Here is a 55,411-nt window from a genome sequence, read left to right as displayed (position 1 = left end):
GAGATTATTGTTCCGCAAAATGTGGAACACCAAATGGCTGACGCTAAGCACTCTGCTTGGCCTGATTGTCGCGGTGTCGTTTACGGTCAGCATCCCGCTGTATTCGGACGGCGCGCTGAAAAGGGTCGTATCGACGACGTTGAAGGCGGAAAGCGAGGGACTTCCCGCCGGCTCGCTCGTGATGAGCTATCAGGCCGCAGGGGGCGCCAAGACGGACTTGGCCAGCCTGGAAGCGGTAAATCAGTATATTGTCGAATCCGTTCCCGAAGAGATCGGATTTCCGTTCCAAACTTATGTCAATACCCGGTCCATTCGCGGGACCGAGGTTTATCCCGAGGATCCGACCAAGGTTGACGCCAGCCGGACGAGAACGATGGGCATTTCCTCGATGAGCGGGCTTGCGGATCATGTTTCGGTCACGGGTGGACAGAAGTTCTCCGACAAGACCGAAGGAAATATGATAGAAGCGATGATGCTCGAAGAGGCGATGTACCGTCAGGATTTGCATGTCGGCGATGTCATGGAATATCCGGTGTACAGCGGTGTGGACATTACGTTGAAAGTCAAAATCGTCGGCGTTTTCCAACCGCTTGACGCTACCGATCCTTATTGGTACCAGGGACTTGAAGGGATGATGAACAGCTTCTATGTGAGCGACGGGGCTTTTAATGACGGGCTCTTGAAGCAGTTGAACATTCCGCTGCACAACACAAGCTGGTACTATGCGTTCGACCTGAGGGAGATCAAAACGAGTCAGCTGTCGCCGCTGTCGGGCACGCTTGACCGGCTTAATATCGAGCTGTATCAGAAGCTGAAGGATACGAAGGTGGATATCTCCTTCGGCAGCCTGCTGGAGGAATTCCGCAAGCAAAGCCTGCAAATGCAGACGCTGCTGTTTACGCTGGCGGCCCCGATGATCGCCATGGTGTTCTATTTTATCGTCATGAACGCCCGCCAGTCGCTCGACAAGCAGCAAAGCGATATCGCCGTCCTGCGCAGCCGGGGAGCTTCCACCAATCAAATTATTTTCATCTATTTGCTGGAAGGTTTGATATTGGGGGGGATTTCGCTGATCGCCGGACCGCTGCTGGGCTGGTTTATGTCCAAAAGCATCGGCTCCGCGGACGGATTCCTCGCTTTCGTCAACCGGAAATCGATCCCGGTCGGCTTTAATTTCGATGCGCTGGTGCTCGGCGCGGCGGCTGTCGTCATCGCTATCCTTGCGACGCTGCTGCCCGCGATTTCGTACGCCCGTTCCTCGATCGTCAACGCGAAGCAGAAACAGGCGCGCTCCGATCAGCGCCCGGGATGGCAGCGCTGGTTCATTGACATATTGCTGATGGCGCTGGCCGGGTACGGCTACTATCTGTTCTATGAACGCCAGATGCTGACGTTCCAGACCGGAATGACCACGGACCAACTCCAGGTTCAGCCGTTCCTGTTCTTCGTGCCGGCGCTCGCGATATTCTCGATCGGCTTGTTTTTCCTGCGTGTATTCCCGTGGCTGCTCAAGCTGATCGGCTGGATCGGCAAAAAATGGCTGCCCGTGCCGTATTATCTGAGCTTGACGCAGCTGTCGCGGTCGGCATCATCCTACTATCCGCTGATGATTCTGCTCGTGCTGACGCTCGGGCTCGGCGTATATAACGCTTCGGCCGCGCGGACGATCGATTTGAACTCCACGGAACGAACGCTGTATAAGTACGGTACGGATGTGATTATGCAAACCGTCTGGGAAGCGACGCCCGATTTGTCGCAGAACCGGCAGCCAGGCTCTTCCGGCCAAGGCTCGGGCCAAGGCGGGTCCGGCGGTTCGGGGGCAGGCGGCGGTCAAGGCGGAGCCGGCGGCGGCCAAGGAGGCGGACCGGGCGGAGGCCAGGGCCAGCAGCCGACCAAGCTGATCTATTCCGAGCCCCCGTTCGAGGTATTCCGTGAACTTGAAGGGGTGGAGCATGCCGCGCGTGTGCTGCAAACCAAGGGCAATATCATCATCTCTGGCCGCTCGGCGGGCCAAGGCAACTTGATGGGGATCGACAACGTCGATTTTGCCAAAGTCGCCTGGTTCCGGAACGATCTGTTCCCGGCGCATCCTTACCAGTATCTCAACCTGCTCGGCATGAACGAGAGTGCGGCGCTGGTGCCGTCCAATCTTGCCGAGAAATATTCGCTCAAGCCGGGAGATATCTTTACGGTTTCGTTGGGCGAAGCTTCGATCGACTTCGCGGTTTACGGCATCTTGCCTTATTGGCCGAGTCAATACCCTGACGAGAAGCCGTTCATTGTCGCGAATCTGGATTATATTTACGATCAATCTCCGCTGATCCCTTACGAGGTCTGGCTGAAAATGAAGCCGGAAGCCAAGGTGGGGCCGCTGATGACCAAACTGAGCGAACAGGGCGTCGATCTGTACTCGGTGAAGGACGTCCGCAGCGAGCTTGCCGCGCAGAACAAACAGCCGACCCGCGGCGGCGTCTTCGGAATACTTAGCTTGGGCTTTATCGTATCGGTCATCGTATCGCTGATCGGTTACGTGCTCTATTGGTTCTTTAATCTTTCCGGCCGGGTAGTTCAGTTCGGCATCCTCCGCGCGATGGGGCTGTCCCGGAAGCAGTTGACGTTCATGCTGCTTACCGAGCAGATTCTCACCGCCGGGCTGTCGATTGTTCTAGGTATCGTCATCGGCAAGGTGGCCGGCAAGCTGTATTTGCCGTTCCTGCAAACGACGGACAATGTCACGACCCAGGTGCCGCCGTTCCGGATTATTTTCAACTCATCGGATACGATGAAGCTTTATGTGGTAGTGCTGGTGATGCTGATTATGGGAGCGAGTCTGCTGTTCTGGCAAATCAGACGGCTGCGCGTCCATCAGGCCGTGAAGATGGGGGAGGAGCGGTAAGATGATGATCCATTGCGAAGGACTAGTCAAAATTTTTAAATCCGAAGATATCGAGGTCGTCGCGCTCCAAGGGCTCAATTTAACGGTCGAGCAAGGCGAAATGATGGCGATTATCGGCAACAGCGGCAGCGGCAAATCGACGCTGCTGAATATCCTCGGCGGACTCGACCGGCCCTCTGCCGGTCAGGTCCAGGTCGGGGAGTGGGATCTGCTTAAGATCCGCGACGACCAGCTCGTGGAGTATAAGCGCAATACCGTCGGTTTTGTCTGGCAAAATAACGCGCGCAATCTATTGCCGTATTTGACGGCGCTGGAAAACGTCGAAATGCCGATGCTGTTATCGGGGAAGCTGGACCGGGCCTATGCCAAACAGCTGCTTGAATGGGTCGGGCTAAAGGATCGGATGCACAACAAGCTGCACCAGCTCTCCGGCGGGGAACAGCAGCGCGTGGCGATCGCCATCTCCCTGTCGAACCGGCCGAAAATGCTGCTGGCGGACGAACCGACCGGTTCGGTCGACACGGCGACTTCGGACCAGATTATGAATATTTTCCGGGAGGTCAACCGGGAACTCGGCATTACAATCGTGATCGTTACTCACGATCTGGCGCTGGCCGGGAAGGTGGACCGCGTCGTGGCGATCCGCGACGGTTTAACGAGCACGGAGTTTGTCAAACGGAATCCGAATCTCGATCTGGCAGCGGGAGACGGCGGGTTTGGCGGCGGCTTGCAGGAAGTGCACGAAGCGTTTGTGGTCGTGGACCGGGCCGGGCGGCTCCAGGTACCTAAAGAGTATTTGGAAGCCGTTGGCATCGGCGGGCGTGCAAGCATGGAATTTGACGGTGAGAAAATCGTCATTACGGCACCGAAATCATTGGAGGGGGACAAATCATGACGAAGAGCAGGTTTGGACGGTTGCGGAAGGCCGTCACGGTTTCGCTTACCGCCATCTTGGCATTAAGCGTGATGGCGGGCTGCACCGGCGGCAAAGCCGCGGACAAAGGGGAAGAAAAGGTGCTGCGCATCGGGGTGCTGTACGGCAGTACGGACGATTCCTGGTTCCGTCAGCAGTATACGGATATTTTTGAATATGCGAATCCGAATGTCAAAATCGAGATCGTCCCTGCGGTCGATCAAAACCAGTACCGTTATAATGACGGCACAGAACCTTATGTGCAGCCGGACTATCTGGAAAGCATGAAAAAGATTATGACCGGCAGCAACCCGGTAGACGTCGTAGTTGCGGATACCTCCGTGCTGAAGCAGTTGATTCAGGAAAATCTGCTCAAACAGCTAGATCCGCTGATTCAGGAAGATAAATTTGATACGTCCGATTTTGTCCCTTCCGTTCTGGACGGACTCAAGGATTTGGGGGACGGCAATCTGTACGCTTTGACGCCTTCCTTCTCGTCATCGGCCCTCTTTTATAATAAGAAGATTTTTACCGATGCGGGCGTAGAGCCTCCATCCGACAAATCGACTTGGGACGATATCTTCGCCAAAGCCCGTCTCGTTGCGAGCGGGGAGGGCAAAGACAGAATTTACGGCTTCTCGTTCAACCGTTATCAAGGTAACGATCCTTATTGGGATATGCAATATAGCTATATCAACAGTTTGCAGTTGAAAACGTTCGACGATAAGGCGGAAACGATGACCGTGGATTCGCCGCAATGGATTAAAGTATGGGAAGCGATCAGCAAATTGTCGAAAGACAAGATTATTCCCGACAGCAACAGCGGCATGAACGGCAACGAACCGTGGACCGCGGTCAGCGGCGATTTGTTCCTGTCCGGCAAGGTGGCTATGACGATCGGAGAAAGCTACTATATCAATGAAATCGCCGACGCCAACAACAATGCTTCCAAGATCAAAAACTTCACTCCTGTCGATTGGGATGTCGTAACCTCTCCGGTTCATGCCGAAAAACCGGACATCGGAGGCAACGTCTATTTCAACAACACGTTTTCCATCAACAGCAGCGCTCCGAATGCCGATACGGCATGGGAATATGTCAGGTTCATCAACGGCGAAGAATACGCGAAGCTGAAATCGCGGAGTAATACGTACGAAATGGTGTCGCGTAAATCCTACATTCAGCCGAAGCAAGGATTGTCGTACAATATCCAGGCGTTCTATCTGCTTAAGCCGCTCCCGCCGAGCGATCCGAAGGCCGACAAAATGATGTCCGAGAAGCCGGGGCTTTATAACATTACCAATATCGGGCGGAATTATTTCCAACAGGTGCTGGATAATAAGAAAACACCGGAAGAAGCGCTTAAGGAATGGGCGGAAAAAGGCAACAAAATGCTGCAGGAGATCAAGCTGAATCCGAAAACGCAATTCCAGGAGGACGGCACACCTTTCGTCCCCGAGGATAGCGGAGTCAAATATTAACAGTGAAGCCGCCGATTGAATCGGCGGCTTTTTTTGCGGATTATTGGGTAATCTATAGGTAAGGAAGAACAATTATCAACCATATACTTAGAAAGGAGCCATAAACATGCGTTGGGTCTATTTTAATAAATTATACAGAACCAAATTTCAAGCGGGCTGCCTGGCAAGACGATTGGAGCATGACGGGTGGATCTACGGATTCGACGAGATGAGGGCGATTGAAATCTTCCGATCCCGCCGCGGAAAATACGGCGTCAGATTTATCCCTTGAGCCTCTTGACGTGACATGCCATATTCGTGTATATTAATAAATGTCGCTATTTAATGACGCGGGGTGGAGCAGCCCGGTAGCTCGTCGGGCTCATAACCCGAAGGCCGCAGGTTCAAATCCTGCCCCCGCAATTTTATTTTCCGGTATCCGGGCCCTTAGCTCAGTTGGTTAGAGCGGTCGGCTCATAACCGATTGGTCACAGGTTCGAGTCCTGTAGGGCCCATAACGCTGAGAACCCCTTGCGCTGCAAGGGGGTTTTTGCTTTTTAAATGGTTGATAGAATTGATAAATTATTCCGTTATCTGAACGGTTGAAACGGCCAGAAGCACCGCATTAGTCGTTCCGCCGCCGATATTATCGAAAGAGTAGAGCGATGTCGGAACGCCGCGCATCGTTACGAAATCACCGTCTAGAATATCCCCGGTCGATCCATTATAAATGCCGACGATAGAGTTATCGTTCTCATCCATAATATGAATTTCGGCTATTGTGCCTACATCGGTTTCTTCTTCCTGGATTTGAACAACATATCCGCTGACTTTCACCATTTTATCAAGATAAGGGGCAACATTTTTGAACAGGTGGCGCGAAGTTATACTTACATCCACTTCGGATTCCGCTTTGTTTTTTAACTCGGCGGAACCTGCAGGGAACAGCTCCGAATGTTCGACTATGTAATCATAGGTTTTCTGATCCAGCTCACCGCCGGTATAAGACAATGTAAGGGTATCCATTATGTCGGCAGCGAGGGTTTCTTCCGAGAAGGCTTGTTCATTCGCAGAGGCCTGTTCAACGTCTTCCGCTGAATTAGCTTCTTCATAAATCTCAAAAGTTTCAACCACTTGAGTAATTAAATCTTCTCCGATAGCATTATAAGATTCCTTTGATAAGGAGATGGAAACTGTGAAAACCTTAGAGCTTGTTGGTGCGATATATTGAATCAGAACGACTTTGGTTCCCATGCTGTGGTCGTATTCACCAGTAAAAATCCCTGCATCAATTCCGGGGAAATCTACTTCCTCAAACCCAAGCTTTTGGAAATTACTCATTCCTGTAGCTTCTTCATTTTGACTAAAGTAATTTGAGGTGATTTCTGCAATTTTTTCGGCAGACGTTTCCTGGGTTGAGTTTGGTTCAACCCCTACACTGAGATTGTCCGCAAATGGATTTGTAGAATGATTGTCTCTCACGGCCACTTTGATCAAAGGATTATTTAATTCTCCCAAATCCTCCAAATTAACTTGTTCCCAGCTATCCGGGTAATTTACCGAAAATTCGTCCGTGGAAAACGTTGTGTAACTCATCTGAGGAACAGTTTCTGATTTGACTTCGGATTCGGATGTTGTCGCAGGTTCATTATTTCCGGATTCGCTTGTACCGGAATCGTTGCTGCATCCGACAAGGGCAAGGGCAAAAATTAAAATACATACAAATTTTTTCACAGGAATTCTTCCTTCATCTTTCCCCATCGGTTGGGGGATTTGCTCCAATATCTGCTCCACTCTTCCTAAGTAACTCCGGGAACGCTTCACCACCTGTTTGAATTTTTGCTCATTGGAAATATAAAGAAATGGGTTTACAGGATGTATTACGAACCCACCGCGAAAAAGTAGCAAATGTTTTTCATTTTCGACAGAGCGGGCTTATGAAAATCGAAATAGCACAGAGAGTTTTATCTACTTACGGAATAACCCCCCTTGCGAGGCAAGGGGGGTGCGTCTTAAATAAGTAAATTAGTCCGGCATAATCCAGACGATTTCGGCAATGCGGACGAAAAACTTCTTATGTCTTTCTTCCAGCACGACATGATCCTGTTTCACTTCAACAACACATCCGTCTAGTCTCCCGCGAGTGGTTTCCAGAATGACAACTCTCCCTATCAAGGACACTAAAGCTTCGACCACGCAGCGGTCAACCGGATTGACAACGACGGCTTGAGGCATGCTGGGCATATAAGGCGTGTTGGACATGGGATGCATCATCGGATAATTATTCAAAAAAACTCCTCCTAATTAATCTATACAACATTTTATGCAGATGTCTATAAAACAATTGGGCGTCAGGCCAAAACCAAAACGGCGAATCAAATAATTTGTGTCTTTGGGTAACAGTCCATACGCGAATGGCTGTAGTTACATATTACTGGAGTGAAAGCTGATTTTATCAAGGAGGGAAGCAAATGGGTGAATGTAAAGGTTATGGTGGAGCATACACTTCTACTGCAGTCATTTTGGTGCTTTACATTTTGTTGGTCATTGTTCTGAGAACGTTCTATTGATTAATTAAGTGTATAACAAAGTAATAACAAGCAATTCATAAAGTACAAGGGGCAAAATAACGTCATTGTAGGAAGGACCACCAAAGAATGCGCGGTTTGCTCCTTGATTCGGAACGGCCAAGTACAACAATCCTTTGTCAAAATTCATAATTCTTCCGGTAATGACTTGGCCATCCATCGTTTTCACTTGAATCCAATGGTTCATATGCCGTTTGCAAATCTCGTGCATGTGGTTCCTGACGGATGTTAAGTTTTGAATCAGATTGTTGTCCGCCTGATACAGTACCTGTTGCGGATAACCGTTATACTGAAGACTCATTGTAATTAAATCCTCCTTATTCGTAGCAAGTAGTGATTCATCATATGCCTATTGCGATTTATGCGTTCGGACTTAAGGAAACTTTCAACTGTTATTCATGCTGTTTTAAGATAAGCGCATTATGATAAAGATACCCCTTAGTTAATGTTGGCCGAAGAGATCCCGCTGAAAATAGCGGGGTCTCTTTATTTTCGGCGGGTGTGATCGTAATAATTGTTTTTTCACGGACGGAAGGATAAAATTTTAACAGTGAAATTTTATATGATAAGGTGGGTTTGTACTGATGAACATCAAACTGAAAGTGGATGATTTGTCCGCCGGCAGGCTAGAGGCCGCTCTTGGCCAACGCCCGGGGGAGTTTAAATTATTCTTTGATACCGAGGGATGCGGTTGCAATGGCGTAATCGCGGTACTGATCATCAACGGGCCGGAGCCGACGGACCTAAAAGTTCAGGCCGAACCTTACTCTTTTTATGTCGACCGGCAGCAGGCGTCTTTATTTGACGAGGATATGCGGCTTGAAGCGTTTCCGGACTATCCCGCGTTTAAGCTTGTCAGCAATTCCGGGGTATTGGGCAGCAATATCCGCTTCAAGGATATCCGTTAATCCGATTGAAAGCATGGCAAAGAGCCCTTGCGAAGCAAGGGTTTTAGCAGATTATAGAAAAAACTGCCGATTCTTTACTTCCTGATCGTTACGGGAGTCCCGATCGGCACCAGGTCGGCCAATTGGACAACGTCCTCGTTATGCATTCGGATGCATCCATGGGACACTTCCTTACCGATGGATGACGGATCATTCGTTCCGTGAATCCCGTAATGCGGTTTGGATAATCCCATCCAATACGCCCCGAAAGGTCCCCCAGGGTTGGGGGCTTTGTTTACGATCGTAAAAGTTCCTACAGGAGTTTGAGTCAGCATTTTTCCGATCCCGACGGGAAAGCCTCTTACTACGGTGTACCCGTCAAGCAAATACAGCATCCGGTCCGATAAGTCAACGATAATCCGGTAGTTAGGCATCTTGCCGATTGCCTCCTCGCTTGTCATTGTCATTTAGTCTATGCGCATTCGACCAAATATGCCTGGGCCCTCTACAGAAGCTGTATTTTTATCGGAATACGGAGATACCCCACACTATAAAGGAGCCGCGCAAGCGGCTCCCTTTTCATCATTTTCCGAGCTTGTCCTTCTGGAATTCATTTAGCAGCCGATCAAGCTTTTGACTTAAAATTACCAATTCCCGGTCGGCCAGTCGTTTGTACATTGCGAGCCTATTCAATTCCTTCCGTAGCTCTTCAATTTTGCGGATAATCTCCAAAGCGAACAACTCCTGAGATTTAATATCTATGTAATACGTCCGCTGTGCACTGGCGACCGTTTTGCGGAAACCCGCTTTGGCACTGTCCGCACCAGACCAAAGTGGTATTATACAAATTCGATTCATTCGGACACTTATCCTGCATTCCAGAAAAAAATGTAAAAAACCGTCGAATATTGTGATTATTTTTCCTTGACTTCCGTAGATTTACGGTTAATAAGCGAACGGGTACAGCTTTTCGTATTCGGAACGCCAGCATCAAAAAAATGCATAAATATATAATGAGACAAATTAATATTAGGGGACTGAGTTTGCATAAAGGATATTACTTCCGGGAAGCTTACCAGATGAGGTTACATTTAATCGAGGAGGTGCTTCCTGTTTGAAAAAGAGTTTGGCGACTTTGCTTGTTACCGCTATGGTATCCGTTTTGTTGGCGCTCCCGGTTTCCGCCTACGGAAACGATACGACCGGCAACGGAAATACGTATAACACGACGGGTAATTATTCAACCAACACAACGGGTTATTCAACGAATAACGTCCGCGCCCGCGCCACAACAACCGGTACCAGTTCGAATTGGGGTTGGCTTGGCTTGATCGGTCTTCTCGGTCTTGCCGGTATGCGCCGTAGAGAATCGGACCGTTCTTAAGTGAACGCAAAACAGCCTCCTATTACAAGGAGGCTGTTTTGATGCTACCCGCAACTTTATCGTTCTTCGTCTCGCCCGGTTTGTTCATAAGCGATAAGCGTAATTTCTTCGCCCGTTATTCGCTGTAATGTTTTCTCGGCTTCTTTGATCACGGCTACCGCCTCGGCCGCCTGCTTCAAAGGAGCCACCTGATATTGTTCCGTGGAAATCTTCATGTAAAACCTCCTGAATTGGTATAGGGTATAGGATTCCCCGAAAAAATTCATTCCATGACCAATAAAATATATTGAATCTGAAAGCAATTCCGGGTATAATCAATTTTACGGGATTTTCCTCAACCTGCCGGGGTGGCGGAATAGGCAGACGCAACAGACTTAAAATCTGTCGGGAGTTTCTCCCGTACCGGTTCGAGTCCGGTTCTCGGCATCACAATGAAACACCGTTCGGTTTTCGCGGGAGCGAAAGCCGGGCGGTGTTTTTTTATTGGCCGCTCTTAAATTAGAACTAGGAAAAAGGTCATATTTTATCAAAAAAGGTTACTAAATTTATCCTAAAAGCCGATATAAAACGGTATAGGCCTGGAAAGGAGTAATATTCCGGCAAAGATGGAACCAAAGGAGAGAAATGAATGAGTGTTAGAAGGAAAATGACGGGTTGGCTCCTGATGCTAACGTTGCTGCTTGCCGTAGTATTTCCAAATGGCGCTTACGCAGCTACCGGAGATGTCGTCGCAATCGATATCGACGGCTCCGGAACGACGGTTGAACTGACCGTGGGCAAAACAACGAAGCAGTTGAAAGTATGGGGAACGGTGGAAGGCTCCTCCGTGAAACGCGATCTGACGAATGCGGTGACCTGGACCTCCAGCGACAGCGAAGTCGTCAAGGTCTCAAGCGGGTTCCTTACCCCGCTGAAGGCCGGTACGGTTACGATTCGTGCGGATTACGAGTCCGCGACTTCGACCATCGAAGTCAAGGCGGTTAATTCCTATGACGGATTGACCCTCGAATATTCGAAGAACGGTAAATACAAGCTCGGCACGGGCGCCAAAAATCTGAAGGTCAAAGCGCTGGCCGCCATCGGCGCCACCGACGGGGAGACCGTCGACGTGACCGAGGATGCGACCTGGTCCAGCTCGAACGAAGGCGTTCTTACAATCGAAAAAGGACAAATTACACTCGTTGCGGAAGGAACGGCCACCGTTACCGCGAAGTACTCGGGGCTTACGGCAACGTTTACCGCAACGGTCAGCTCGCCTTATTCCGAATTGAAATTGAACTATATCGTGGATGATCAAACGCTGTCCGCCGATGAAGTTGAGCTCGTTGTCGGCGACGATGATGCGGTTCTTAAAGCTTTCTCCACCCTTGCGAGCGACCAAAGCTCGGAGGATGTAACGGAAGACGCCACCTGGTCATCTTCCGATAGCAATGTCGCCACCGTGGAAGACGGCAAAATCAAGGCCTTGGCGGTCGGCAAAACGACGATTACGGCGCAATACCTCGGGGTGAGAGCGCAGTCCGTGGTTTACGTCCGGGCGCCGTACGAGGCGATCCTGCTCAACCCTTCCGGCGACCAAAGCCTGTTTATCGGCGAGGTGCTGGAAGTGGGCGCCAAGATGAGAAGCAGCGCCAACGCCTCGGTCGATGTAGGCTCGACGGCGACTTGGACTTCTTCGAATCCGCTCGCGGTTACGGTGTCCGGCGGTGCGGTTACCGCACGGGCGGTGGGTACATCGACGATTACGGTAAGCAATCTGGGCATCAGCAAAACGATGAAAGTTACGGTTAGCCCGACCATCACAGAGCTTTCGGTCGAGGAAACCGAACTCGAAATGTATAGGGACGATACGCTGAAATTGCCGAAAGTCACCGGCACGAAGCTGGACGAAGAAGAAACCGATATGAGCGATCTGGTCAAGTGGTCTTCGGATAATGAGGAAATCGCCAAAATCGAAGACGGCAAAATCGTCGCCTTGGAGAAAGGCACGGTAACCTTAACGGCGTCGCTTCCGGAGTCGGAAGTTACCGAGGCTACGGCTCATGACATCCGTGAGGAGACGGTATCCGTAAGCCTTACGGTTAAAGAGAACGTACTGGCATTGCTGCCGGACGTTGAGAGAATCAGCGCCGTCGTCGGCGAACAAACCGACCTTCCGCAAGTGACGGTCGTATGGGAAGACGGCGAAGAAGCGGACATTACGGATACAATTGAATGGACGCTTACCGGATCCAATGCGGTCATTAAAACGACCTCCAGCGGCAAAGTCCTTAAAGGACTGACGAAGGGTTCGGCGACCTTGAAAGGAACATACTCGGAGAAGACGATCACGGTTCCGGTTACCGTGGAGCAGAAAATCACCAAGGTTGTCGTGGATCCGACTTCCGTCGAACTCAATTTGAAGAAATCGAAGGCCATCAAGGTTACTGGTTATTATACCGACGGCAAAACCGTGAACCTGTCGAGCAAGATGGGATGGCAGTCCTCCAATACTGAAGTCGCTACAATCACTACGACTTCCGTAAAGGCCGTGGGAATCGGTACGGCGACGCTTACCGGCTCCTACCAGGGGCATGATGTCAGCGTCAAAATCAACGTAGTTCCTAAACTCACGAAGCTGACGGTCGACGAGAAGAGCCTGCAATTGTCACCGGGGTACGTCAAGACGGTTGCTTTGACCGCGACGTATGATACCGGGGCGACTTCGGCCGTAACGGGCAGCGCGACCTGGACAAGCTCGAAGCCTTCCGTGGCCACGGTGACGGGCGGCAAGATTCAGGCGGTTGCCAAGGGCAGCGCCACCATCAAAGCGGTGTACGGCGGCAAGACCGTGTCCATTAGAGTCACCGTAAAATAAAACGCATTTGGTTTTAAGGCAGCTTGCCTTCCACTCCTGGAGGGCGGGCTGCTTTTTTCTCTGTAAGGCGACAGGTTTGTTATGATATATTAGAAAAAAGAATTGGAAGAGGAATTTGCCAACCATGATCAGACACAATCGAAAAAAGACAGGAAAGCATCATTTATTACTTGGAATTTGTTTATTCGTTATCTGCTCTTTATTGTCGGGCTGCGCCTTGGAGCTCGGCGACTTTTCCGCACCGGAGCGCGCCGAGGTAGATTCGGCGGCAGGGTCCGCTTCGTTGGACGGGAACCCGCTGCGGGTGATTTTTCTGGACGTTGGCCAGGGAGCGTCGCAGCTCCTGATCAGCCCTTCGGGGCGCACGATGTTGATCGACGCCGGGAACAATAACATGGAGGAGCAGATGCTGGATTATTTGAGCCAGTATGGAGTCGGCAAGATCGACGTGGTTATCGGCACCCATCCCGACGCCGACCATATCGGCGGGCTGGACGCCGTAATTGACCACCACGAAGTAGGCGCCATCTATATGCCGAAGGTCCAGTCCAACACCAAAACATTCGAGTCGCTGTTGACCTCGATCCGGAATAAAGGACTCAAGGTAAAGAGCGCTCAGGCAGGGTTGGAGCCCGACTGGGACGACCAGGTGAAGGTGAGCATGCTTGCGCCGGTGGAAGCGAACGACGACAGCAATAACATGAGCGCGGTGCTCAAGGTGAGCTACGGCGAAACCTCGTTCCTGCTGACCGGCGACGCCGAGCGGGCGAGCGAAGCGGCGATGCTGGACGCCGGAGAAGATGTACGGGCCGACGTCCTGCTGGTGGGCCATCACGGTTCGAAGTCGTCCACCTCGCCCGATTTTTTGCGGCAGGTCGCTCCGGAGTTTGCCGTGATCCAGGTCGGAGATAACTCTTATGGCCACCCTAAGCAGGAAATCCTCGACCGTCTGAGCAAAAGCGGGGTACGGGTGTTCCGCAATGATCTGCAGGGAACAGTTGAAATCGCTTCGGACGGGCAGAATTACGAGATCATAACGGAGAGGTGATTCGCGCATGGCCGCAATCGTGGAAGGTTTTGAAGGAGAATATTGCATCCTGGAAATCGACGGCGCGGTGAAGGATGTGCCGCGGCGGCAGGTGGATGCAAGCGTACGGGCCGGGGATGTCGTAACCTGGAACGGAGAAAAGTGGGTTTCCGATATGGAGGAGACCAAGAATCGCTCACGACAGATCCGCAAGCTGATGGACGAGGTTTGGGAAGATTGACTACATAACGAAGAGGAGAGGAAAATATGTTGAAGAGACCGGAAATCGGGGAAATAGCCAGTCATTTTCAAGCTTATATTCAAGAGGTTCCCGATGAAGATTTGGAAGCTTTATTGGAAAAGCAGGTTGACGAGGTGATCGGGCTCATGGGCAATCTTACGGAGGAGCAGGCGGCTTACCGCTATGCCGAAGGAAAATGGAGCCTGAAACAAGTGCTTGGCCATATTACGGATACAGAGCGCATATTCAGTTATCGATTGCTGTGCATCGCCCGGGGCGATAAGACGCCGCTGCCCGGCTTCGAAGAAGGGCTGTATGCCGTCAACTCGCCGGCTGACCGCATGACGTTGAACGAGCTGCTCCAGGATTTTGCGGCCGTCCGCATTTCAACGCTGTCGCTGTTCCGTCAGCTTCAGGATGAAGAATGGGAGCGGGTCGGAACATTCAGCGGCAATCCCGGATCCGCGAAGGTCCTTGCATACCTAATCGCCGGACACTCCATTCATCATCTGCGCATCATCCGGGAGCGCTATTTGCAAAACTAATACTTTCGCCGGATGGAACTAAAGCGCCCAGGTTATCACAAAGATAGCCTGAGCGCTTTTTGATGTGCCGGTTTTATTCGTGCGAAATGATCAGCATAAGGTCGCCTTCCAAAGTATAAGGGCCGAAATCGACGGGCAGGATGAAGTGCTCTCCTTTGGCGAGCGGATATTCCACTCCTTGAGCGTGAAGCCGTCCGCTGCCCTCGAGCACGCTGCAAATCGTATATTTGGCGTTTGCGGGTGCTTGGGCTGTTCCGGAAACCGTCCATTTCTCCACGGTAAAGAAGGCATTGGATACAAAGGTCGTGACACTGAGCCCGCTCGAATCCTTGGTGGTATATGTCACCGGTTCGTAGGCCTGCGGGACGGTCGTGACGTCAATCGCTTTCTCCAGGTGCAGATCGCGAAGGTTTCCGTCTTTGTCCCGGCGGTCGTAGTCATATACCCGGTAAGTGGTGTCGGAGCTTTGCTGGGTTTCCAGCACGACGATCCCTTTGCCGAGGGCGTGAATCGTTCCGCTCGGCACGTAGAAGAAATCGCCGCGCTTGACGGGCACCTTGGTCAGAAGTTCATTCCACCGGCCGTCTTGAATCATTTGGATCAATTGTTCTTTTGTCTCGGCTTCGTGCCCGTATATGATCGCGGCGCCCGGCTCGGCATCGACGATGTACCAGCATTCCGTCTTGCCCAGCTCGCCGTTCTCATGCTTGCCGGCATACTCGTCATCCGGATGCACTTGAACCGAGAGGTCGTCGGATGCGTCCAAAATTTTCGTCAGCAGCGGGAAGACGGCCGATTCCGAACAGAACAATTCAGGATGGGCGTTCCACAGCTCGCCGAGCGGAATTCCCTTATAAGGGCCGTTCTTGACGACGCTCTGGCCGTTCGGATGGGCGGACACGGCCCAGCATTCCCCGGTATGATCATTCGGAATCTCATAACCGAACAATTCCTTCAGTTTGGTGCCGCCCCAAATCCGCTCTTGAAAGACGGGCTGCAAAAAAATAGGTTGATTCATCTCTTTAAGTTCCTCCTCTTATCGATAAGTTACATGTACGAGTGCGGCGGCTCCGATCAGCCCGGCATCCTGCCGCAGCGCGGCGGGCACGATCGGCGTGTTTCGTCCCGAAGGGTTTAGGGCGTAGGTTGCGACGTAATCCGTGACCGCTTCAAACAACGCCGCGCCGACTTGGGATACGCCGCCGCCGATCACTACGAGTTCCGGGTCGAGCGTATTGATCAGGGTAACGCAACCGATGCCGATATAGCGGAACACTTGGTTCACGAGCTCCTTCATGCGGTCATCTTGACCGGAGAAGGACAGCTCGAACACTTCCCGGCTGGAAACGGGACGTCCCAGCAGCTCGCCGGCCTGCCGCGCGATCGCCGTGCCGGAGGCGATCCATTCCCAGCAGCCCTGCTGCCCGCAGACGCAGGTTCCGGCAGCGGGGTCGATGACGAAATGCCCGACGTCGCCGGCATTCCCGGTCGCGCCCGTGATCAGTCTGCCGCCGCTGTAGATGCCCGCGCCGATGCCGGTGCTGATCGTGATGTAGACGAAATCTTCGGCATCGCGGGCGGCGCCGAGCCATTTCTCCGCCAAGGCGGCGGCGGTGGCGTCGTTCTCGAAGAAGATCGGCAGGTGGCCGTAATGCCGCTTCAACGATTCGACGACGGGAAAGCCCCACCATTCCGGCAGGTTCGGCGGCTTCACGATCTGCCCGAGCCTGGTGTTGATCGGTCCGGGCGCGCCGATGCCGATACCGCGGGCCGCGGATTCCGCGACGCCGGCGTCTGCGGCGAGCTGCTTGACGGCCGCGGCGATGCGGTCGACCATAGCGGACGGCGGGACGGTGCGGTCCGTAGGCAGCGTCGTCTTCGCCAGCACCTCGCCTCCGTCGTCGACAAACCCGATGGCGGTTTTGGTTCCGCCGATGTCAATGCCAACTGCATAACTCAAGGTCATTACCTCCAGGTTTTCTTTGGGCTGCGCATCACTTGACAAACTTGACAATAATTAAATTTGTAAAGTATTATAAGGCTTAGTTTAGCATGTTTCGGAAGGAATGAAAAGAACATGGCCCGCAAAAAGAAAGTGTCGATGCAGGACATTGCCGACCGGCTGCAGATCTCCAAAAATGCGGTCTCTTTGGCTTTGCTCAACAAGAAAGGCGTCAGCGAGGAGATGCGCAGCCGGATTGTGCAGACGGCCAGAGAAATGGGTTACGGCCCCTTTGCCGACAAGACGCCCGCAAGCGGAAATATTTTGGTGCTGGTGCCGGAGCGGATCATGAGCTACCAGGATAACGACCATTTCCAGTTCTATCATGATATGATCTGGGGGTTGGAGAAAAGCATCCGCGCTAGGGGATTGAACGCGGTGGTCGTCCCGATCGGGAGGGAGATGGAGCTGCGGCTGGAGCTGCCGCGGCACTGCTCGGAGATCGCCTACCTCGGCATCGTCCTGTTCGGCATCGTGGACGAGGCGTACGCCCGCGTCGTCTGGGAGCTGGATGTTCCGCTCGTGATGCTCGATTCCTATCATCGCGGGCTTCCGTGCCCGGTCGTCGCCTCGGCGAATATCGAAGGCGCCGATGAGGCCGTCTCGATGCTGATCCGGCTGGGTCACCGGGATATCGGCTTCATCGGGCCGGCCAATCTGACGACCAGCCACGAGGAGCGCTGGTATGGCTATTGGAGAGCCATGCAGGCCCACGGGATCGGGATCCGTGACGATTATATTTTAACTTCTTCGCGCAGTTTTGATTACACGGAGCAGGAGATCGGCGTGTTTCTGGACGGGATGAAGCGGAAGCCGAGCGCCTTTTTTTGCGGTAACGACCGGATCGCCTATTTGCTTGCGAGGCAGCTCGGCAAGCGGGACATTCGCGTTCCGGACGACATCTCCGTCGTCGGCTTCGACGGACTTCGCTACGAAGACGAGAACGGGCTGCAGATGACGACGATGCGGGTGGAGAAAGCGAAAATGGCCGACGCGGCGACAAGTCTGCTGCTGTCGGTCGCGGGGGAAGGGGGCTTGCGGGAAGCGATCCGCGTGCATGTGGCACCGACGCTCGTAACGGGCAACTCCGTCCGCGAAAGACCGGAATAAACAAAAAAACGGCTGGACCGAAGGGTAGGAGATACCCGGTCCAACCGTTTTTTTAATTAAAGGATGATTATTTATTCAAAGCCGCTTCATAGCGTTTCGAAACTTCCGCCCAGTTGATCACGTTGAAGAAGGCTGCGATGTAGTCGGGGCGTTTGTTTTGATATTTCAGATAGTAGGCATGCTCCCAAACGTCCAGGCCAAGGATCGGCGTTTTGCCTTCCATGATCGGGGAATCTTGGTTCGGCAAGCTGTAAACGGACAATTTGCCGTCAGCGTCTACCGCGAGGAACGCCCAGCCGCTGCCGAAACGGGTTGTAGCCGCTTTGGAGAAATCCTCTTTGAATTTGTCGAAGCCGCCGAGCTCGTTGTTGATGGCATCCGCCAATTTGCCGGAAGGCTGGCCGCCGCCGTTTGGCCCGATAATTTCCCAGAACAGGGAGTGGTTGGCATGGCCACCGCCGTTGTTGCGGACCGCGGTGCGGATGCTTTCCGGAACGCTGTCCAGATCTGCGATCAGTTCTTCTACGGATTTCGCTTGCAGTTCAGGCGCGGATTCGAGCGCCGCATTCAGGTTTGTTACGTAAGTGTTGTGGTGACGGTCATGGTGAATCATCATCGTTTGTTCGTCGATATGCGGTTCCAGTGCATTGTTGGCGTAAGGAAGAGCTGGTAATTGATGTGCCATTTTTTATCATCCTCTCCAAAGTATATGTAATGTTATATTTAACACTCCCTATTATAATTATCCTTAATCACTTAGTCAACATAAATGTATATTAAGTATGTTTAATAGGCGATTCACATTGACAAACCTGATGTTGTTTATCATAATGAGGGATCGAATGCATTTATGTAAGCTAATTAAGATATGGGGTGAGCAAAATTGGGCTTGGGCATCGTCGTTGTTGAAGTGTGCGACAGCAATTTGCTGAGCGCGCTGGATTTGGAGCGGTTGGAAGAGGAATACCCCGAGATTGCCGTGCTCCGCCAGGACTGTCTTAATTTATGCGGCCTGTGCAGAATCAGACCTTACGCATTGGTGAACGGACGAAGAATTTTCGCCAAAACGACCGAGGAATGCGTCGCGCTGATCAAACAAGCGATCGAGGAAGAGCTGAAGGCTTTTCACGAAATATAATAAAAAATACCTCCGGCCAGCCGATTTCGCGGCCCCGGAGGGTATTTTAATGTTCGGCGCCTTGACGGCCCGATTTGATGACATAGGTACATCTCCGGCCCTCCTGGGCCAGACATTCCGTCCGCTCGACGCTTGCGTCCAGAAGCGATTCGAACAGCTTCAGCTCGCATTCGCACGCATGAGTATATCGGTTCGCGATTTGCGAAATCGGGCAATTGTACTCCATGAGCACAAGATCGCCGTCCTCCTGCTGCTTGAATTCCGTCATATATCCGTTCTCGTTCTGGATTTCGGCGAGCCGGCGCACTTTCTCCGGCAATTCCTTGCCCTGCATGTCGGCTTCGTACTGCCGGTTCAATTTGTCTTTGCGCCGGTCGAACAGATGATTGACGGAGTTTTCGCCGTATTCGTTCTCCAATTCGCCCAGCAAATCAAGGGTCAGGGTATGATATTTCTTGGGGAACATACCTTCCGCCGATTCGGTCAGACCGTAGACGGCGGTTGGGCGGCCCAGCGTTTGCCGGATCATCTTCGATTCGATCAGCCCGTCCCGTTCCATCGTCCCAAGGTGGCGGCGGACCGCCATTTCCGTGATTCCGAGCTGCTCGGTAATCTCCCGGGTGCTAAGCGGACCGGATGTCTTCATCATTTGCAAAATCCGGTTCCGGGTAGAGATCTCTTTGGCTTGATTCATAACGGATACTCCCTTCGGGGCGCTTCGCTTCAGCCCAGTTTGACAGCCTGCGCCGCTTCCATGCATGCTTCCGAGCAAAAGCCCTGATGTTCTTCCTCGCAATCCTCGCAGCATACATATTGCAGATTGCACACGGGACAATTAATATATCGGTCGTGGCTTACGCCGCAATGATAGCAATGCGCGATCACGACGTCTTCATCGGTCCGGTTGATCGGCACCGAGATGCGCTCGTCGAACACATAGCATTTGCCGTCGAACATCCGTCCCTGTACCTCGGGATCCTTGCCGTAAGTGACAATTCCGCCTTCCAGCTGGGATACATCCTGAAATCCTTCGTTCAGCAGAAACCCGGTCAGCTTCTCGCAGCGGATGCCGCCGGTGCAATAGGTCAAAACCGTCTTGTCCTTGTACTGGCTCAAATTCTGCCGGATCCATTCCGGGAATTCGCGGAACGATTCCACCTCGGGACGAATGGCGCCGCGGAAATGGCCGATATCGTATTCGTAATCATTGCGGCCGTCGATGACGATCACGTCCTCGTCCTTCAGCTTTTCATAGAACTCTGCCGGAGACAAGCGCTTGCCGCTCAGCGTATTCGGATCGAGCTCACGCTCGTACCGGAAGGTGACCAGCTCTTTTTTGTGGCGGACGAACATCTTTTTGAAGGCATGCTCGTCGGCTTCGTCGATCTTGAACACGATATCCTTGAATTCCGGCATGGCGCGGAGATCGGCCATATAGCGGTCGGTTTGCTCCACGGTGCCGGATACGGTGCCGTTGATGCCTTCCGACGCGATGAGGATGCGCCCTTTCAAGCCCAGATCCTTGCAATATTGCAAATGCTCCGCCGTAAAGGTCTCGGGGGAAGCGATATTAACGTATTTATAAAACAATAAAATGCGATATGCATGTTGACTCATGTGTGATCACCTGTCTATAGTAAGATTCTACTGAATTGTAGAGAATTTTATCGACTTAGTCAATATTAAAGTATAGTAAGTATAGTAAATAATACACAGCCAGACGAGGAGGAAGTACCGATGAAACAAAATAAAACCGTAGCCTTTATCTATGCGCATCCCGATGATGAAACGTTCGGCTGCTCGTATCTGATCCGCAGCATTTCCGAGGCGGGCGGCCGGCCCGTCCTGCTCACGGCAACCCGGGGGGACGCGGGGAAGACGGGGCATTTGGGAGCGATGACCCGGGAGGAGCTGGCGGCGAAGCGGGATCTCGAACTGGAAAAGGCGATTGAGATTCTCGGCATCGCGGCGGCGGAGCAGCTCGGTATGGGGGACGGAAAGCTGAAGGAGGTGGAACCGGCCTTGCTTCAGGAGCGGATCGCCGAATTTTTGACGCGGCACCGGGCCGATGTAGTCGTGACCTTTCCCGAAGACGGCCTTTCGGGGCACCGGGATCATATCGTGATTCATCATGCCGTAAATAAAGTGGTGTATGGCGGCCGGGCTCCATCGGTACAGAAATTGTATTATAACCAAGTCGGCTCCTATGCTTCGGATAAATCCAGCGTACTTCGGGTGGAAGCCGGGGAGCGCTGGGAAGCCAAGCGCCGGGCGCTGGAAGCCCATCAATCTCAGGTGTTCAGCGTGGAACGGGTATTCGGCAAGCTTGGCGCGATGGTCCCGCCGGGTCATCAATTTGAATCGTTTGAGCTGGCATGGGAGCGGGGCGTCCATTATCCGCGGAAAGAGGAAAACTCGGTGTTCGACGGTTTAATTTAGGGGGCAAGCGGGGTAAAATTCTAAGCACAAAAAAAGCCGGGGGATCGTGTTCATCCTCCGGCTTTTTGCAATCATTTATTCGAAACTTTGGCTTATGCCGTATGTTTAACTTCTTTCAATGGTTGATTCGGTGTTTTTTCAACGGCTTTTGCGGTACCTTTTTTGTTGAACAAACCGCGCAGGTAAGGGAGAACAAAACGGTCAAGTCCGATCTTGCCGGCGTTCGCGGCGGCTGCGATGACGATTACTTCAAGCAGCAGCATTTGCGCGTTGGTGCTTACCGTACCCGAGAAGAGGAACGCGGCGTTCATCACAAGCCCCATCAGAGCGGCAAAGGTGGTGAATGTACCGAGAATGAGGCCGAGACCTACGAGAAATTCGCCCAATGGAACAATGATATTGAAGGCTTCCGCGCCGGGAAGTGCTACATGCTGCAGGAATGTGCCCCACCAAGCTTGAACGGTTGCGCCTTCACCGGTACTCTTGGCGACGGCTCCGGTCAGAAAGCCTGTGGCGTCGAATCCGCCGGTGAGTTTATGCCAGCCGCCGGTGAGCCATGTATAACCGAGGTATACCCGAATGACGGTGAGGATCCACATTGCCACTTTGTTTGTTTTAAGGAAATTGCTGAACATATTTACCACTCCTAATCCCATTTGTTTTTTTGTTTTTCGGATGATCATCTTTTATGGTTTTAGTATAAGTGATTTTTTTCACTTGATATGTGATTTAAATCACAATTATCAAAATTTTAATTAATTAATTTTATAATTGCTGATTTTAAAGGGAAACTGCAAAGACAAACAAACCGGAGCAAGTTCTGCCCCGGCTATATCCAATGCATTATTTAGCGATTATTTGTTGTTGTCCGACTCTGCCGGGCGATCTTTTGGTTTCCGTTTATCCGCATCCCGGTTCAGCATTTCATCGACCACATCCTCCAACATATTGGTGGCGGCGGCGGACGGATGGTCCGGCTCCGGAATCGGGTCGACGCCGGGGCCGGACCCCAGACCTTTGTATTCTTCCTTCGGCTTGCTCATTGTGATCCATCCTTTCGCTGAAGCTTCTCATTAGATTGTTCCCTTGTCCATAGGTTCTATGTATCCCTTACCCTTATGAAATAAGATGAATCAGGCAAACAAAAGGAAATACATCAGGAAAAAGAGCAGACCAAACACCAGCAGCATCAAAATGACGATCAAGCTCACGATAATATAGGACGAGCGGAATTCATTCCGGTTGATTTGCTTCCGTTTGATCCGGTATTCGAGCGCGGCCGCGACGATGACGGCCGAGCCGATGACGAGAGCGCCGATGCCGGTAATGATCGAAAAGAATCGGGCCGTCTCGCTGTAGGTGGAATTGAAAACGAGCCCGGCGGCCAGAAATCCGATGCCGATGATGGAGATGCTGGTGCGGATCCAGGCGAGGAAGGTCCGCTCATTCGCCAAATGCTGCTGTACATACCGGTTTTCGGCGGATGGATAGTCCTTCATGTCTATTTCCTCCTTATTCGTAATCAATATTTCTTATGTTAGCAATATTAAAAGGAGAAGGGTATCCCCGGCACCACCGGGTATCCTTCTCCATGGACAATTGGCGATCGGCCGCTTATCGCTTGCCGTTAAGCAATCGAATGCGGTCAATGGCTGGCCTTGATGTGATTTTTCGGAGCCACTTTATGCGAAAGCAATTCCGACACCGTGACGAAAGAGTAACCCCGCTTCTTGAGCTCGGGAAGAATGATTTTCAATGCTTCGTAAGTCTGGGTGCTGTTGTGGACAAAATCATGCATCAGCACGATATCGCCATTCCGGGCGTTATTCAGCACTTTGTCGGAGATTCTCCGCACGCCCGGTGATCTCCAATCTTTCGTGTCCTGGTGCCAGGACCACAAGATCATCTGCAAATGATGCTGTTTGGACACGGAGATGATTCTGTCGTTATAGAAGCCTCCGGGAGGCCGAAACAGTGCGGGCCTTTGTCCGGTCGCTTTGTAAATGGCTTCCTGAGTCGCGGTCAGTTCTTTCTCCATGGCGCTGGAAGGCAGGCCTTGAAAAGAGGGGTGATGAAAGGAGTGGTTGGCGATCTCATGGCCTTCCGCTAATTCTTGGCGGACGACATCCGGATAACGCTCGACCCGGTCGCCGATCAGAAAAAAGGTCGCTTTCGCCTGGTACTGCTTCAGCAGCTCCAAAATTTTGACGGTTTGCTGATTGTCCGGCCCGTCATCAAAAGTCAGCGCGATATATTTCTCTTCCATCGGCACTTCCCAAACGATGTCTCCGCGCTCTTCGTAGTAGCCCCGGTCTTTTAGCTGTGCAGCGGGATAAGCCTGTGCCTGCAGCGGCGGCAAAGTGGAGCACAAAGCGAGGGCAAGAACCAACGCGGTTTTGAATTTATGCATCAGACATATTCCTCCATTGCAGAACATGTTGTCATCCGGCGTGGATGCGGTCGTCACGATTCGCTTATTTTAGCTACAGGGAGGGGATTTTATCCGTGGAGAAATTTGATATTATTGAGGGGACGAGCCCTTTTTATTAGCCGCCCTGTCTCTTTTCATAATTTTTCATATTATGTACTGTAAAACGAAAACTTGAATCAAGGAGGGTTTATCGATGGGTGAAGTAGCTGGATACGGCGGGGTTGGAACTTCAACGGCGGCCATCCTTGTCTTGTTTATTCTATTGGTTATCGTTTCCAGAGCATTTATATATTAAGAACTAACGATCCCAGAACCTTCATAAAGCCCACACCTTGGGCTTATGAACCAACGCCGCGGTTGTTGGACACCTTTGTCCGGCAACCGGGGTGTTTCTTTTATGCAAAATTCGGCATAAGGGACGGGGTTTAGGGTGCTTAAATCCATTAAGTAAACCATTTGATCATGATTCTGGGCAAATAAAACAAAGCCTCACCGATTAGAGTCGCGATATCGGTAAAACGCTCCGCCTTCGTTCTTCCAAATTTCATGAGATCACCTCGTTCCGAAATTTCCATTATTGTCCGGTTCATTCAGAGAAGGGTAAGAAAGCCGCAGAATAACAAAACGGCTCCAATTATTATAGTTAAGCTTCCCGCAAATTTCTTATAATCGATGTAAGATTTACTATTAATGCTCCCGAGAGTATGAGAAAAATGCCCTTGAACATTAGATCAACTCCCCTAAATATACGGAATTTTATGGAATTTAGTTTCAGGCATCTCTCTATTTGCTAACTGGTATTAATTTTACTGCATAATATCTATAAAGTGGAATTTATCCGAGCAGGCCAAAGAAAGGGGATATTTTTCGCGAATCAGAGCAAAAGCTATTGACAATCATACTACTGTGTGTTACTTTGTAGTGGTAGTAAGTACTACTTCATACCAGTATTACAGAATAGCAGGGAGTGATTGTGCTGGAAAATCTAACGGAAATGCTCAAAGGTGTACTTGAGGGCTGCGTCCTTGAAATTATAAGCCGCAAAGAAACCTACGGCTACGAAATCACGCGGCGGCTGAACGCCCTCGGCTTCACAGATGTTGTGGAGGGAACGGTATACACCATCCTGGTCCGGCTTGAAAAAAATAAATTGGTGGAAATCACCAAGAAGCCCTCTGACATGGGACCGCCGCGAAAGTTTTTCGCGATCAACGACGCAGGGCGCGAGGAACTGCGGAAGTTCTGGGAAAAATGGGAGTTCGTATCGTCAAAAATTAACGAGCTAAAGGAGAAAAAGCAATGAATTTTTGGGAAAAAATCACCGGCAGCGACATGACCAGGGAATTGAAAGCTTTTGAATCGCGAGCCAAAAAACTGCCCGCCGATTATCAAGCGGCATGGGAAAAAATTAAAGCCCATCTTTGGCCGCACTCGGATTTCACCGGTCGCAACCTCATGCCAATTCTTGACGGTGTGCTTGGCCTGCTCGAAGAATCGGCGGCGGACGGTCAGCGTGCCGAAGAGGTGTTGGGTGACGATATCGAGGGCTTCTGTTTAGCACTGGCCGGGATCGATGGGGCAAAGTCTTATCGCGACAAGTGGCGCGAGCAACTCAACAATAATATCGCTAAAAAATTGGGCAAACAGGAGGGATAACATGAAAATAAGAGATATTATAGAAGGCAAAAAAGAGTGGCGAGCGCACGTGGCGCGTGTCAAAGCGCTCCCCCGAGATTATCAGATTGTTTATAACGAGATTCAAAAATATCTCTTTAAGGTCGGCCCTGTTGAACTAACCGAAGGGACGGGTTTACTCTCGGGGATTGTCGACCTTTTTGAAGAGGGCGCGGCCTTGGGGAAGGGCGTGCTCGATGTGACGGGCAGTGACGTAGCGGCTTTCTGCGACGATCTAATCAAAGATTCAAAAACTTACGCCGACATCTATCAAGAATCTGCCCACCAAGAAGTTACCAAGGCCATGAAAAAGGTTACGGATAAAACAAAGTAACAGGGTGTGAAATAAGGAAAATTTATCCGAAATACTGAAGGGATACCTACCGACTGAATGGCTGGTTACGAATGTGAATTGCCACCTTCGCTATTCAGTTTTATTTTAACCAGGTAGTAAGTTATACAGGTTACCAGTACCACTTAATAGTTGATTATAGGAGGAGAAAAGGATGAGCAATGCAGCGATTTCCGTAAAAGGGCTAAAAAAAGCCTTTAAAGACAAGGAAGTCTTGAAGGGCGTGGATTTTGAGGTAGAAGAAGGCAGTATTTTTGCCTTGCTCGGCTCCAACGGCGCCGGCAAGACGACGATAGTGAGAATCCTCAGCACGCTGCTCAAACAAAGCGGAGGCACCGCCACCGTAAACGGATTTGACGTCGCGTCAAAGCCCGACAGCGTACGGCAGTCGATCAGCCTGACCGGACAATTTGCCGCTGTGGACGAGATTTTGACGGGGCGAGAGAATCTTATCATGATCGCCAAACTGCGGCACCTTGCCAATCCGCGTCAAGTGGCTGACGATTTGCTGAAGCGCTTCGGCCTAACCGACGCCGCCGACCGTAAAGCGTCAACCTATTCGGGCGGGATGCGCCGCAGGCTCGACATCGCCATGAGCCTGCTCGGAAAACCGCAGATTATCTTCCTCGATGAGCCGACCACCGGGCTTGACCCCGAGGCACGCATCGAGGCTTGGAAGATTGTCAAGGAGCTGTCGGACGGTGGAACGACGGTATTCCTGACCACTCAGTATTTGGATGAGGCTGAACAACTTGCCGATCGGATTGCCATTTTGCATGAGGGTAGGATTATTGCGGTTGGCACGCTTGAGGAACTGAAAAAGCTGTTCCCGCCGGCAAAGGTGGAATATGTGGAAAAACAGCCAACGCTTGAAGAGATATTCCTCGCGATCATTGGTAAAAAGGAGGAGAAATAAATGGAGACGGTAAAAAAACACTTTTTCAGCGATATGGGCGTGATGCTTGGGCGTTCCATGCGCCATATTTTCCGCAGCATGGACACCATCATCACGGTCTGCTTCACTCCGATTGCGTTGATGCTGCTGTTCGTCTATGTGTTTGGCGGCGCCATCCAAGCCGGTACGGATAACTATGTGAACTACCTGTTGCCCGGTATCCTGCTGATTGCGATTGCAAGCGGCATATCTTATACGGCTTACCGCCTGTTTTTGGATAAACAACGGGGCATCATTGAGCGGTTCCACTCCATGCCGATTGCCCGTTCTGCCGTGCTGTGGGGGCATGTGCTGACCTCAGTGGTATCCAACATCATTTCTCTTGTCGTTATCATTCTCGTTGCGCTCCTGATGGGATTTCGCTCGTCGGCAGGGATATTGTCTTGGCTTGCCGTAGCCGGCATACTCGTGCTGTTTACGCTGGCTTTGACTTGGGTCGCGGCCATTGCCGGACTGTCCGCAAAAACGGTGGAAGGTGCAAGTGCCTTTTCCTACCCACTTATCTTCCTGCCGTTCATCAGCTCGGCGTTCGTGCCTACCGATTCTATGCCGACCGTCGTTCGAGCCTTTGCTGAAAACCAACCCGTGACCTCTATCGTAGAAACCATCCGTGCTCTATTGTCAAATCAACCGGTAGGCAATGATATCTGGGTCGCTCTTGCATGGTGCTTAGGAATAATGATCGTCGCATATCTATTTGCGGTGCGTGCATATAAGCGGAAAGCGGCTTAATGTTTTTAGTTTGTGATTGAGGCGGTCACAGCGAAGTAGATAACCAGGGAGCAGGATGCCGCGGGGCCTGTTCCCTTTTTTTATTGAAGCTAATAAATATCGGACCGGATGTGCGGTCACACTTCTGCCTCTATCCCGAATAGCAAGGCTATGTTACGAATTTCCATACATAAATTTTAAGAGTTTGGGAAAACAACTTGTTAAAGAGGAAATTTGAAGTAAGTAAAGGAGAAGTTTTTATGTCTAAACTTATTAGCAAATCATTGGTTTATTCTTCGGAGAGTGCTCTGGATTGGTCATTTGATAAACATACGGACGACTTAATGGACTTTTTTGAAAGACTGAGTGAACAAAGGAAAGAAGCGGATATCGGATTGGAGTCGGTATACGGTCATTAGCGCATATTGATCTTGTAGTTGGAATATGCTCGCACGAATATAAAAATTGTATACAACCTAATGGATTTACACGTATCACAACAAAAGTTAAGAATAATATTCTTAAATATACTGTTGAGGATTAACGAGTAATGGGTACACCGTGTACATAGTTAATAATTCTGAAATCAACCTTATTAACATCGTGCGTCGATTCATTTTTACTAAAGCACTAACAATGTAAATAAAAAGAAAAGAAGCCTTGCATATCAAGGCTTCTCGGCGATGATCTGTAGTGGGCTCGAACCACTGACCCCCACCCTGTCAAGATGGTGCTCTCCCAGCTGAGCTAACAGATCATAATATAGTGAAGACAAAATTTATATTAACAGGCAGGGCGGCCGATGTCAATTCTTTTTTTTGGTATATTGCCAAATATGCGGGCAAGACTGGAACATAGGCAAATGTCGTCTATGAAGGAGGGATGATAAAGTTATGTCCAGTAATAACCCGGAATGTGGTTCCCGCAAGGCAATGGGTCGAAACCTGCCGACAAGAAGAAAACTAGGAATTGTTCTATTAGTAGTAGGCGCAATCGCGCTTGCACTTCTAAGCGGATGCGGGCTCAAGGCCGATCAAGCTACGCTGGAAAGACAGGCGAGAACCTCTTGGTGGGACGGGCCTACCGTGTCGGGTAGGGTCTACTCTCCGTCGGTGCATGAAGATGTATATTCAACCGGAGCCTTGCCGCGCCCTTAAACGGGGATACGGGCAAATGTACGCCACGGAGCGGAAACGCCGCCGTCTATACACGTAAACCTTTTTTATGTACAATAATGCAGTTCGCTTGTTCACATCTAACAGGACTTACATAAGGAGGATGAAGTGTATGGCTGCCGTAATTATACATGTTGAAACTGAGCAGCAACTGCAAAGTTGCCTGGAGATCCGCAAGGAAGTATTCGTTGAGGAACAGAATGTACCGCTCGATTTGGAAATTGACGAGTTCGACCGTCTGGGCCCGGATGCGCATCATGTTCTCGTCGAGATCGATGGTCAATATGCGGCAACGGGGAGATTGACCTATTATAAGGACAACGCGGCCAAAATGCAGCGGATCGCCGTCCGTCGCGCTTACCGTTCCCAAGGGGTTGGCAAAATCCTGCTGATTGCCTTGGAAGAGCTGGCAAGAGAACTCGGCCTGACTTCCTCGGTGCTGGACGCCCAATGCCAAGCGGAAGGCTTCTACGGCAAACTCGGCTATGAGACGATTTCAACCGAGCCTTTTGACGATGCGGGGATTCCTCACGTGCGGATGGTAAAATCGCTAAAATCATAGAATCCCGCCAAATAATTTTCCAATGTACGGGACATGCTACTAACATCCCTTTGGGGCAATAACATGCAGAGGAGATGTGATGACAGGTGGCAATGGATACGCGGGAACACTTTATTGCGGTCCGGAAAAACGGTGACGGCGACTTGACCGCCTTCAAAACCTCGAGCGGCCGGATATTGGATTACGAACAGGCCAAGCAGGAAGTGCAGGCCGGCGCGATCGCCGGGGTAAACCTGTTTAAAGGCCGGGACGGCGAAATGTATATCCGCGGCGACGCCGACGGGGATCCTAGCAACAACCTGGATGCGCTCCCTAGATTCGAGGATTAAACAACACGTCAAAGCTTGAAATAAAACAGCCCTCCGGGATGGTTTAAGGACCCGGAGGGCTGCTGCTTTATTCCTCTTACAGCGTATAAATCTCATGCTGGCGGAGAAACTCCATCTCCTTGGTGCGGCCGATATAATCCTCCATTTCATCGCCGTAATGCATAAGCATTATTTTTTCCCGGAGGGCCGCCGGCAGGGACAGCAATTCATCCAGTGTCGTATGTACCTCGCCGGGACCGGTGAGCTGGACTTCGTGCAGGATTTTTCGGCAGTTCCTTTGCTCCACAAGCCGAGTAAGCAAATCCGGCTGAAACGTTTTGTCCGCGCTGTAGAAGATTTCCCCGTTAAAATAAAGGGAGTAGCTCGCCTTCCCCGGAATATGCGGCGTTTGCATAATTTCCACCTTTAGAGACGGGGAGAGACTATGCACCGTTCCCTCGGTCAAGGTCCGCACCTCGAAGGCATCTTCCAGCGAGGCGATACCTTCCTGGCTGAGCCCGCCTTTGAGCGTATTTTCCCATAGCGGCGCAACCAGCTTGTCGGCGATATAGAGCACCGGCTTACGGCCGTAACCGTATTTCATGCGGAAAGCGAACTCTTCGAGACCCCCGACATGATCGCCGTGAATATGCGTCACCAGCACCGCGTCGATCTTGTCCAGCGAAACGCCCGTTTGATGCAGCGCGAGCGGGGCCGTGATCCCGCAATCGATCAGCAGCGTGAAATCATCCGCATAGAGAAGCCCGTTGTTGTTGAAATATTTTTTGGCGAACGCGCCGCCGGTACCCAACATTTGCAAACGAAGTGCCATAAGTTCCCTCCTCATTATTCTGACGCGAAATAATCCTATCATTCCATTCAATGTACATGATTTTATTTTCCAACAAAAGTCTGCAATTGTAAAAAAACATCAATCTTTCTGTCAACGACCGCAACTTGCTTCCTCCGCCGGAGTATAAATTTACATCAACATGAATCAATTGGAGGGTTATTACAAAATGAAATGGAGAAGAGTTGCTTTATTGGTCATTGCTTTCTCCCTGATGGGAGGTTCATTGTTATTCGCCGATTCCGCTTCTCAAAAAGTAAAGCTTTTGCTGAACGGTCGTGAATTGGATGACGGCGGTTATATGATTGACGGCAAGACGTACATTCCGGTACGCGAGCTCGAAGGTTTGGTCGATTATAATGATTCCACCAAAACCGTGCATTATTACAAACCGAATGTCCATATGTTTCTGTTTACGGACGATGCCGTGTTTGGCGACATTAAGAAGACCGGCAAACTGAAATTCAACGTGTTTGCTCAAATCGATAATTTGCGGACCGACATTTCGGCGGTGAAGGTGTCCATTACCGCGCCGGACGGAACATCCAAAGACATTCAAACCAGCGAAATTAAAGAGCAGAGGGATAATTTCTGGTTCCGTACGGAAGATTACACTTATGATTTCAAATCTTCCGGCAAATACGTCGTGGGCTTCTACATGAAATCGTCCAGCGGAGAGTTTACACTCGTTTCCGAGAAGACTATCAATGTGCTGAAATAACCCGCATCAGCATTGGCCGCATTCCAAATTGACCTGCCTTCCGTAAAATGGTACGATACGGGGGGAAATGACGTACAACCCATAAATTAACCAAAGCGAGGTATTTCAATGAGCGACCATCATCACGATCACGGTGAGGCTTGCGGCTGCGGGCACGACCATGATCATGACCACGAACACGAAGAATTTGTATTGACGCTGACGGATGAGGAAGGCAATGACGTAGACATGGTTCTTGTCGAAACATTCGATGTAGACGACAAAGTATATGCGCTTCTGCTGGAACGGAACAACCCGGAAGCGGACGGCATCATTCTTCGCATGGAAGAAGAAAACGAGGAAATGGTGCTTTACAATATCGAAGACGAGGACGAGTGGAAGAAAGTGGAAGAAGCTTACAACGAACTCGTCGCCCAACAGGAAGAAGTTTAATAACCGTCTCCATATATAATACTCCCGCAGGCGGCGAGCCGCACCACCCAACAACCTGTCACCCTGCGGGGACCGATAAACGCAAATGATCCCGAGCATACCGCTCGGGATCGTTTTTGCGCAATAGCGCAATTTTTATTATTCAGAAAATAGGATCGGCCTCCACAATCACCTTAACCTCTTTGATGTACCGGTCTTCGGGTCCTTTCACCGGCAGGCCGACCTCGACATGATCGACGATATAATCGATGTTGCTCTGGGAGATGACCTCGCCCGGGAGCAGAATCGGAATCCCCGGCGGGTAAACGTAAATAAACTCGGCGATAATGCGGCCCGCCGATTCCTTGAACGGAACAACCTCCGTGTCCGCATAGAACGCATCCCGCGGAATCAGGGACAATTGCGGAATTTCCGGAATTTTGACGATCAGCTCATTCGCGTTATTCTCTTTATAATAAACCTCAGACAGGTGGGTGAGCGCCGCCAGCAGCGTCCCGACCGATTCCTTCGTATCCCCCGGGGTAATGATACAGAGGATGTTGTACATGTCGCTAAGCTCGACTTCGATATTGTAATGCTCGCGCAGCCAGTTCTCCGCCTCGTACCCGGTGATCCCTAGATGGCGGATATGGATCGTCACTTTGGTCGGATCGAGATCGTAAGTGGCCTCGCTGCCGAGAATTTCCCGCCCGAAGCTGTACAATCCCGGAATTTGATTGATCTTGCTCCGCAATTCGTTTGCGAGCTCGATCGCCTGCTGAGCCATGGTCCGGCCGTTCAGGGCCAAATTTCTGCGGGCGGTGTCCAGCGAAGCGAGCAGCAAATAGGACGTCGAAGTCGTCGTCAGCATGCTGATAATCGTCTGCACCCGCTGGGGATTGACGAATCCGTTTTTGACATTCAGATTGAGCACCGAGCTTTGCGTCATAGAGCCGCCGAGCTTGTGCACACTGGTCGCCGCCATATCGGCACCGGCCTGCATCGCCGACATCGGCAGATCCTCATGGAAATGGATATGCACGCCGTGAGCTTCGTCAACGATGACGGGTACATGGAAGCTGTGCGCCAAATCGACGATTTCTTTCAGGTGCGCACAGACGCCGAAGTACGTCGGGTTAATGACGAGTACGGCTTTGGCGTCGGGATGACGCTGCAGGGCGCGGCGGACCGAAGACGTCGTAATGCCGTGATCGATGCCGAGATTTTCGTCCTGCGCCGGGGAAACGAACACCGGTTTAGCCCCGGAAAAAATGATCGCCGACATTACCGATTTATGAATATTTCGCGGCACGATAATTTTATCACCGGGCGAACAAATGGAGAGTACCATAGTCATAATGGCCCCGCTTGTTCCCTGCACGGAAAAGAAAGTATAATCCGCGCCGAACGCATCGGCGGCCAGCTTCTGGGCTTCCTCGATCACGCCCGTAGGCTGATGGAGATCGTCCAGCGGGGCGATATTGATCAAATCGATGGATAAGGCGTTATCGCCAATGAAATCGCGGAATTCTTTATCCGTTCCGAGCCCTTTTTTGTGCCCCGGAATGTGAAATTGAACGGGATTGGCGGCGGCGTGCTGTTTAAGAGCGGTAAACAGCGGCGTCAGCTGGTGATTCATGGGCCGTCCCTGCCTTTCGGGGAAAATTTTCAACAAGGATGAGTATAGCAAAATGGGCCCGGAATGCAAGCGAAGTTTGAGGGCGCGTCTATGCTTACCGCCGTCCTCGTTTAAGCACAGAATTCTCAAGCGGGTTAAGTTGCCGGTAAAACAGGCAACACTGAAAGTAAGGCGGAAATCGAAAGGAAGAGAGAAAGGAGAGAAATATTTATGGAAATGGCCACAAGGCTGGTGAACCGGAAGCTGCTTACGCCGACATTCCTCTGCCTATGGGTGATCATGTTTTTGGTGGAGTTTGTAAAGGGGGCGCTAATCGTCTCCATCTTGCCCGTTTATATGGGCGATGTGCTCAAATTAAGCGCCTTTGCCATCGGGCTGTCTTTCTCTTGCCAATACATAGGGGATAATCTGTTTCGCAGTCCGGCGGGATGGCTGATCGAGCGGATCGGCTTCCGCCTGACAATGACGGTCGGGCTATGCATCACGTTCGGAGCTGTCTTTATCATTACGTTTATGAAAACGATGGGTTTTATCGTGCTCGGCTGCGCTCTGCTCGGCATCGGTACGGCGCCGCTCTGGCCTTGCGTGTTAATGGGGATCACGGCGATGACGGAGGAAAACAAAAACTTCGGCACCGCGATGGGAGTGATTCAAATCTCCAGCCTTGGCGGGACGGGCCTCGGCCCGGTCGCCATCAACTTTCTGGTAGGCGTGTCCTACAACCTCGTCTTTTGGGTGCTGCTGGGCTGTATCGGCCTGGTGATCCTCGTTTCGCTGCTGCTGCCGAGACAGGCGGCTACCGGGCATGGGGGCGAAGCGAATGCCGCTCATGGTGCGCCTATTGCGGAACATGGCGGAAATGAACTCCTAAAAGGAGGAGTACGCCAAATCGGCAGAAATCTCAAAGAAACGCTGCGGCATCTGAGGCAGCATCTTAAGGTCAGCAGACTGCTCTATCCGGCCCTGTTTCTGCAATCGTTCGCGGTCGGTCTGCTGACGCCCGTCATCACCTTGTTCGTGAGATCCGAGCTCGGCCTGTCGCCGGAAGCCTTCAGCCTCATGCTGGTATGCGGCGGCGGAATCACCGTGCTCGGACTGATTCCGGTCGGTAAACTGGTCGACCGTTACGGTACCCGGCTGTTCTTGAATACCGGCTTTGCGCTGGCGGCCGTGTCGGTCGGCCTGTTCGCCTTTACCCGGACGCTTCCGCTCGTCTGGCTGCTCGTCATGCTGATCGGCTGCAGCTATGCGCTCATTCTGCCGACCTGGGATACGATGATCTCCAAACTGCTGCCGGAAGGGGAAAAGGGCACGGTTTGGGGGCTGTTCCTGACGATTCAAGGCACCGGAATGATCATCGGGCCGATCGTTTCGGGCAAAATGTGGGACGCTTGGGGCGCGTCCGCTCCGTTTGTGGCCAGCTCCGTCTCCATGGCGCTGCTGTTCTTCATCCATTTGTATATTTCGCGCAAGCCGTCATCGACTGGTGTAACGATCCTCGACTAAACGACGAAACCTCCGGCAATTAACAATTGCCCGGAGGTTTTCCGATGATCTACTTAGAAAGAAGCTTTGTAAAGCGGAAGCAGCGCGGCGAACGTTTCTTCGATTTTTGCCGTCAGCTCGTCCCCGTTCCGCAGAATCGGCTCGTCGCGGTCGATGCGCAGGCCGCACATGATTTCCGCTTTCTTAATATTTTTCAGCTTTGCGGCCATCTCCTTAAGCTGTTTGGAACCTGTATCGGAGTGGGGCACGCCGGCCGGGTCCATATGATCCATGGCCCAGAAGTATTCGCCGGGCACCGTCTTTTTGACTTTAGCGGCATGCTTGTCCAAATATTCGGCAAACACCGCCTTGTTCGGGCTTTCGTAAATGACGGCGAATATGATGAACAGATGGCTCGGAAACATTCCGACCTCGAAATGGGGGAGCGCCTTGTATCCGCGCTTGCTGCTCGCCCAGGCAATCCAGGTGTCGACCGGCGGATTAACCGTACGGCGGGCGTGTTTGGCGACATGCGGGTACATCTCTTCTCCGCACAGCGCGGAAAGATAGGGGGAGATCAAGCCGCCGAGCGCCTCCAGCTTGGGTCTGATCCGGCCGATAATGGCTTCCATCCGCGGCTCAAGCCCCGGAACGGTCAAACTATCGAAATCCTGCTCGGAAAAACCGCTAAAAGTCATGGTTATACCTCCATCAAATGATCGTTGTTTTGCTTGGTTGTTTATGAAAAAGTATAGCATATTTCGAGGGCGGGGCTAAACAAGGAAGCCCCAAGGGCGAATATCGGAACGAAAAAGCGGGGAATTAACGCCCTTTTGCGTCATGGCCAGCCCGAAACGGGTAAAAATTATCAATAAACCAAGTTTCTTTACATACTATGGAGTATAAGATGTGATAAGCCGCAAGTGGGAGAGCAGCTTAGGCCGCATCCGGAAAGTGGTTTTGGAAAGTCCGGTTCGGGCCTGAACAAATTAGGGAGGGAGTGCCGTGAATAAAAGCTATGAAGTGGAATATTGCAACCTGGAACTCCGATTCGACCGCCGGCACATTCAGCAGCTGATCCGCGATTTGATCCAAGACGGATATTCTTTATATTGGAGCGAGAATGAATCGATTTTTATCATTTCCGTACGCACGGGCCGCAAGCTGACCAAGCTGCGGTTTCAAAGGCTCGCGACGGGCTACAAACTGGTGGGCGATTATGTGATCAAGGACGCCAAGCTGGCCGAATGGCTGGAGAAGCTGATCGGAGACCTGCGGGGTCACGCGGTGGTCAAAAGGTTCAAGGACCGGCAGATATTGATTGAAAACATTCTGTTCGGCGAAGTGATCCGGCTCGTGGAAATCAACGGAATGGAGCATCGGGTCATTTACCAGAAGGGTCCCGTACTCGATACGGAGAAGATGGCGGAGATGTACGCCTCGCAATCGGCGGAGCAGCAGCTGGAATCGCTGCAGCAGGAGCTGGACCGTGAACTGGAGGCACTCTACGAAGCGCTGCAAAAGGGCGACAAGGAGCTGGCCGAGGCGTGCAAGGAAAAATTGCGGAAGCTGAGAATGAAATTAATCCGGCTCGAATGGTAAAGCTCTTAATGACGTAAAATGTGAATAATTTCATTGCGTCCCCCTAAATGTTGGGGGGATTGTTTTGTGGCCGCCTGCCCGCAGGGGTTCACTTCTCTGCACAAAAGTGTTAAAATGATACTATTGAAAAAATATAGTTTGCAAAGGATGGAGACCATGTCAAAACAACAGATTGGCGTTATCGGCCTGGCCGTTATGGGCAAAAACCTGGCCCTCAATATTGAAAGCAGGGGCTTTACCGTTTCGGTATTCAACCGCTCCCCGCAGAAAACGCATGACCTGCTCGAAAACGAAGGCAAGGGCAAAAACCTCGTCGGCACGTTTTCGGTAGAGGAATTCGTTCAATCTTTGGAAACGCCGCGCAAAATTTTGATCATGGTACAAGCCGGCTCCGCAACCGACGCTACCATTGAAAGCCTGCTCCCTTATCTGGACCAAGGCGATATCATTATCGACGGAGGCAACGCTTACTTCCCGGATACGCAGCGCCGCAGCAAAGAGCTTGAGGCCAAAGGCTTCCGCTTTATCGGCACCGGGGTATCCGGCGGCGAAGAAGGCGCGCTCAAAGGGCCTGCCATCATGCCGGGCGGACAAGAAAGCGCCTATAAACTGGTAGAGCCGATTTTGACGGCGATTTCCGCCAAAGTGAACGGCGATCCTTGCTGTACATATATCGGACCGGACGGTGCGGGACACTATGTGAAGATGGTTCACAACGGCATCGAATACGGCGACATGCAGCTCATCGGCGAAGCTTATCATCTGCTGAAAGACGTTCTTGGCGCCGATGCCAAGGAACTGCACGAGATTTTCACCGAGTGGAATAAAGGCGAGCTCGACAGCTACCTGATCGAAATTACCGCCGATATTTTCTCGCAATACGATCAAGAAACCGGTAAACCGATGGTCGACGTAATCCTCGACGCGGCGGGACAAAAAGGCACCGGCAAATGGACAAGCCAAAGCGCGCTCGATCTCGGCGTACCGCTGTCCATGATTACGGAATCGGTATTCTCCCGCTTCCTGTCCGCGATGAAGGAAGAACGCGTGGCCGCAAGCAAAATTTTGAGCGGTCCGGCGAAGAAGCAGTTTAGCGGCGACAAGGCCGAATTCATCGAAAATGTGCGCAAAGCGCTGTTCGCCAGCAAAATCGTGTCGTATGCCCAAGGCTTCGCGCAAATGCGTAGCGCTTCGGACGAATACGGCTGGGATTTGAAATACGGCAATATCGCGATGATTTTCCGCGGCGGCTGCATTATCCGCTCGCAATTCCTGCACAACATTAAGGATGCTTACGACCGTGATCCGGCGCTCAAAAACCTGCTGCTCGATCCTTACTTCAAAAATATCGTGGAAAGCTACCAGGATGCATGGCGCAAAGTGGTGGCGGCCGCCGTCGAGAACGGTATTCCGGTTCCGGGCTTCGCCAGCGCGCTGGCCTACTACGACAGCTATCGCACGGAGCGTCTGCCGGCCAACCTGCTGCAAGCGCAGCGCGACTACTTCGGCGCCCACACGTTCAAACGCGTGGACAAGGAAGGCGTATTCCATCATCAGTGGTTCTAAGCTTAGCGGCGGTTTTTAGCCGACCCCGTATTATCGGTTAGTACGTTAAGGCGTCGTGGCAGCGATTTTTCGCTTGCCGCGGCGCCTTTTTTACAATTTGACTTTCTGTATAAGCGGCTAACTCACGGGAACCTGTTAATGTAACGAACCTGAGTAGCGCTAATTCGTTCAAGACGGGGCCCCTTTCATTCTAACGAATCCAGTCGAGCTTATTCCTGCAAATCGGCTTCAATACCCGCGTTTTATTACCATTAGTGTTCGTGGAGTTTGTTAGAACGGAAAAACATCAGGAATCGGGCGATTAGCGTCATTACGGTTCGTTAGGAAACGGCCGTGAATTTAATGCTCTAGTGCCAAATGTACCCGCCTGTGTTATGATAGGAAAAAGTTATTCGCAGTTCAGTCATCCCTTTTGGAGCAGGAACTAAAGTAGGTGAAATCAATTGCATACGAATCAAGATATTATCGTGCTGATCGGTATGATGGGCACCGGCAAATCGACCGTAGGAGCGCATTTGGCCGAGGCGACGGGCTACCGGCTGCTCGATCTGGACGCCATGATCGTTCAGCGGGCGGGGTACCCGATCCCGCAATTGTTCGCGGAGCAAGGCGAGGCCCATTTCCGCGACCTGGAGACGGCGGTACTGTGCGAAGCGTTGCGGATGCCGGGCTCGATTCTCGCGACCGGAGGCGGGGCGGTGCTGCGCGAGCGGAACTGCCGCGAGATGCTGGAGCATGGCTGGGTCGTCGCGCTTTCGGCGAGCGCAGAGACCATCGTTGCCCGGGTCGGCGAGGATAGCGGCCGCCCGCTGCTGGCAGGCGGAGCGCAGGCGAGAGTGGAGGCACTGCTTGCGGAGCGCAAACACGCTTACGATTTTGCCCATTTGACCGTAGACACGTCAGGCAAAAGTCCGGACAAAGTGTCGGCGGAGATTTTAATGCATTACCGCGGTTAATCAACAATTTATGCAAAGGGGATTTACATATGGATATGATCGTTAGGCCGACAGCGGAGCTAAAGGGAGAATTCGGCGCGCTGTCTTCGAAGAACTATACGACCCGCTATCTCTTGGTTGCCGCTTTGGCGGAAGGAACGAGCACGGTGTACTATCCCGCCCACAGCGAGGACAGCGACGCCATGCGCCGCTGCATCCGGGACCTCGGCGCGGTGCTGGAAGAGGATGACGAGAAGATCGTCATCACCGGCTTCGGGAAGAAGCCGCGCGACGTGAAGGAGCTTAACGTCGGCAACGCCGGAGCGGTGCTGCGCTTTCTGATGGCGATTGCCTCGCTTTGCCCGGACGTCACGTTCGTGAACACGTATCCCGACTCCCTGGGCAAGCGCCCGCATAGCGATTTGATCGAAGCGCTGCAGTCGATGGGCGTGGAGATCGAGCATCATGACGGAAGGCTGCCGATCACGATCCGCGGCGGTGCCCCGAAAGGCGGCAAGATCCGGGTTTCGGGCGAGGTCAGCTCGCAATACTTAAGCGCGCTGCTCTTCCTGACCCCGCTGCTTGACGAGGACAGCGAGATCGAAGTGCTGGGCGATCTGAAATCGAAGGTGGTCATCGGGCAGACGCTGGAGGTGCTCGAGCAGGCGGGGATTCGCATCGATGCGGCCCCTGATTACATGAGCTTCCGCGTTCCGGGCGGGCAAGCCTATCAGGCCAAGAGTTACACGGTACAGGGCGATTATCCCGGTTCCGCGGCGATCCTGGCGGCGGCGGCCGTGACGAAATCGGACGTCAAAATCCATCGTTTGATGGAGCAAAGCAAGCAGGGGGAGCGGGCGATCGTCGATGTGCTGCAGATGATGGACGTCCCGCTTCGGCATAAGGACGGAACGGTGCATGTGCAGGGCAACGGCCGGCTGCGTCCGGTGGTATTCGACGGCGACGCCGCGACCGATGCGGTGCTGGCCATGGTGGCCGCCGCCGTGTTTGCGGACGGAACCTCCCGGTTTTATAACGTGGAGAATTTGCGCTATAAGGAATGCGACCGGATTACCGATTACCTGAACGAATTGAAAAAGGCGGGGGCCGATGTCGAGGAGCGGCAAGCGGAGATCATCGTCCACGGCCGCCCGAACGGCCTGAAAGGCGGGGCGACGATCAACGCGCATTACGATCACCGGGTCATCATGGCGCTCACGGTCGTCGGCCTGCGCTGCCGGGAGCCGCTGCTGATCAAGGACGCGCATCACGTCGCCAAATCGTATCCGCAATTTTTCGACCATTTGGCCGCGCTTGGCGCCTCGGTCGAGTGGGTAAAATAAGTTTATAGAAAGGTGTGATCTAGGATGGCATTTGAAAATCCAAGCCGTGAAGAGATCAAGGAAATCCTGCTTCATGCCGGCAATATCGCGGTCGTAGGATTATCCGACAAAACCGACCGAACCTCCTACATGGTGGCCCAGGCGCTGCAAAACAACGGATACCGCATCATCCCGGTGAACCCGACCGCGAGCGGCGAAATTCTGGGCGAGAAGGTGTACGCCTCGCTGAAGGATATTCCGGAACCGGTCGACATCGTCAATGTGTTCCGCCGCAGCGAGTACACGCCCGAAGTGGCCCGCGAAGCGGTGGACATCGGAGCGCGCGTCCTGTGGCTGCAGCTCGGCATCGCGAGTGACGAAGCCTACGAGATCGCCTCCCAAGGTGGGCTGACCGTCATTATGGACCGCTGCATCAAGGTGGAGGACAGCATTTTGATAGGCAAACGGTAATTTGACAATACCCAGCTTAAGACCCGGCTCGATAAGGAGCCGGGTCTTTTTTTTCCTGCGTCCGCACTTGATGGACAAATGCCTCCATGCGGAATTCCTTTGACAAATTTACAAACCTAGGCTTACCATAAAGAATTAGATAGAGGGTAACCTATAATACAAGCAGGACAATAGGGGGTCAAAGCATGATTCAGGGCATCGGCGCAGCGACAGGCGTAGCCATCGGGAAAGCGTTTGTGCTGCCCGCCTGGGAATGGGATGTGCCGGATCGGCGGATGGAGAAAGTGGATCTCGCCAAGGAATTCGAACGATTGTATGAAGGGATCCGCACATCGAAATCCGAGATCGAATTCATGAAGAATGAAATTAAAGAGACGGTTGGCGTCGAGGAGTCCAGTATTTTTGACGCGCATATCGCCATTTTGGAAGACCCTGTGTTCATGAGCGAAATTCAGGGGATCATCGAGCGTCAATACAAGGCCGCCGAGGTGGCGGTCAAGGAAGCGATCGACCATTTCGTGATGATGTTCGATCTGCTGGATGATGAATATATGAAAGAGCGGGCGCTTGATATTAAAGACGTCGGCAACCGGCTGTTGAAGCATCTGCTCGGAACGCCGGAAATTACGCTGCCCGCGGATACGCAGCCTTATGTTTTGGTCGCCAAGGAGCTGTCCCCGTCGCAGCTTGTCCATTTAAACCCCGACAATGTGGTGGGGATGGTCACGATGGCCGGCGGGAAAACCTCGCATTCCGCGATTATGGCGAGGGCCCTCGGCATTCCACTCGTGTCGGGGCTGGAAGGCCGGATCGAGGAGCCGCTGCAAACCGGCGATTTGCTCATTGTCGACGGGGACGAGGGCAAAGTCTTCCTGGATCCCCCGCAGGAAACGATCGACCGTTATGCCGAAATCGCCGAACGGCAGCGCCGCCGCAAGGAGCAGCTGCAGTTGCTCGCCTCCGTCGAAGCAGTCACGAAGGACGGATATCGGGTGCGACTGGCCGGGAATATCAGCTCGGTCAAAGATCTCGAGCAGGCGGTGAAATACGGTGCGGAAGGGGTAGGCCTGTTCCGTACGGAATTTCTGTATATGGACCGGGACACTTTTCCGACCGAAGAGGAGCAGTATGGAGTGTACCGCCAGGTCGCCGAGAAAGCGGGCGGTCATCCCGTCGTCATCCGGACGCTGGATATCGGCGGAGATAAGCAACTGGAATATTTCGCGCTGCCGGAGGAGGAGAATCCGGTGCTCGGATATCGGGGGATTCGCATCAGCCTGGACAGCAAGGAGCTGTTCAAAACCCAGCTCACCGCCATTTTGCGGGCAAGCAATTACGGTCACATAAGAATACTCCTCCCGATGATTTCTTCCCCGGAAGAGATCAGGGAGGCGAAGCGGGTGATGGAAGAGGCCAAGCAGGATTTGGCGGACCGGGGGTTATCCTACGGCAGCAATGTCGAAATAGGCATCATGATCGAAGTGCCGGCAGCCGCGGCGATCGCCGATCTGCTCGCCCGCGAAGTCGATTTCTTCAGCATCGGCACGAACGACCTGGTTCAGTATGTGCTGGCGGTCGACCGGATGAACGAGAAAATCGCCCATATGTACCATCCGTATCATCCGGCGGTGCTGCGCATGCTGCGCCAAACGGTGGCGGCCGCCAAGGAAGCGGGAATCCCGGTCGGCGTGTGCGGCGAAATGGCCGGCGACGAAAAGGCGCTTCCGATCTGGCTTCACCTTGGCGTGGACAGCCTCAGCATGTCGCCGCAATCGCTGCTCCGGGTGAAGCACCGGATTCTGAACAGTACGCTTCGGGAAGGTCAGGATGCGGGCAAACGCTGCTATCAATTGTCAACCAGCGAGGAGATCGAAACCGCGCTGACGGAATATTTGGGCAAGGACCCGGTGCTCGAACGTTAATACGGCAATAATGAATAACCGTCAGGGCTAAACTGCCCTGACGGTTTTGTACTTTGCGGCGCGAGACTATTTTGCGGACGCCGCGGCCAAAGCATCGACGAACGCCTTGCCGTATTCCGGCAAATCGGGCGGACGCCGCGCCGAGATAATGTGACCGTCCGTGACAACGGGCTCATCCTTCCAGACGGCGCCGGCATTTTCCATGTCGTCGCGGATCCCCGGCGTCGATGTGACGGTCACGCCTTTCAGAATCCCCGCGGAGATAAGCACCCAGCCGGCATGACAGATCTGGCCGATCGGCTTCTTCGCTTCGTTCAACTCGCGAACGAGCTCAAGCACTTCACGGTAGCGGCGCAGCTTATCGGGCGCCCAACCCCCGGGAACCAAGATCCCGTCGTAATCGCCGGCATGAATTTCTGCGAACGAATGAGTCGTTTCGGCCGGTACGCCATACTTGCCGATGTATTTTTTGCCTTTCTCCGGCCCGGCCAAATGCACTTCCGCGCCTTCCTCGCGAACCCGGTAAATCGGATACCATAGTTCCAAATCCTCGAAGTCTTCATCCACCAGCGCGATAACCCTTTTTCCAGTTAGTCTCAAAATAACTTCCTCCCATCTTTTATACCCTTGACGAAAATCGTTTTCAATATTTTAATTGTATCAAAAATAGTAGTTTCCTTCATGCGATAGCGGCAGGTTATTCCTGCTTGGACTGGTAATGATTTAATATTTCCTACAAAAACGTTGTGGATTAAATGAGGTGATTCCGTGCGCAAGCAGTGCCGTTGCGGACATACTATGAGCCTCGGTTTTCGGCTGGTTATTTTTGAGCATAAATTCCAGGTTGACCGGGTTCCGATTTTTGAATGCGATGAATGCGATTATTATGAGATTTTTCCTTCCGTCAAAGAGGACCTTTTGGATGTATTGGGCCAGTTGAAGCGGAAAGGGGAGGGCGGGCGAATTTATTTTACGGAAGTGAATGAATTTGCCGATATATTGTTTGAGTTGCGTGAGCAATATGGGCAGGAAGACCCGAATGCCTTTGAAGCGCTCGTGCAGCAAGCATGCGAGGAACGGATCAATTTGCTGCTGGACCTGTACGGTTGCGCCCAGAAAATAAACGACCCCAGCTGGATGGATGAAATCGCGGCTAGATTGTCAACCTTGTCGAATTTTGCGAAATACCGTGCGTTTCTGGGGGCGAAATAGCAGTATTTCACAGAATTTTGTCGATTCAAGTTGTTTTTGGCTTTCCCTTTTTGGTAATATAAATAAAGAAAATGAAAATTGTTTTCAGAAAAGGGAGGGATACAGGTTGACCCCATTGGTAAAAATAACCTCCAAAGAGGAGCTTCGCCAGGCTTTGGACGATTCGGCGAACCGGCCGCTCCTGCTGTTCAAGCACAGTACGAGATGTCCGATCAGCGCCGGTGCCCGCCGGGAACTTGAGGGTTATTTGAACGGCGACCCCAACGAACAAATTACATACCGGATGATTTATGTAATTGAAAATCGTGAAGTATCCAACGAGGCGGAAAGCGCGCTCGGAGTCAAGCACGAATCCCCGCAGGCCCTTCTGGTCAAAGACGGCCGCGCGGTATGGCACTCCTCCCATTCGAACATTACCGCCGTCGCTTTGCAAGGAATTCTTGTGTAAATGAAGCGTTAACATTGCACAAAGTAATATTTTGTCGTATCATAAATTTAATTGATGTACAAGTTTGCGTGATGAAATGTTTGAAAATCTATTGGCAATGGAGAGAATAATGTGACGGTTACCATTTACGATGTTGCACGTGAAGCGGGCGTCTCTATGGCTACGGTTTCGCGGGTTGTGAACAACAATCCCAATGTCAAACCGCAAACCCGCAAGAAAGTGTATGAAGCGATTGAACGTTTGGGATACCGCCCGAATGCGGTGGCGAGAGGACTTGCCAGCAAGAAGACAACCACTGTCGGCGTAGTGATTCCCGATATTTCCAATTCGATTTTTGCGGAAGTGGCCAGAGGTATCGAAGATATCGCTAACATGTACCACTACAATATTATTTTATGTAATGCGGACAAGAAGAAGGAGAAAGAAATTCGCGTCATCAACACGCTGCTGGAGAAGCAGGTTGACGGGCTTCTGTTCATGGGCGGAACGGTAACGGAAGACCACATCCAGGCTTTTCAGACATCGGCGGTGCCGATCGTGCTTTGCGCGACGAGCGACGAGAAGGGCGTGATCCCTTCGGTCGATATCGATCACGAAGCGGCGGCGTTTGACGCGGTAAGCACACTGATTCGCCACGGCCATCGCCATATTGCGATGATCAGCGGCACGCTGCAGGATCCGGCGAACGGTTATGCCCGTTTCCAAGGTTATAAACGCGCGTTAGAAACGGCAGGCATCCCGTACGACGAAGATCTGGTACGAATCGGGAATTACCGCTACGAATCCGGCGTCGAAGCGATGAAGTATTTCCTCGGCCTAAAGAAACGTCCGACCGCCGTGTTTGCCGCCACCGACGAGATGGCGATCGGGGCAATCCACAGCATCCAGGACGAAGGGCTGAAGGTTCCCGATGATTTCTCCATTATCAGCGTCGATAATATTCGCATGGCTTCCATGGTGCGCCCGCAGCTCACGACGGTAGCGCAGCCGATGTACGACCTCGGCGCCGTGGCGATGCGGCTGTTGACGAAGCTGATGAAGAAGGAAACGGTGGAGAATCCGCGGGTCATTCTGCCGCATGAGACGATTATGCGGTTATCGGTCAGCCATATTTAAGCACCGGTTTCAAAGGATACAGAGATAGATTATATACAAATACAAATATATGAAAAAGGTTATAAAACGGAAAAAGCTCCTTCGCGCAAGGAGCTTTTTTTAGGATTTACGCACATTTACACAAGGCTTGAGATTGAGATAGGGAGTGAAACGTTTATGCCGTCCGTAATCGGAATCATCGGGGCGATGGACGAAGAAATCGCTCTGCTGCTGCAGGGAATGGAGGAGCAAACCCGGGTGAAGCTGTCGGGCCTGTCCTTTGTTAAAGGCCGCTTTCATGGCAAAGAGGTCGTTGTATGCAAGTCGGGAGTAGGCAAAGTAAACGCGGCGGTGACGGCCCAGGTCCTGATCGACCGCCTTGAAGCGGAGACCGTCTGGTTTACGGGCGTAGCCGGAGCGCTCGATCCCGCGCTGAATGTCGGGGATATCGTCATCTCGTCCTCCTGCCAGCAGCATGATATGGATTGTTCGCCGCTTGGATTCCCGCGGGGTGTAACTCCTTACCAGGAGGTTTCGGATTTTCCGGCCGATCCCCGGCTCGTTGGGCTGGCGAAGGAAGCCTGCGTTCGGGTATGCAAGGAGAACGGCTACAGGGTCGGGCGGATCCTGTCGGGCGACCAGTTTATCGCCGATGGGAATACGGTTGCCTTCCTGTACGAGAGTATGGGCGGGGCCTGCGTGGAAATGGAAGGGGCGGCAATCGCCCAGGTATGCTATATGAATTCGGTGCCGTACGTCATGCTTCGGGCGATGTCCGACAAGGCGGACGGCACGGCCGACGTCAACTTCGCCGAGTTTACCGCCATCGCCGCCAAACGTTCCTTCGAAATTGTGGAAGAAATGATCCGGCATTTTAACGGGCTATAGGCTAGTGTGTGCCGTAGGCCATTGGCTATAAGGTACCGCCGGTGCCGGTACGACAAATTTACGCTTTGGCGGGATAATCCTGCAGCGCGACCGCGAGACTCTCGCGGTTTTTTGCCGTGATCTCGGCTCTGCGCGGCATCGCTTCCCAGCGGGTCAAATCGTCCAGCCAGCGGGAAGGGAGCGGCACCGGCGAGTGGTCCTGCCACTTGTCGATCCAGGATTGCGGGAGGGAGATACCGTGGCTGCTTTCCCGCTCGGGGGCCAGTTCCCGCTTTAACGGATGATGGCTCATCTCCAGCCAGAGCAGGCTCCAGGCGCGCGGAACGACCCGCCACATATCGTATCCGCCGCCGCCGACGGCCACCCAGCGCCCTTCGCAATAAGTGTGGGCCAGCTCATGCAGAATCGCCGGCATTTGATTGTAGATGGCCAGGCTGCAATGCATATGGCTCAGCGGATCCAGAGCATGGGCGTCGCAGCCGTGCAGGCTGACGATCAGATCTGGCTTAAAGTAGTCCGTCAGCCGCCGGATCGAGACTTCGAAGCACTCCAGCCAGGAGGCATCCTCGGTGTAGGGCTGGAGCGGAATATTCATGCACGCCCCGTATCCCAGATGCTCGCCTCTTTCGCTCACGGAGCCCGTGCCGGGGAATAAATATTTCCCCGTCTCGTGAATGGAATAGGTGCATACCTCGGGCTCGGAATAAAAGCTCCATTGGACCCCGTCGCCGTGATGCACGTCGGTGTCCACATAGAGCACCCTTGCTCCATAGCGGCGTCTCGCATACGCGATGGCGACTGCGGCGTCGTTGTATACGCAGAAGCCGGCCGCCTTGGCGGATAAGGCGTGGTGCAGGCCTCCGCCCAAATGCAGTGCATGGGCGGCCCGCCCCGACATCACCGCTTCCACGGCCGTGACGGTTCCGCCGGCCACATAGGCGGCCGCTTCGTGCATCCCGGCGAAATAGGGCGTGTCCTCGTCCGCCAAGCCGTATTCTTCGGCCCGCTTGATCCATTCCGCCTCGGGGCGCCGCCGGCTAAGCGCCTTGACGGCTTCCACGTAAGCGGGCTGATGGACCGACAGCAGCTCTTCGTCCGTCGCCGGGCGGGAGGGGATGATCCGGGACGGCTCCAGGGCGGACGCCGCGGACAGAAGATCCAGCGTGAGCTGCAGCCGGAGCGGATGGAACGGATGCTGATCATGAAACCGGTAGTTCATCGCTTGGTCATGATATACGAATGAAGCGCTTCCAGACATGGCGTCACGCGTCCTTTCTATTTGCTCTGTTCAATACATGAAGCGCTGCTGGAAACGGATCCGGTCAAACTGTTCCTCGGATTCGAGCGGCACCTCTTTGCCGATCCGGACCATGAGGCAGTTGGCGGGATGGGAACAGATTTCCGGATCGTCCGTAGCGTACCAGACCATATCGACGGTCTTCATCAGACGCTCCATCATTTTGCGGTAATCCCATACGGACAGGCCGCTGCTTTTCAAATCCCAATGCCAATAGTATTCGGTCGTAAAGACGATATACTTCTCCATCTGACCATCTTCGAAGGCGATACGGATCAGGCGGGAGCCTATTTTAAGCGAACGGTACCCGTTCGCCACCTCGATGGCGCCGAGCTCGATCAAATCGGGCATCCGTCCTTGGGACCAGCGCTCCATTTCATCGGGGTAGTGAAAGGTGACGTACCCGATGATCACGTCGTTTTCCCGGGCCAAAATAATCCGCCCCTCCGGCAGCCCGGCGATGTCGATCAGCGCTTCTTGCTGGTCGGAAGGCCGGCGGAAAGCGTCCAGCTCGGGATGCATCCGCAGCGTACGCAGATGGGACGGCGTGACGGGCCCTTCCAATACGATCTCTTTATCCTCATGGGGCAGGGTATGGCGGATATACGTTTTACGGTGTTCCATCAATGCCGCCTCCTTTGCTCGTTCCACTCACTTATAACAGAAAAATGAAAAAATGAAAAGTATAGCCGCTGGATATGACGTATGTTATAATTGAATCCGACATAAATTTTTCACAATTACCACTTGACATCGTGATTTTTGTTGCATACTTTCCACTTATTTAACTTTCCCGTTATTCCGACGGATGCTGTCCCGCCAATCGACCCGAAAAATCCAAATAACTTACCGTATTCTTGTATCCGTTTTCATGATTTTGATCTCATATATCAAACCAAGGTTACAGATCAAGGAGGATGGAAGCGATGAGTCAATTGCAAGGAGAAATCATTTCCGCGGGAGCCCCCTCGTCCAATCTGGGCAATTATGAGGAAGCGGTCGCGAATTTTAATTGGGAGGACGTAGAAAAGCAGTTTTCCTGGTATGAAACCGGCAGGGTCAATCTGGCCTATGAAGCAGTCGACCGCCATGTCGCAGCGGGAAAAGGCGGCCAGGTTGCTTTACGCTTCAGCGATGCGTCAAGGGATGAGACTTATACCTTTGCGGAATTGCAGGCCTTGTCCAATCAATTTGCCAATGTGCTCCGCAGCCGGGGGATCTCTAAAGGAGACCGGGTATTCGTGTTTATGCCGCGCAGCCCGGAATTATACGTCAGCGTCCTGGGGATTATCAAAGTCGGCGCGGTCGTTGGTCCGCTGTTCGAGGCGTTTATGGAGACCGCGGTGAAGGACCGCCTGGAGGACAGCGGCGCGGTTGCGCTCGTCACCACAGAGGCGTTGCTGCCAAGAGTAAAACGGGACGAATTGCCGCTCCTGAAATATGTTTTTCTTGTAGGCGAAAATATCGAGCCCGCGGACGGAATTATTGATTACTATAAAGAGATGGAACTCGCGCCGGCGGAGGCCGAGATCGAATGGGTCAACCGGGAGGACGGGCTGATATTGCATTATACTTCCGGATCGACCGGCAAACCGAAGGGCGTCTACCATGTTCATAACGCGATGCTGCAGCATTATTACACCGGTAAGGTGGTGCTTGACCTTAAGGAGGGCGATGTCTTCTGGTGTACGGCCGACCCCGGCTGGGTCACCGGCACTTCCTACGGCATATTCGCCCCATGGCTGAACGGTGCGACCAATGTCGTGCGGGGAGGTCGGTTCAGTCCTGGGGACTGGTACGAGACGATTCAACAAAACAAGGTCACCGTATGGTACAGCGCCCCCACCGCCTTTCGCATGCTGATGGGTGCCGGAGAGGATATCGTCAAAGGGTATGACCTTTCCTCGCTGCGGCATGTTCTTTCGGTCGGCGAGCCGCTTAACCCCGAGGTCGTGCGCTGGGGCTGTAAGGTGTACGGACACCGGATTCACGATACCTGGTGGATGACCGAAACCGGGGCCCAATTGATTTGCAACTATCCGTCCATGCCGCTTAAGCCCGGATCGATGGGGAAGCCGCTGCCCGGCATTCAGGCGGCGATCATCGACGACAACGGTAAAGTGCTGCCGCCGGGGCGGATGGGCAATCTGGCGATCCGTACGCCGTGGCCGTCGATGATGCGGCTGATCTGGAACAATGCCCCCAAATTCGAGGAATACTTCCGGATTCCGGGGTGGTATATTTCCGGCGATACGGCTTATATGGACGAAGACGGCTATTTCTGGTTCCAGGGCCGGATCGACGATGTTATCAATTCCTCAGGCGAGCGGATCGGTCCGTTCGAGGTGGAGAGCAAGCTGGTGGAACACCCGGCGGTGGCGGAAGCCGGCGTCATCGGCAAGCCGGACCCGACCCGGGGTGAAATCATCAAAGCGTTCATCTCTTTGCGGGAAGGCTATACGCCTTCGGAGCAGCTTAAAGCGGAGATCGCCCGCTTCGTGAAGGAAGGGCTGTCGGCGCACGCCGCGCCACGGGAAATTGAATTTAAGGAGAAGCTGCCGAAGACCCGTTCCGGCAAAATCATGCGCCGCGTTCTCAAGGCGTGGGAACTGAACCTTCCGGCAGGCGATCTGTCGACCATCGAGGATTAGAACTCATTATTCATTTTTCTCTATAAAAAAGAGCCGATTTTCAGTAGCTCCAAGCTACTGAAGATCGGCTCTTTATAATTTTGCTTTACTTACTGAATTGAACGGCGGAGGACGGCATGGATTCGCCGAGCGAGTTGACCGCGGTTACTTTGACCCAGCCGCTCGCGGCGTCGCTCTTGAATGAAAACTGATTTCCCGATGCCGTTCCCAGCTTGGTGAACTGTCCGTCCTGACTATCGGAGTAATAAATATTGTAGCTCGCGATTTGTTCGGGCAGAGAGCCTGCCGTCCAGCTTACCGTAACATTGCCGTCGCTGGTACGGATGCTTACCCCTTCCGGCGTTGACGGCGGGATGAACAGATCTTCGATCAACCCGTCGTCCGATCCCAAACTTTCGCCCTCGTCTCCGCCCAGATCGGGCAGCCAATCGGCGGTGCTCACGATCTGGCTCGGCTGCGATTCTTTCCCGGCCACATCGACGGCCGTGACGTAATACGAGTAGTAGAATCCCCCGGTTTGCGCATCCGAAATCGCGGTGGCTTCGCCGGTGAGGACCGCCTTGCCGGTATATTGGAACGAACCTCCGTCAACGGAGCGATACAGGCGGTAACCGACCACATCATTTTCCGCGTTTTTGCTGAAGGAAACCTTGGAGGTCCCGCTCTCGGAGCTCAGCTTGACATCGGCGGGCGCCGCTGGAGCCGCACCGTCATCGACGCGCGGATCGGGCTTCGTCGGTGCGTCTTCGCCGGCGTCTTTCGGAATATAGTAGCTGATCGGCTTATGATCGCCTTTCATCCCCGCAAACGCCTTTTCCAGCTCGTCGATCAGTTCCTTGATCGGCTTTTCGCGCTTCATGACGACTTTCTCCAGCAACATATCGGACGGCGTACCTTCCTGAGGGATGTAGTTGACCCCTTCATACGGGATATACTTCATGCGGACGAGCACATCGTCCGGTTCCTTAGGCACGTACTTGACATTGAAAATATCGGTCACCAGCTTGCCGGCCTGTTTGGTAAGCTCGGTCGGCAGCTTGCCGCTAAAGCCCGACACCGTGGCGGACACGATGCCGTCCGGCTTGGCGAATTCCTTCGTCACGAACAAATCCGGCTCGTTCGCGGTCACCTCGTTCATCACCAGCGACCAGATCGAACGGGCCCGGGATTTCCCGGCTTCCGAGAGCTTGTTGACCGGCTCTTTGTAGCCGATCCACACGCCGAGCGTGACATCCGGGGTATATCCCATGAACCAGACATCGGCGTAGTCTTGCGTCGTTCCGGTTTTGCCGACGATCGGGATTTCCCCGTATTTCTTGAAATCCCGCTTGACCGATGTCCCGGTCCCGCTCGTGATGACCGTCCGCAGCATGTCCGTCATCAGGTAGGCCGTCTGCTCGGAGAATACCCGCTGCGGTTCGGCTTCGTGCTTGTAGACGATATTGCCTTTGGAATCCGTAATTTTCGCAATCATGTAGGCGTCATTGAATTCCCCGCCGTTCGCGATCGCGGTATAGGCGTTGGTCAATTCCTCCACGGTCACCCCGTATTTCAGGCCGCCGAGCACGCCGGTTTGCGCGTTGTAATCCTGCTCATCGAGCGTGGTGATGCCTAGCTTCTTGGCGAACTCCCACGCCTTATCTATGCCGACGGTTTGATTGAACAGCTTCAGCGCCGGGATGTTCCGCGATTCGTTGAGCGCGGTGCGCGCGGTAACCAGCCCTTTATAGCCGCCGCTGGAATTGACGGGAATATGATAGCCTTTCTGATAATCCTTCAAAATAATCGGAGAATCGTCTATAATGCTGGCCGGTTGAATAAGTCCCGCTTCCAAAGCCGGCAAATAAGCGGCGACCGGCTTCATCGTCGAACCGGGCTGCCGGATCATCTGGGTCGCGTAATTCATCTGTTCCGTGTAGAAATCGCGGCCTTCGATCATGCCGAGAATCGCCCCGGTCCGGTTGTCGATCATCATGCCGGCTACCTGCTCCAGCCCTTTGCTTTCGCTGTAAGGGGAGAAATTATTCTCGTTCTCCGAAACCTTGTGCATGGAGTTGTATACCTTTTTGTCGATCGTGGTAAAAACCCGATATCCGCCGGTCAGCAATTCCTGACGGGCCTCCTCCAGAATTTGCGAATTGTCCGATACTTCATCCTTGGTCATGTCCGGATTATTCAGCATGGCGATGACAATCGCCGCTTGCCGCTCGGTTTCCAGCATCAGATAAGGAAAAGTGTCATACGCCTTCTTCGTTTGGGGGGCGAGCGATCCCTTGATGTCAAACGCCAGCGCTTCGTTATACTGGGCTTCCGTTATTTTCTTCTCTTCCAGCATCCGCTGAAGCACGAGCCGCTGTCGCTTGAGCGCGCGGTCAAAAGCTTCCTGGTTAAATTCCCCTTTGCCGTTATAGGCGGAATAGGTGGAAGGAAGCTGCGGCAATCCGGCGAGATATGCGGCCTGGGCGATATTCACATCGTTGAGATTGGTAATATTGAATATCCCTTTGGCCGCGGCTTTGATTCCGTAGACCTGATAGCCGTTGGAGCCGTTTCCGAACGGCACCTTATTCAAATAGGCGGTCAGGATTTCGTCTTTGGTCAGGAAGCGTTCCAGCCGCAAGGCGAGCAATATTTCCTTCACTTTGCGGTTGTCGGTCCGGTCCAAGTTTAGAAATACGCGCCGCGCGAGCTGCTGGGTCAGCGTACTTCCGCCGGTCTGGATGTCTTCCTTGAGCAGCTTCTGCTTGACCGCACGCATCGTGCCTTTAAAATCGATGCCGTTATGCTCCTGGAAGTGATTGTCTTCGATCGCGATAACGGCGTCGATAACCGTTTGCGGAATCTCCTCGAAATTGACGGGCCGGCGGTCCTCTTCGGTGCGGAGCTGCCCGATCGGCTGACCGTCGCGAAAGTAGGCGAAACCGGTTATCTCGTTATGATTGATTTTCTGCTCGATATCGGTACGCGACCGTACGGGTTCGTCCACCACGATAGAGGAGACGTATCCGAACACCGCTCCTCCGGCAAACAATGCCCCGGCAAACCCCAGTAAAACGAGCCAGCCGAGCGTTGTCCAAACCCAGCGGCCTTTTCTGCGCTTTTTCGCCTTGACGGGCTTGTCGCCCCGCGAAATTCTTTGGGGTTTGCTTTGCTCCTCCTTGCCGGAGTTGTTATCGTTTTCATGAGCCATGGAATTCCTCCTTTTAACAGCAACATTATAGCATAAAAAAGGTCGGATGGTTGCTTTTTCCGCCTATTTGTGCGGGATCTTTGCCTGCCGGGAAGACGATGCCGGTTTGACTTTCCCGAAGCTTCTATGTTATAAATTAGCTAATTGCATATCGAGAAAGGCTTGGAAAGACTTAGTAGAAGGCGGAATCCCGCCGCTCAGAGAATCGGTGGTCGCTGCGAACCGAATGGGCGGATCCTCTTTGAATTACCGTCTGGAGCCGTCCGGGGGAACGCGGGACAGGCAAGTCCGCAAGTAGTCCGGCACCGGGATGACCGTTATGGAAATGAGGTGAAAACCGTTGCTTGCTTTGGCCGCTTTAAGCGGGCAAGTGAGATGGCGGTTTTAATTAGGGTGGTAACGCGAGTCGGCTCCTTCTCGTCCCTTGGGATGAGAAGGAGCTTTTTGTCGTTTTCGGCAGACATATATATCGATCTGGAGGATGATGGAACATGAAGTGGGATGAATTAACGTTAGCTCAGCGGGAGGAAGTCGAACGCCAACTGCAAGTGATTTCCCGCGGTGCCGCGGAGATCGTTCCGGAGGACGAATTGAAGCAAAAGATCATGAAATCGGTGGTTACCGGAGAGCCGCTGAAGGTGAAGCTGGGGCTGGACCCGTCGGCGCCGGACATTCACGTCGGGCATACGGTAGTGTTGCAGAAGCTGCGCCAATTTCAGGAATTCGGACATCAGGTCCTGCTGATCATCGGCGATTTCACCGGACGGATCGGCGATCCGACGGGCAAATCGGAAACCCGCAAGCAGCTGTCCGAGGAGGACGTGAAGCGGAATGCAGAGACGTACCGCCAGCAGATTTTTAAAATCCTGGACCCGGAAAAAACGAAGGTTCACTTCAATTCCGAATGGCTCGCCCCGATGACCTTTGAAGACGTGATCAAACTGGCGGCGAAGGTGACGGTCGCCCGGATGCTGGAGCGGGACGATTTCACGAAGCGTTATTCGTCCGGCCAGCCGATCAGCATTCATGAATTTTTCTACCCGCTGATGCAAGGGATGGATTCGGTGGCGCTGCATGCGGATATCGAGCTTGGCGGAACGGATCAGAAGTTCAACCTGCTGATGGGCCGGACGCTGCAGAAGGAGTACGGGCTCGAGCCGCAGGTTGCCTTAATGACGCCGATTATCGAGGGTCTCGACGGCGTGCAGAAGATGAGCAAGAGCCTCGGCAATTACATCGGCATTGACGAGGAGCCGAATGAAATTTACGGCAAGGCGATGTCCGTGCCGGACGAGCTGATGCCGAAATATTACGAGCTGGCGACGGATCTGACGAACGAAGAGCTGGCCGTATTGAACGAAGGGCTGAAGACGGGCGCCGTGCATCCGCGCGACGCGAAGATGAAGCTGGCTTACACCTTTGTCCGTATGTATCACGGCGAAGACGCCGCAGAAGCGGCGCAGGAGCATTTCATCACCGTGTTCCAGCAGCGGGCGCTGCCGGACGATATTGAAGAAATCGCGGTGCCGGGCGGCGAGCTTGAGGACGGCAAAATCCGTCTGGTCAAGCTGCTGACCCTGATCGGCTTTGCCGCCTCCAACGGGGAAGCGAAGCGCAGCGTCCAGCAGGGCGCCGTGAAGCTGAACGAAGAGAAGCTTACCGATGCTAACGCCGAGATCGCGATTGCTGACGGCGATATCATTCAAGTGGGCAAACGCAAATTTGCGAAATTGCTGGTGAAATAAAATGAAAGAGGGGCCGGGGAGGCTCCTCTTTTTTTGTATATTGGGGGCTATTGCTGCTCCTTCTCTAAGATTAACTGGAAAACATGCAGCTATTTATCGGAGGGTTACTCTCTATGCAAAAATAACTGGAAAACCTCCATTTATTTTCGCTCAAATCGGCCTACTAGAGCAAAATAAGAAGAATTAGCGGGAGGTTTTCCAGTTAATCTGCCGAGAGCGCGATATTGAACAAAATTAACTGGAGAAAATCCAGTTAATCTTCTCTCACGAGCTTTTGCGATCAGCCACCTCATAGGTCTAATCGCA

60 protein-coding genes and 4 tRNA genes (1 of these 64 cut by a window edge) are annotated in these 55,411 nt (G+C 52.6%); 41 read left to right on the top strand and 23 right to left on the bottom strand.

Annotated features, from left to right (window positions below):
• The 6 genes from V3851_RS02255 to V3851_RS02230 all read left to right on the top strand — a co-directional run.
• A protein-coding gene (locus V3851_RS02255; RefSeq protein WP_331844852.1) for an ABC transporter permease crosses the window boundary here: on the top strand, positions 1–2,896 show its 3' portion. The gene continues 17 nt to the left of window position 1, outside the view; 2,896 of the gene's 2,913 nt are visible here — the last part of the coding sequence; its start codon lies beyond the left edge, outside the window; its stop codon occupies positions 2,894–2,896.
• Positions 2,897–2,900: 4 nt separating this feature from the next.
• The gene (locus tag V3851_RS02250; RefSeq protein ID WP_331845250.1) at positions 2,901–3,791 is read left to right on the top strand and encodes an ABC transporter ATP-binding protein; all 891 of its coding nucleotides are present in this window, start codon (positions 2,901–2,903) and stop codon (positions 3,789–3,791) included.
• Positions 3,788–5,290: an ABC transporter substrate-binding protein gene (locus tag V3851_RS02245; protein WP_331844851.1), complete on the top strand. Its 1,503-nt coding sequence runs from the start codon at positions 3,788–3,790 to the stop codon at positions 5,288–5,290. The genes V3851_RS02250 and V3851_RS02245 overlap by 4 nt, the downstream gene beginning before the upstream one ends.
• Positions 5,291–5,396: 106 nt before the next feature.
• Positions 5,397–5,561: a hypothetical protein gene (locus tag V3851_RS02240; RefSeq protein ID WP_331844850.1), complete on the top strand. Its 165-nt coding sequence runs from the start codon at positions 5,397–5,399 to the stop codon at positions 5,559–5,561.
• Between the two features lie 57 nt (positions 5,562–5,618).
• Positions 5,619–5,692: transfer RNA gene (locus V3851_RS02235), tRNA-Met, on the top strand.
• Between the two features lie 18 nt (positions 5,693–5,710).
• Positions 5,711–5,784: transfer RNA gene (locus V3851_RS02230), tRNA-Ile, on the top strand.
• A gap of 67 nt (positions 5,785–5,851) precedes the next feature.
• On the opposite strand, the gene V3851_RS02225 is transcribed toward V3851_RS02230, so the two are convergent.
• Positions 5,852–7,063, bottom strand: a complete 1,212-nt coding sequence (locus V3851_RS02225; protein ID WP_331844849.1) for a hypothetical protein — start codon at positions 7,061–7,063, stop codon at positions 5,852–5,854.
• A gap of 231 nt (positions 7,064–7,294) precedes the next feature.
• Positions 7,295–7,558: a DUF2642 domain-containing protein gene (locus V3851_RS02220; protein WP_414859244.1), complete on the bottom strand. Its 264-nt coding sequence runs from the start codon at positions 7,556–7,558 to the stop codon at positions 7,295–7,297.
• Positions 7,559–7,740: 182 nt separating this feature from the next.
• On the opposite strand from V3851_RS02220, the gene V3851_RS02215 reads away from it, so the two are divergent.
• Positions 7,741–7,839 (top strand): YjcZ family sporulation protein, encoded by a 99-nt coding sequence (locus V3851_RS02215; RefSeq protein ID WP_331844848.1) that lies wholly within the window; start codon positions 7,741–7,743, stop codon positions 7,837–7,839.
• Positions 7,840–7,843: 4 nt separating this feature from the next.
• On the opposite strand, the gene V3851_RS02210 is transcribed toward V3851_RS02215, so the two are convergent.
• Positions 7,844–8,158: a hypothetical protein gene (locus V3851_RS02210; protein ID WP_331844847.1), complete on the bottom strand. Its 315-nt coding sequence runs from the start codon at positions 8,156–8,158 to the stop codon at positions 7,844–7,846.
• A gap of 283 nt (positions 8,159–8,441) precedes the next feature.
• Here V3851_RS02210 and V3851_RS02205 point away from each other — a divergent pair, with 283 nt between their 5' ends.
• Entirely contained in the window at positions 8,442–8,765 is a 324-nt protein-coding gene (locus V3851_RS02205; protein WP_331844846.1) for an iron-sulfur cluster biosynthesis family protein, read from the top strand.
• Positions 8,766–8,839: 74 nt separating this feature from the next.
• On the opposite strand, the gene V3851_RS02200 is transcribed toward V3851_RS02205, so the two are convergent.
• Positions 8,840–9,178 carry a L,D-transpeptidase gene (locus V3851_RS02200; RefSeq protein WP_331844845.1) on the bottom strand — a complete coding sequence of 113 codons (339 nt, stop codon included), beginning with the start codon at positions 9,176–9,178 and terminating at the stop codon, positions 8,840–8,842.
• A 148-nt stretch (positions 9,179–9,326) separates the two neighbouring features.
• Positions 9,327–9,602: an aspartyl-phosphate phosphatase Spo0E family protein gene (locus V3851_RS02195; protein ID WP_331844844.1), complete on the bottom strand. Its 276-nt coding sequence runs from the start codon at positions 9,600–9,602 to the stop codon at positions 9,327–9,329.
• A gap of 256 nt (positions 9,603–9,858) precedes the next feature.
• Here V3851_RS02195 and V3851_RS02190 point away from each other — a divergent pair, with 256 nt between their 5' ends.
• Positions 9,859–10,128: a WGxxGxxG family protein gene (locus tag V3851_RS02190; protein WP_331844843.1), complete on the top strand. Its 270-nt coding sequence runs from the start codon at positions 9,859–9,861 to the stop codon at positions 10,126–10,128.
• A 56-nt stretch (positions 10,129–10,184) separates the two neighbouring features.
• Here the strand turns inward: V3851_RS02190 and V3851_RS02185 are convergent, their stop codons facing one another.
• A complete protein-coding gene (locus V3851_RS02185) occupies positions 10,185–10,343 on the bottom strand; it encodes a hypothetical protein (RefSeq protein ID WP_331844842.1) in 159 nt (52 codons plus the stop codon).
• Positions 10,344–10,469: 126 nt separating this feature from the next.
• On the opposite strand from V3851_RS02185, the gene V3851_RS02180 reads away from it, so the two are divergent.
• From V3851_RS02180 to V3851_RS02160, 5 genes are all read left to right on the top strand, one after another.
• Positions 10,470–10,554 (top strand) — tRNA-Leu (locus tag V3851_RS02180).
• Positions 10,555–10,756: 202 nt separating this feature from the next.
• Complete coding sequence (locus tag V3851_RS02175; protein WP_331844841.1) at positions 10,757–12,985, top strand: Ig-like domain-containing protein; 2,229 nt, start codon at positions 10,757–10,759, stop codon at positions 12,983–12,985.
• Between the two features lie 124 nt (positions 12,986–13,109).
• Entirely contained in the window at positions 13,110–14,033 is a 924-nt protein-coding gene (locus V3851_RS02170) for a ComEC/Rec2 family competence protein (protein ID WP_331844840.1), read from the top strand.
• Between the two features lie 7 nt (positions 14,034–14,040).
• The gene (locus V3851_RS02165; protein WP_331844839.1) at positions 14,041–14,253 is read left to right on the top strand and encodes a DUF3006 domain-containing protein; all 213 of its coding nucleotides are present in this window, start codon (positions 14,041–14,043) and stop codon (positions 14,251–14,253) included.
• A 26-nt stretch (positions 14,254–14,279) separates the two neighbouring features.
• Positions 14,280–14,798, top strand: a complete 519-nt coding sequence (locus V3851_RS02160; protein WP_331844838.1) for a DinB family protein — start codon at positions 14,280–14,282, stop codon at positions 14,796–14,798.
• A gap of 73 nt (positions 14,799–14,871) precedes the next feature.
• On the opposite strand, the gene manA is transcribed toward V3851_RS02160, so the two are convergent.
• On the bottom strand, positions 14,872–15,816 hold the full coding sequence (gene manA, locus V3851_RS02155; RefSeq protein ID WP_331844837.1) for a mannose-6-phosphate isomerase, class I: 945 nt from the start codon (positions 15,814–15,816) through the stop codon (positions 14,872–14,874).
• A gap of 18 nt (positions 15,817–15,834) precedes the next feature.
• Positions 15,835–16,764 (bottom strand): ROK family protein, encoded by a 930-nt coding sequence (locus tag V3851_RS02150; protein WP_331844836.1) that lies wholly within the window; start codon positions 16,762–16,764, stop codon positions 15,835–15,837.
• Positions 16,765–16,875: 111 nt separating this feature from the next.
• Between V3851_RS02150 and V3851_RS02145 the strand changes: the two genes are divergently transcribed.
• Complete coding sequence (locus tag V3851_RS02145) at positions 16,876–17,910, top strand: LacI family DNA-binding transcriptional regulator (protein ID WP_331844835.1); 1,035 nt, start codon at positions 16,876–16,878, stop codon at positions 17,908–17,910.
• A gap of 67 nt (positions 17,911–17,977) precedes the next feature.
• Here the strand turns inward: V3851_RS02145 and V3851_RS02140 are convergent, their stop codons facing one another.
• Positions 17,978–18,595 (bottom strand): superoxide dismutase, encoded by a 618-nt coding sequence (locus V3851_RS02140; protein ID WP_331844834.1) that lies wholly within the window; start codon positions 18,593–18,595, stop codon positions 17,978–17,980.
• A 198-nt stretch (positions 18,596–18,793) separates the two neighbouring features.
• Between V3851_RS02140 and V3851_RS02135 the strand changes: the two genes are divergently transcribed.
• Positions 18,794–19,048 carry a YuzB family protein gene (locus V3851_RS02135; RefSeq protein WP_414859243.1) on the top strand — a complete coding sequence of 85 codons (255 nt, stop codon included), beginning with the start codon at positions 18,794–18,796 and terminating at the stop codon, positions 19,046–19,048.
• Between the two features lie 46 nt (positions 19,049–19,094).
• Here the strand turns inward: V3851_RS02135 and V3851_RS02130 are convergent, their stop codons facing one another.
• Both V3851_RS02130 and trhO read right to left on the bottom strand, forming a co-directional pair.
• Positions 19,095–19,742 carry a helix-turn-helix transcriptional regulator gene (locus V3851_RS02130; RefSeq protein ID WP_331844833.1) on the bottom strand — a complete coding sequence of 216 codons (648 nt, stop codon included), beginning with the start codon at positions 19,740–19,742 and terminating at the stop codon, positions 19,095–19,097.
• Positions 19,743–19,771: 29 nt separating this feature from the next.
• On the bottom strand, positions 19,772–20,665 hold the full coding sequence (gene trhO, locus V3851_RS02125) for an oxygen-dependent tRNA uridine(34) hydroxylase TrhO (protein ID WP_331844832.1): 894 nt from the start codon (positions 20,663–20,665) through the stop codon (positions 19,772–19,774).
• A gap of 120 nt (positions 20,666–20,785) precedes the next feature.
• On the opposite strand from trhO, the gene V3851_RS02120 reads away from it, so the two are divergent.
• Complete coding sequence (locus tag V3851_RS02120) at positions 20,786–21,487, top strand: PIG-L deacetylase family protein (protein WP_331844831.1); 702 nt, start codon at positions 20,786–20,788, stop codon at positions 21,485–21,487.
• Positions 21,488–21,579: 92 nt separating this feature from the next.
• Here V3851_RS02120 and V3851_RS02115 read toward each other — a convergent pair whose 3' ends face one another.
• From V3851_RS02115 to V3851_RS02100, 4 genes are all read right to left on the bottom strand, one after another.
• Positions 21,580–22,122 carry a DoxX family protein gene (locus V3851_RS02115; protein WP_331844830.1) on the bottom strand — a complete coding sequence of 181 codons (543 nt, stop codon included), beginning with the start codon at positions 22,120–22,122 and terminating at the stop codon, positions 21,580–21,582.
• A 219-nt stretch (positions 22,123–22,341) separates the two neighbouring features.
• The gene (locus V3851_RS02110; RefSeq protein WP_331844829.1) at positions 22,342–22,530 is read right to left on the bottom strand and encodes a hypothetical protein; all 189 of its coding nucleotides are present in this window, start codon (positions 22,528–22,530) and stop codon (positions 22,342–22,344) included.
• 90 nt (positions 22,531–22,620) lie between these two features.
• A complete protein-coding gene (locus V3851_RS02105) occupies positions 22,621–22,986 on the bottom strand; it encodes a YidH family protein (RefSeq protein WP_331844828.1) in 366 nt (121 codons plus the stop codon).
• A 146-nt stretch (positions 22,987–23,132) separates the two neighbouring features.
• Positions 23,133–23,897, bottom strand: coding sequence for a polysaccharide deacetylase family protein (locus tag V3851_RS02100; RefSeq protein ID WP_331844827.1), 765 nt, complete (start codon positions 23,895–23,897; stop codon positions 23,133–23,135).
• Between the two features lie 214 nt (positions 23,898–24,111).
• Between V3851_RS02100 and V3851_RS02095 the strand changes: the two genes are divergently transcribed.
• The 7 genes from V3851_RS02095 to V3851_RS02065 all read left to right on the top strand — a co-directional run bounded on the left by V3851_RS02095 (position 24,112) and on the right by V3851_RS02065 (position 28,029).
• Positions 24,112–24,213 (top strand): sporulation protein YjcZ, encoded by a 102-nt coding sequence (locus V3851_RS02095; RefSeq protein ID WP_331844826.1) that lies wholly within the window; start codon positions 24,112–24,114, stop codon positions 24,211–24,213.
• Between the two features lie 699 nt (positions 24,214–24,912).
• Complete coding sequence (locus V3851_RS02090) at positions 24,913–25,221, top strand: PadR family transcriptional regulator (protein WP_331845247.1); 309 nt, start codon at positions 24,913–24,915, stop codon at positions 25,219–25,221.
• Positions 25,218–25,574 carry a DUF1048 domain-containing protein gene (locus V3851_RS02085; RefSeq protein ID WP_331844825.1) on the top strand — a complete coding sequence of 119 codons (357 nt, stop codon included), beginning with the start codon at positions 25,218–25,220 and terminating at the stop codon, positions 25,572–25,574. Before V3851_RS02090 ends, V3851_RS02085 begins: the two co-directional genes overlap by 4 nt.
• Before the next feature lies 1 nt (position 25,575).
• Positions 25,576–25,926 (top strand): DUF1048 domain-containing protein, encoded by a 351-nt coding sequence (locus V3851_RS02080; RefSeq protein ID WP_331844824.1) that lies wholly within the window; start codon positions 25,576–25,578, stop codon positions 25,924–25,926.
• Between the two features lie 172 nt (positions 25,927–26,098).
• Positions 26,099–26,860, top strand: a complete 762-nt coding sequence (locus tag V3851_RS02075) for an ABC transporter ATP-binding protein (protein ID WP_331844823.1) — start codon at positions 26,099–26,101, stop codon at positions 26,858–26,860.
• Positions 26,861–27,631, top strand: a complete 771-nt coding sequence (locus tag V3851_RS02070) for an ABC transporter permease (RefSeq protein ID WP_331844822.1) — start codon at positions 26,861–26,863, stop codon at positions 27,629–27,631.
• 239 nt (positions 27,632–27,870) lie between these two features.
• A complete protein-coding gene (locus V3851_RS02065; RefSeq protein ID WP_331844821.1) occupies positions 27,871–28,029 on the top strand; it encodes a hypothetical protein in 159 nt (52 codons plus the stop codon).
• Positions 28,030–28,294: 265 nt separating this feature from the next.
• Here the strand turns inward: V3851_RS02065 and V3851_RS02060 are convergent.
• A tRNA-Val gene (locus tag V3851_RS02060) sits at positions 28,295–28,367 on the bottom strand.
• A 530-nt stretch (positions 28,368–28,897) separates the two neighbouring features.
• Here V3851_RS02060 and V3851_RS02055 point away from each other — a divergent pair.
• Positions 28,898–29,347 (top strand): GNAT family N-acetyltransferase, encoded by a 450-nt coding sequence (locus V3851_RS02055; RefSeq protein ID WP_331844820.1) that lies wholly within the window; start codon positions 28,898–28,900, stop codon positions 29,345–29,347.
• 92 nt (positions 29,348–29,439) lie between these two features.
• Positions 29,440–29,676, top strand: coding sequence for a DUF3892 domain-containing protein (locus tag V3851_RS02050; protein ID WP_331845246.1), 237 nt, complete (start codon positions 29,440–29,442; stop codon positions 29,674–29,676).
• 76 nt (positions 29,677–29,752) lie between these two features.
• On the opposite strand, the gene V3851_RS02045 is transcribed toward V3851_RS02050, so the two are convergent.
• Positions 29,753–30,487, bottom strand: coding sequence for an MBL fold metallo-hydrolase (locus V3851_RS02045; RefSeq protein WP_331844819.1), 735 nt, complete (start codon positions 30,485–30,487; stop codon positions 29,753–29,755).
• A 187-nt stretch (positions 30,488–30,674) separates the two neighbouring features.
• Here V3851_RS02045 and V3851_RS02040 point away from each other — a divergent pair, with 187 nt between their 5' ends.
• Complete coding sequence (locus V3851_RS02040) at positions 30,675–31,226, top strand: copper amine oxidase (RefSeq protein WP_331844818.1); 552 nt, start codon at positions 30,675–30,677, stop codon at positions 31,224–31,226.
• Between the two features lie 108 nt (positions 31,227–31,334).
• Entirely contained in the window at positions 31,335–31,658 is a 324-nt protein-coding gene (locus tag V3851_RS02035) for a DUF1292 domain-containing protein (RefSeq protein WP_331844817.1), read from the top strand.
• A 142-nt stretch (positions 31,659–31,800) separates the two neighbouring features.
• Here the strand turns inward: V3851_RS02035 and V3851_RS02030 are convergent, their stop codons facing one another.
• Complete coding sequence (locus V3851_RS02030; protein WP_331844816.1) at positions 31,801–33,276, bottom strand: aminotransferase class I/II-fold pyridoxal phosphate-dependent enzyme; 1,476 nt, start codon at positions 33,274–33,276, stop codon at positions 31,801–31,803.
• Between the two features lie 210 nt (positions 33,277–33,486).
• Here V3851_RS02030 and V3851_RS02025 point away from each other — a divergent pair, with 210 nt between their 5' ends.
• Positions 33,487–34,782 carry an MFS transporter gene (locus V3851_RS02025; protein ID WP_331844815.1) on the top strand — a complete coding sequence of 432 codons (1,296 nt, stop codon included), beginning with the start codon at positions 33,487–33,489 and terminating at the stop codon, positions 34,780–34,782.
• Between the two features lie 53 nt (positions 34,783–34,835).
• On the opposite strand, the gene V3851_RS02020 is transcribed toward V3851_RS02025, so the two are convergent.
• Complete coding sequence (locus V3851_RS02020; protein WP_331844814.1) at positions 34,836–35,459, bottom strand: DUF1054 domain-containing protein; 624 nt, start codon at positions 35,457–35,459, stop codon at positions 34,836–34,838.
• Positions 35,460–35,766: 307 nt separating this feature from the next.
• Between V3851_RS02020 and V3851_RS02015 the strand changes: the two genes are divergently transcribed.
• The 6 genes from V3851_RS02015 (at position 35,767) to ptsP (ending at position 42,579) form a co-directional block, all read left to right on the top strand.
• A complete protein-coding gene (locus V3851_RS02015) occupies positions 35,767–36,363 on the top strand; it encodes a hypothetical protein (RefSeq protein ID WP_331844813.1) in 597 nt (198 codons plus the stop codon).
• Between the two features lie 156 nt (positions 36,364–36,519).
• A complete protein-coding gene (gndA, locus tag V3851_RS02010) occupies positions 36,520–37,929 on the top strand; it encodes an NADP-dependent phosphogluconate dehydrogenase (protein WP_331844812.1) in 1,410 nt (469 codons plus the stop codon).
• 443 nt (positions 37,930–38,372) lie between these two features.
• Positions 38,373–38,885 (top strand): shikimate kinase, encoded by a 513-nt coding sequence (locus V3851_RS02005; RefSeq protein ID WP_331844811.1) that lies wholly within the window; start codon positions 38,373–38,375, stop codon positions 38,883–38,885.
• 29 nt (positions 38,886–38,914) lie between these two features.
• Entirely contained in the window at positions 38,915–40,207 is a 1,293-nt protein-coding gene (gene aroA / locus V3851_RS02000; protein WP_331844810.1) for a 3-phosphoshikimate 1-carboxyvinyltransferase, read from the top strand.
• Positions 40,208–40,231: 24 nt separating this feature from the next.
• Positions 40,232–40,657 carry a CoA-binding protein gene (locus tag V3851_RS01995; protein ID WP_331844809.1) on the top strand — a complete coding sequence of 142 codons (426 nt, stop codon included), beginning with the start codon at positions 40,232–40,234 and terminating at the stop codon, positions 40,655–40,657.
• 185 nt (positions 40,658–40,842) lie between these two features.
• A complete protein-coding gene (ptsP, locus tag V3851_RS01990; RefSeq protein WP_331844808.1) occupies positions 40,843–42,579 on the top strand; it encodes a phosphoenolpyruvate--protein phosphotransferase in 1,737 nt (578 codons plus the stop codon).
• Between the two features lie 66 nt (positions 42,580–42,645).
• Here ptsP and V3851_RS01985 read toward each other — a convergent pair whose 3' ends face one another.
• Positions 42,646–43,182: a type 1 glutamine amidotransferase domain-containing protein gene (locus tag V3851_RS01985; protein ID WP_331845245.1), complete on the bottom strand. Its 537-nt coding sequence runs from the start codon at positions 43,180–43,182 to the stop codon at positions 42,646–42,648.
• Positions 43,183–43,347: 165 nt separating this feature from the next.
• On the opposite strand from V3851_RS01985, the gene V3851_RS01980 reads away from it, so the two are divergent.
• The 4 genes from V3851_RS01980 (at position 43,348) to V3851_RS01965 (ending at position 46,222) form a co-directional block, all read left to right on the top strand.
• Entirely contained in the window at positions 43,348–43,791 is a 444-nt protein-coding gene (locus V3851_RS01980) for a hypothetical protein (protein WP_331844807.1), read from the top strand.
• A 106-nt stretch (positions 43,792–43,897) separates the two neighbouring features.
• Complete coding sequence (gene ytxJ, locus V3851_RS01975; RefSeq protein WP_331844806.1) at positions 43,898–44,239, top strand: bacillithiol system redox-active protein YtxJ; 342 nt, start codon at positions 43,898–43,900, stop codon at positions 44,237–44,239.
• A gap of 111 nt (positions 44,240–44,350) precedes the next feature.
• Positions 44,351–45,355 (top strand): catabolite control protein A, encoded by a 1,005-nt coding sequence (ccpA, locus tag V3851_RS01970; protein ID WP_331844805.1) that lies wholly within the window; start codon positions 44,351–44,353, stop codon positions 45,353–45,355.
• Between the two features lie 156 nt (positions 45,356–45,511).
• Positions 45,512–46,222, top strand: a complete 711-nt coding sequence (locus V3851_RS01965) for a 5'-methylthioadenosine/adenosylhomocysteine nucleosidase (protein ID WP_331844804.1) — start codon at positions 45,512–45,514, stop codon at positions 46,220–46,222.
• 58 nt (positions 46,223–46,280) lie between these two features.
• Here V3851_RS01965 and V3851_RS01960 read toward each other — a convergent pair whose 3' ends face one another.
• Positions 46,281–47,480: an acetoin utilization protein AcuC gene (locus V3851_RS01960; RefSeq protein ID WP_331844803.1), complete on the bottom strand. Its 1,200-nt coding sequence runs from the start codon at positions 47,478–47,480 to the stop codon at positions 46,281–46,283.
• 30 nt (positions 47,481–47,510) lie between these two features.
• Positions 47,511–48,143: a GNAT family N-acetyltransferase gene (locus tag V3851_RS01955; protein WP_331844802.1), complete on the bottom strand. Its 633-nt coding sequence runs from the start codon at positions 48,141–48,143 to the stop codon at positions 47,511–47,513.
• A gap of 302 nt (positions 48,144–48,445) precedes the next feature.
• Between V3851_RS01955 and acsA the strand changes: the two genes are divergently transcribed.
• Positions 48,446–50,170 carry an acetate--CoA ligase gene (acsA, locus tag V3851_RS01950; RefSeq protein ID WP_331844801.1) on the top strand — a complete coding sequence of 575 codons (1,725 nt, stop codon included), beginning with the start codon at positions 48,446–48,448 and terminating at the stop codon, positions 50,168–50,170.
• 85 nt (positions 50,171–50,255) lie between these two features.
• Here the strand turns inward: acsA and V3851_RS01945 are convergent, their stop codons facing one another.
• Positions 50,256–53,360 (bottom strand): transglycosylase domain-containing protein, encoded by a 3,105-nt coding sequence (locus V3851_RS01945; protein WP_331844800.1) that lies wholly within the window; start codon positions 53,358–53,360, stop codon positions 50,256–50,258.
• Between the two features lie 491 nt (positions 53,361–53,851).
• Between V3851_RS01945 and tyrS the strand changes: the two genes are divergently transcribed.
• The gene (gene tyrS / locus V3851_RS01940; RefSeq protein WP_331844799.1) at positions 53,852–55,105 is read left to right on the top strand and encodes a tyrosine--tRNA ligase; all 1,254 of its coding nucleotides are present in this window, start codon (positions 53,852–53,854) and stop codon (positions 55,103–55,105) included.
• Positions 55,106–55,411 lie beyond the last annotated feature (306 nt).

The organism is Paenibacillus haidiansis, from assembly GCF_036553665.1.
GTDB classification, from domain to species: domain Bacteria; phylum Bacillota; class Bacilli; order Paenibacillales; family Paenibacillaceae; genus Fontibacillus; species Fontibacillus haidiansis.
This window is presented reverse-complemented; position numbering and strand designations above follow the sequence as displayed.

Bases quoted from the DNA above. Each gene is read 5' to 3' on its own strand.
- V3851_RS02250 (WP_331845250.1), top strand. From the start codon at position 2,901: ATGATCCATTGCGAAGGACTAGTCAAAATTTTTAAATCCGAAGATATC.
- V3851_RS02245 (WP_331844851.1), top strand. From the start codon at position 3,788: ATGACGAAGAGCAGGTTTGGACGGTTGCGGAAGGCCGTCACGGTTTCG.
- V3851_RS02240 (WP_331844850.1), top strand. From the start codon at position 5,397: ATGCGTTGGGTCTATTTTAATAAATTATACAGAACCAAATTTCAAGCG.
- V3851_RS02215 (WP_331844848.1), top strand. From the start codon at position 7,741: ATGGGTGAATGTAAAGGTTATGGTGGAGCATACACTTCTACTGCAGTC.
- V3851_RS02210 (WP_331844847.1), bottom strand. From the start codon at position 8,158: ATGAGTCTTCAGTATAACGGTTATCCGCAACAGGTACTGTATCAGGCG.
- V3851_RS02205 (WP_331844846.1), top strand. From the start codon at position 8,442: ATGAACATCAAACTGAAAGTGGATGATTTGTCCGCCGGCAGGCTAGAG.
- V3851_RS02200 (WP_331844845.1), bottom strand. From the start codon at position 9,178: ATGCCTAACTACCGGATTATCGTTGACTTATCGGACCGGATGCTGTAT.
- V3851_RS02195 (WP_331844844.1), bottom strand. From the start codon at position 9,602: ATGAATCGAATTTGTATAATACCACTTTGGTCTGGTGCGGACAGTGCC.
- V3851_RS02185 (WP_331844842.1), bottom strand. From the start codon at position 10,343: ATGAAGATTTCCACGGAACAATATCAGGTGGCTCCTTTGAAGCAGGCG.
- V3851_RS02175 (WP_331844841.1), top strand. From the start codon at position 10,757: ATGAGTGTTAGAAGGAAAATGACGGGTTGGCTCCTGATGCTAACGTTG.
- V3851_RS02170 (WP_331844840.1), top strand. From the start codon at position 13,110: ATGATCAGACACAATCGAAAAAAGACAGGAAAGCATCATTTATTACTT.
- V3851_RS02165 (WP_331844839.1), top strand. From the start codon at position 14,041: ATGGCCGCAATCGTGGAAGGTTTTGAAGGAGAATATTGCATCCTGGAA.
- V3851_RS02160 (WP_331844838.1), top strand. From the start codon at position 14,280: ATGTTGAAGAGACCGGAAATCGGGGAAATAGCCAGTCATTTTCAAGCT.
- manA (WP_331844837.1), bottom strand. From the start codon at position 15,816: ATGAATCAACCTATTTTTTTGCAGCCCGTCTTTCAAGAGCGGATTTGG.
- V3851_RS02150 (WP_331844836.1), bottom strand. From the start codon at position 16,764: ATGACCTTGAGTTATGCAGTTGGCATTGACATCGGCGGAACCAAAACC.
- V3851_RS02145 (WP_331844835.1), top strand. From the start codon at position 16,876: ATGGCCCGCAAAAAGAAAGTGTCGATGCAGGACATTGCCGACCGGCTG.
- V3851_RS02140 (WP_331844834.1), bottom strand. From the start codon at position 18,595: ATGGCACATCAATTACCAGCTCTTCCTTACGCCAACAATGCACTGGAA.
- V3851_RS02130 (WP_331844833.1), bottom strand. From the start codon at position 19,742: ATGAATCAAGCCAAAGAGATCTCTACCCGGAACCGGATTTTGCAAATG.
- trhO (WP_331844832.1), bottom strand. From the start codon at position 20,665: ATGAGTCAACATGCATATCGCATTTTATTGTTTTATAAATACGTTAAT.
- V3851_RS02120 (WP_331844831.1), top strand. From the start codon at position 20,786: ATGAAACAAAATAAAACCGTAGCCTTTATCTATGCGCATCCCGATGAT.
- V3851_RS02115 (WP_331844830.1), bottom strand. From the start codon at position 22,122: ATGTTCAGCAATTTCCTTAAAACAAACAAAGTGGCAATGTGGATCCTC.
- V3851_RS02110 (WP_331844829.1), bottom strand. From the start codon at position 22,530: ATGAGCAAGCCGAAGGAAGAATACAAAGGTCTGGGGTCCGGCCCCGGC.
- V3851_RS02105 (WP_331844828.1), bottom strand. From the start codon at position 22,986: ATGAAGGACTATCCATCCGCCGAAAACCGGTATGTACAGCAGCATTTG.
- V3851_RS02100 (WP_331844827.1), bottom strand. From the start codon at position 23,897: ATGCATAAATTCAAAACCGCGTTGGTTCTTGCCCTCGCTTTGTGCTCC.
- V3851_RS02095 (WP_331844826.1), top strand. From the start codon at position 24,112: ATGGGTGAAGTAGCTGGATACGGCGGGGTTGGAACTTCAACGGCGGCC.
- V3851_RS02090 (WP_331845247.1), top strand. From the start codon at position 24,913: ATGCTCAAAGGTGTACTTGAGGGCTGCGTCCTTGAAATTATAAGCCGC.
- V3851_RS02085 (WP_331844825.1), top strand. From the start codon at position 25,218: ATGAATTTTTGGGAAAAAATCACCGGCAGCGACATGACCAGGGAATTG.
- V3851_RS02080 (WP_331844824.1), top strand. From the start codon at position 25,576: ATGAAAATAAGAGATATTATAGAAGGCAAAAAAGAGTGGCGAGCGCAC.
- V3851_RS02075 (WP_331844823.1), top strand. From the start codon at position 26,099: ATGAGCAATGCAGCGATTTCCGTAAAAGGGCTAAAAAAAGCCTTTAAA.
- V3851_RS02070 (WP_331844822.1), top strand. From the start codon at position 26,861: ATGGAGACGGTAAAAAAACACTTTTTCAGCGATATGGGCGTGATGCTT.
- V3851_RS02065 (WP_331844821.1), top strand. From the start codon at position 27,871: ATGTCTAAACTTATTAGCAAATCATTGGTTTATTCTTCGGAGAGTGCT.
- V3851_RS02055 (WP_331844820.1), top strand. From the start codon at position 28,898: ATGGCTGCCGTAATTATACATGTTGAAACTGAGCAGCAACTGCAAAGT.
- V3851_RS02050 (WP_331845246.1), top strand. From the start codon at position 29,440: ATGGATACGCGGGAACACTTTATTGCGGTCCGGAAAAACGGTGACGGC.
- V3851_RS02045 (WP_331844819.1), bottom strand. From the start codon at position 30,487: ATGGCACTTCGTTTGCAAATGTTGGGTACCGGCGGCGCGTTCGCCAAA.
- V3851_RS02040 (WP_331844818.1), top strand. From the start codon at position 30,675: ATGAAATGGAGAAGAGTTGCTTTATTGGTCATTGCTTTCTCCCTGATG.
- V3851_RS02035 (WP_331844817.1), top strand. From the start codon at position 31,335: ATGAGCGACCATCATCACGATCACGGTGAGGCTTGCGGCTGCGGGCAC.
- V3851_RS02030 (WP_331844816.1), bottom strand. From the start codon at position 33,276: ATGAATCACCAGCTGACGCCGCTGTTTACCGCTCTTAAACAGCACGCC.
- V3851_RS02025 (WP_331844815.1), top strand. From the start codon at position 33,487: ATGGAAATGGCCACAAGGCTGGTGAACCGGAAGCTGCTTACGCCGACA.
- V3851_RS02020 (WP_331844814.1), bottom strand. From the start codon at position 35,459: ATGACTTTTAGCGGTTTTTCCGAGCAGGATTTCGATAGTTTGACCGTT.
- gndA (WP_331844812.1), top strand. From the start codon at position 36,520: ATGTCAAAACAACAGATTGGCGTTATCGGCCTGGCCGTTATGGGCAAA.
- aroA (WP_331844810.1), top strand. From the start codon at position 38,915: ATGGATATGATCGTTAGGCCGACAGCGGAGCTAAAGGGAGAATTCGGC.
- V3851_RS01995 (WP_331844809.1), top strand. From the start codon at position 40,232: ATGGCATTTGAAAATCCAAGCCGTGAAGAGATCAAGGAAATCCTGCTT.
- ptsP (WP_331844808.1), top strand. From the start codon at position 40,843: ATGATTCAGGGCATCGGCGCAGCGACAGGCGTAGCCATCGGGAAAGCG.
- V3851_RS01965 (WP_331844804.1), top strand. From the start codon at position 45,512: ATGCCGTCCGTAATCGGAATCATCGGGGCGATGGACGAAGAAATCGCT.
- V3851_RS01960 (WP_331844803.1), bottom strand. From the start codon at position 47,480: ATGTCTGGAAGCGCTTCATTCGTATATCATGACCAAGCGATGAACTAC.
- V3851_RS01955 (WP_331844802.1), bottom strand. From the start codon at position 48,143: ATGGAACACCGTAAAACGTATATCCGCCATACCCTGCCCCATGAGGAT.
- acsA (WP_331844801.1), top strand. From the start codon at position 48,446: ATGAGTCAATTGCAAGGAGAAATCATTTCCGCGGGAGCCCCCTCGTCC.
- V3851_RS01945 (WP_331844800.1), bottom strand. From the start codon at position 53,360: ATGGCTCATGAAAACGATAACAACTCCGGCAAGGAGGAGCAAAGCAAA.
- tyrS (WP_331844799.1), top strand. From the start codon at position 53,852: ATGAAGTGGGATGAATTAACGTTAGCTCAGCGGGAGGAAGTCGAACGC.